Genomic DNA, 55,651 nt, shown 5'->3' with positions numbered 1-55,651 from the left:
CCGCTTGCGGCACGCGTGACCTGAGCGGTCGCGTAACGCAGCGAGGGGCCGATCTCGTCGACCTCGAGTTCGATCGACGTGCGCTTCTCGCCCTCGCGCGTCTCGTACGAACGCTGCTTCAGGCGGCCGGTCGCCATGACCCGCATGCCCTTGGTCAGCGAACCCGCGACGTGCTCGGCGAACTCGCGCCAGACCGACGCGCGAAGGAACAGCGCTTCGCCGTCCTTCCACTCGTTGGAGGCACGGTCGAAGTTGCGCGGCGTCGACGCGATCGTGAAGTTCGCGACGGGGAGCCCGCTCTGCGTGTAACGCAGCTCGGGATCGGCCGTGAGGTTACCCACGACGGTGATGATCGTCTCGCCGGCCATCGCGGTTACGCGTCCTTCTTGGCCTTGGCGGGTGCGGCAGCCTTGCGGGCGGCCTTCTCTTCAGCGCGCTTCTTCTCGGCCTCGACCTGAGCAAAGCCCTCTTCCGCACGCAGCACCTTGGTGCGCATGACGGCTTCGGACAGCTTCAGCTGACGGTCGAGCTCCTGAGTCGCGGCGCTGGTGGCCGTGAAGTTGACGACGGCGTAGATGCCTTCGTTCTTCTTCTGGATCTCATATGCGAGACGGCGGCGGCCCCAGATGTCGACGTTGTCGATCGAGCCACCATCGTTCGTGATGACCTTCAGGAACTTGTCGAGGCTCGGGGCGACCGTGCGCTCGTCGATCTCGGGATCGAGGATGACCATGAGTTCGTACTGGTGCGTCACTAACCCACCTCCTTCGGACTAGAACGGCTGCCGAGCATCTCTCGACAGCAGGAGGGTGTGTGCATGTCGTCACGGTTTCGCGGACGGGCCGCGGCCGGACAACCTTCGTAGTCTAGCGGATGTCTCGCGGCAGGCCCAACAGTGCCGAGCGACGGTCGGACAGTACTCCGGGATACTTCGCGCGTTGACGGCGCCCGCATCCCCAACGAGCGCCTCCGGGCACATCTCACCGGAGTACTGTCCGCCCCAATCCCACCGGGAGCGCCGACGAACTACCGTCGGCCGGTTTCGGCGGCCGCCCGGTCGAAGCCGGCCAGCACGGCATCCAGGCCCGCAAGGCCGGGTGCCTGCGCAATCTCGGCGGCGAGCGCACGCGCGCGATCGCGGTACGAGCCGTCCGAGATCACCCGCTGCACGGCGGACGCGACCTGCGCGGGGGAGGGCCGGTTCGTCTTGAGGTTGATACCCGCACCCGACCATCCGACGCGCGCCGAGACCTCGACCTTGTCTTCGGTCTGCCCAGCGACGACCAAGGGCACTCCGGCTCCCAGCGCTTGCTGCACACCCCCGTATCCTCCGTTCGTCACCATGACATCCACGGCCGGGAGCAACTCGTCATAAGGCAGGTACTCGGCGACACGCACGTTGGCCGGCAACTGTGCGGGCAGACTGTCCCGCGGCCTGCCGCCGGTCGAAACCACGACCAGCGCATCGGATGCCGCAAGCGCCGCAATACTGGGCAGCACCAGTTGCTCGAAGTCGGTGTTGGCGATGGTGCCCTGTGTGACGTGAACGACGAAAGGCGCATCGGCAAGCTCCTGCCACCAATCCGGCAGCGCGGCTTGTGCCGACGACGCAGGCAACGGACCGACGAAGCGGACGGAATCGGGCAGGTCCCGCCGCGGGTACTCGAAGCCGGGCACGGTGAACTGCACCACCGCGTCGGCGTCCCCCGACCACGCAAGGATGAACTCCCCGAGCGGACGGCCGACTTCGCGACGGCTCATCTCGTCCGCCTCACGCTGGACGCTTCCGAAGATCATCTTCTCGGCCACGTGTGTCAAAACGGCATTGCGCAGACGCCCCAATGGGCCGGCCAGGGGAGTGACCCCGAGGCCGAACGGCGCGACATCTCGGCTCTTGACCCCCAGGGGGAAGATACCGAGCGCCACGATCGGCGGTCGTTGCGCTCGGGGTAGGCGTTGCAGCAAAGCGACACCGACGAAGAGGGGCTCGGTGATGATCGCCTCGACCCGCACGCTGGACAGCACGTGCCGAACGGCGGCGAGCTGCGCAGCCCCGGGGCGTACGAACAGATTGCTGACGTCGAACCTGAGCGCCGCGGGACCAGTCAGTCCGACGCGCTCAGGAAAGGCGGCATTCGCGTCATCGAGATCGACGTCCGCTTCATCGGGGAGGGGGATGAAAGTCGCCCCTGCTTCCGCGATCCGTTCGGCATAGCGTGCGCTCGTCATGAAGAGGACGTCGTGCCCAGACGACAAGAGGTGGCGTGCGACCCCTAGAAGAGGCACGACATGACCGTGCGCGGGCGTGCACGTGATGAGGTAGGTGGACACGGTGATTTCCTTCACGTAGTTTGAATGTACCGTTGAAGTATTCGACACACCTTTAGGAAAGTCAATAGTCATGTCGCAGACCTCATCGTCGACCACGGATCCCACTCCTCGGATGTACCGATCGGAGCTGCGGGCGCGTCAGGCCCAGGAGACGCGTCAGCGGATCATCGAAGCGGCGGTCCTCCGCTTCGCGGAGAGCGGCTACCAGGCCACGACGCTCTCCTCCATCGCCCGCGAGGCCGGCGTATCGACCGAGACCGTCAAGACCGCCGCGTCGAAGGCGGAGCTCCTCCTCGCGGCCTTCGAAGTCACCTTTTCGGGCTCGGAATCGGCCGAGTCCCTGAAAGACACCGAGGTGGGCGCCGGAGTGCTCGAACTTCCGGACGAGGCTCTCCTGCCCACCGTCCTCACCCAGATCGCGGGCGCCAACGCCCGCGGCTTCGCCCTGTGGACGGTCGTTCTCGGCGCAGCACTCTCCGATGAGGTCGTGAACGCCGCTCTACAGGACATCCTGAAGCGACGACGCGCGGACTACGTGATGCTCATCCGCGAGCTGGTCCGGCGCGGCCGGACGAACGTCGTCGATGTGGAATCGGCGGCCGATGCGCTCTCATTCCTGCTCTCGCCGGAGAGCTATCAGCAACTCGTCGACCAAGCGGGCTGGACAACCGACGCCTACACCGACTGGCTGCGCGACGCGGTGGATGCGCAGCTGCGTGGGTAGCGTGGCCGTATGGACTGGATAGCGGACACATCGCCGGGGGATTGGCTGCGGGAGCGGGTCGATACGGCGTGGACGGATGCCTCGGCCATGCACACCGTCGTGCCCCGCGGCTTCCCGGCGTACGCGCGGATCTTTCACCCCGCCTCCCGCTCGCGGCCGGTCGGGCAGCCCTGGCCGCCTCTTCCCTATGACGATCACGCTCGGGCGTGGGCGGCATTCGGACGATCGCAGCCCCAGATCGACACCGAGAACGTCACGTGGGCACAGACGGCGACGACGTTCGAAACGCGGATGCATCCCGAGGCGCAGTGGAACCGGATCGTCGGCGCGCACGACCCCGAGCAGGGGTGGCAGCAAGTCCGCGGTCCCGAGGGTTGGCAGTACGACGCACCGGGCGAAGGACGGATGGATGTCGCGCAGCTGGCCGCACTCGCCCGGCTTCTCTCCCCGGCGACCACGACGCCTCACCACGGATATGCGGGAGTGTGGGAGGGCTACGGCGGTCTCGTCGGGTTCATGGGCGAGACACCCTCGCGCGCGGTCCTGACCTTTTCGGCGGATCCGACCGTGGATGACGACGCGTCGCTGCAGGACAGGCACCGCGCCATGCTCGGGCCGAGCACGCGCGACCCCTTCAACAACGTCTTCCGCAAACCCACGTGGCAGCCGGGCCTCCTCTCGGACGAGATCTCGCGCGGCCCGCGTCTCGAGCTGCCGCAACGGTCCTACCTCCTGTTCTCGGCGGGCGCGACCGCGTTCACGGATGCTTCGTGGCCCGATCTCGCGCCATGGGTCAGCCCCGACGAGGCGCGCGCGTGGGCGCAGACGCCGAACGTCATGTGGCCCGCCGACCGCGCGTGGGTGGTCGTCAGCGAGATCGACTTCGACTCGACGGTCGTTGCGGGGTCCGCCGAGTTGATCGCGGCGATCTGCGCTTCGCCCGGTCTCGAGGCACTTCCCCTCCGCGAGGGTGCCGACCTCACGTGGGACGGCGACGAGGTCAACCGGTGAGCGGTGCCGGGCCCGCGGCATCCTTTCCCTTCGATGCACGTCCGCTGATCGAGCCCGTCCGCACCGCCGACATCCGTTCCTTCACGAATCGTCTGCGGGCCGAGGGACGTTTGGGGTCAGCGTTTTCGGGGACCCAGGGTGTGCAGCTCGTTCTTCTGATCGTGGTCGGCGGGGTTTTCGCCCTGCTGTTCCTGAGCATCTTCGGCACCATCGCCGGCGCGATGGTGACCAGCGGTTCGGTCGGCTGGCTGTTCGTCCTCCCTGTTCTGCTCATCCTGGCCGCCATCGGCGCGATCGTGTGGCTCGCCATCCGTCTCTATGCCGGGGGGCGCGAGCGCTGGTACCGACTCGCTCGCTTCGCCGAGGCGAACGCGATGTCCTACGTGCCGAGCCTGGCCGATCCCGGACTGCCCGGGATGATCTTCAGCCAGGGCCACTCCCGCGCGGCACGCGATCTCGTGCGGGGCGACAGCCCGCGCTTCGTCGAATTCGCGAACTATCGCTACGTGACGGGGTCGGGGAAGAACCAGTCGACGCACAAGTGGGGTTACGTCGCCATCAAACTCGACGTGCCGCTGCCGCACATTCTGCTCGATGCCGTCGGCAACAACGGTTTGTTCGGATCGAACCTGCCGACGTCCTTCGATCGCGATCAGCGGCTGGGTCTGGAGGGCGACTTCGACAGGTACTTCTCGCTGTTCTGCCCGCGCGGGTACGAGCGCGACGCGCTCTACCTGTTCACACCGGACATCATGGCCCGGTTCATCGACAACGCCGCCGAGCTCGACGTCGAGATCGTCGACGACTGGCTGTTCCTCTACGCCAAGCGCGACCTGTCGACCCTCGACACCGCGACGTGGGCGTGGCTGTTCGCCACGGTCGGCGCGCTGCTGGAGAAGTTCGCACAGTGGTCACGGTGGCGGGACGATCGACTGGCAGCGGATGCCTCGGCCCGCGGGGTCGGTGCGGTTGCGGCCGGGGGCATCGCCGATCCGTTCACGGCGGCGCCTGATCTCCGGCCGCCGCCCGGCGTCGCGCCCGAGGGACGCCGGCTCAAGCGACGCGTCTCGGTGCTCGGCATCGTCGCGGTCGTCGTCTTCGTCGCGATCTGGGCTGTGACGATCTTCCTCTGACCTATCGCGGCGGGTCAGTCCGCGAGCCGCCAGTCGTCGAAGCTGAACCCGGGCGAGACGATGCAGGTGACGAGCACCTCCGTCTCGCCCGCCAGGCGCGACGTCTGCCAGACTCCGGCGGGCACGATTCCCTGGGCGACGTGGCCGGCGGCGTGGTCCGGGCCCAGCAGGATCGACTCGGTCTCGGCGGGGGCTTCACCCGCGCCGCCCAGCCGCAGTTCCAGCGTGCCCGGTCCGTGCCACAGCCAGATCTCATCGCTCGACACGACGTGCCACGCGCTCTCTTCGCCGGGCGTGAGCAGGTAGTGGATGCAGGTCGCCGCCGGCCTCTCGCCGCCCGGGGTCTCGACCGGCACCTGGGCCGCCCACGTGCGGCGGAACCAGCCCCCCTCGGGGTGCGGCGCCAGGTCGAACCGCCGGGCCGTATCGGGACGTTCGTCGAGGGATTCGGTTTCGCTCATCGCTCCCGCGCTCCTGCTCTCGTCGTGGAACGGCCGCCTCACGACGTACGGAGCGGCGTTCTTATCGCAGGTCGAAGTATTGCAGTTCCGCCTCGCTCAGCATTCGTGACCGGATCAAGAACCGCATTCCGGTGGGTCCTTCGACGCTGAAACCCGCCCCGCGGCCCGGCACGACGTCGATGGTCAGGTGCGTGTACTTCCAGTACTCGAACTGCGACTCCGACATGTAGATCTCGACGGGGTCATCAAGCCCGACGTCGATCGCGCCGAGCAGCACGTCTGAGGGCCCGGTGATGAACATGCCGACGGGGTAGCACATGGGTGCGCTACCGTCGCAGCATCCGCCGGACTGATGGAACATCAGCGGCCCATGCTGCAGGGTCAACTGCCGCACCATGGTGGCCGCGGCATCCGTCACCGCTACGCGTTCGTTCATCGTTGCCCGGTCCATGTCACTGTTCTCCTTCGGTTCCGGTTCGCAATTCAGTCTGCGCGCGAGCCGCTAGGCACCCCAGGCCCGTCATTCCGGGCCAAGCGGCCTGAGCGATCTACGCGCAGACTGAATTGCGAACACGAAATGACCCTGACTTAGAAGAAGCCCATCGGCCCCTCGGCGTACGACACCAGCAGGTTCTTCGTCTGCTGGTAGTGGTCGAGCATCTTCAGGTGGTTCTCCCGCCCGATACCGGACTGCTTGTACCCGCCGAACGCCGCGTGCGCGGGGTACTGGTGGTACGTGTTCGTCCAGACCCGACCGGCCTCGATCGCCCGACCCGCGCGGTACGCGATGTCACCCGAACGGCTCCACACACCGGCACCCAAGCCGTAGAGGGTGTCGTTGGCGATGTCGATCGCGCCGTCGAAGTCGTCGAACGAGGTCACCGAGACAACCGGTCCGAAGATCTCCTCCTGGAAGATCCGCATGTCGTTCGTGCCCTCGAACACGGTCGGCTGCACATAGAACCCGTCCGAGAGATCGCCGCCGAGATCCACGCGTTCGCCACCGGTGAGCAGCTTCGCGCCACCGGCCTTGCCGATGTCGATGTAGCTGAGGATCTTCTCGAGCTGGTCACTGGATGCCTGGGCCCCGAGCATCGTCGCGGGATCGAGCGGGTTGCCCTGCACGATCTTGCCGACGCGGTCCAGCCCGTCGCCGAGGAACTGATCGTAGATCGAGTGCTGGATCAGTGCGCGTGAGGGGCAGGTGCAGACCTCGCCGCCGTTCAGGGCGAAGAACGTGAAGCCCTCGAGCGCCTTGTCGTAGTAGTCGTCGCGTGAGCGGGCGACGTCTTCGAAGAAGACGTTCGCGCTCTTGCCGCCGAGCTCGAGGGTCACGGGGATCAGGTTCTGCGAGGCGTACTGCATGATCAGGCGGCCCGTCGTGGTCTCTCCCGTGAACGCCACCTTGCGGATGCGCTTGTGCTGCGCGAGCGGTGCGCCGGCCTCGATGCCGAACCCGTTGACGATGTTGACGACACCGGCGGGGAGCAGGTCTCCGATGATGTCGAACAGGAACATGATCGACGCCGGGGTCTGCTCGGCGGGCTTCAGCACAACGCAGTTGCCGGCCGCGAGCGCCGGGGCGAGCTTCCACGTCGCCATGAGGATCGGGAAGTTCCACGGGATGATCTGCGCGACCACGCCGAGCGGTTCGTTGAAGTGGTACGCGACGGTGTCTTCGTCGATCTGGCTGAGGGAGCCCTCCTGTGCCCGGAGCACGCCGGCGAAGTAGCGAAAGTGATCGACGACCAACGGGATGTCTGCGGCCAGGGTTTCGCGGACGGGCTTGCCGTTATCCCACGTCTCGGCCACGGCGATCATCTCGAGGTTCTGCTCGATGCGGTCCGCGATCTTGTTGAGGATGTTGGCGCGCTCGGCCGGCGTCGTCTTCTTCCAGGACTCGAACGCCTTCCACGCGACATCCACGGCACGATCGATGTCTTCGACCGTGCCCCGACCGACCTCGCAGAACGGCCTGCCGTTCACCGGGCTCAGGTTCTCGAAGTACTGCCCCTTCACCGGTTCGACGAACTCGCCCCCGATGTAGTGGCCGTAGCGGCTGCGATATTCGGCGAGCGCCCCGCGCTGCCCGGGGGCTGCGTAGACGCTCGAGACGCCCTCTTCGACGATGGTCATGTCTGTCTCCTTCGACGTGTCATGAGTGAGCGGCAGGCGGTGCCGCGATCTGCGTCGACGGTAGGCCGCGCAACGTTGCATCGCGTTGCGCGGGAACGGATGGCTCGGCCTCCTCGGGCGTTGAGCGAGCCGTAGGCGAGACGAAACGCCGACCGGGCTCAGTCTTCGAGCCGGGCGATCCGCGCGACCAGACCCGCGCGCCGGGGCGAACGTGCCGGCAGCAGACTCAGGCACAACCGCAGCACCTCGACATCTTCGACGGCGTCCTCGGTGTCGGCGTACGCGAGCAGGACATCGACGGATGCCTCGGCCATCAGTGCTTCGCGCAGCGACTGGCGCACACCCTCCCGGATCTCCTCCACGCCCGGCGCGACCGAGTCGGGCAGCACCGCACCGCGATAGGCGGCGAGCGCGACCCGATGGGCGCCACGGTCGAGCAGCGACAGCACGTGTTGGGCATCCGTCTCGAGTTCGGGCCCCAGGCGATACGGTCGCGAGGCCGGAACGAGATGGGGAGCCGTGCGCTCGAGAACCTTCCGGAGTCGAACCAGCTCGGGCCGGAGCGTTTCGGCCGCGGCGTTCTCTCCGTAGACCAGACCGGCCAGCCGGTCGGCCGAGAGGCCCTGGCGATGCGTCGCGAGGATCAGGAGGATCTCGGCGTGACGAGCGCTCAGTTCGCTCACCCGGTCCGATCCGTCACCGGCAACCTCGAGCAGCGCCCGGTCTCGCCCGAGCACGCGCAACATCGACCGCACGACCTCGGGCCGCGGCGCGCGATGTCGAGGCCGCCGCGTCTCGGCAATATGCGGGGGAGCGGCCGCCCGCGCACGCAACCGCGCAACGAGCAGTTCTCCTTCGACCGCCCGCGCCGTCGCGTCCACGAGCAGTTGCGCCTGCGGAGTGACCGCGCTCGACCCGCCCGTGACGTCGATGACGCCCAGGATGCGTCTGGTTTCTGGATCGTGGACCGGTGCCGCTGTGCAGCTCCACGGCTGGACGAGGCGGTTGTAGTGCTCGGCGCCGCGAATCTGGACCGAGCGATCCAGCGCCAAGGCGGTCCCCGGCGCGGCGGTACCCACCGCGGACTCCGACCAGTTCGCGCCGGCGACGAATCCCATGTCGCCCGTCAACGCGCGCACCTGACGGTCGCCCTCGACCCACAGCAGACGCCCGGCGGCATCGCCCACAGCGACCGCCACTCCCGAGTCCGCGGCATCGCCGGGCAGCAGGAGCGCACGGATCATGTCGAGCACCTCGGCGAGTGGATGTGCGCGCCGATACTCTTCGAGCTCGGCCGGGCACAGTGCCACAGGCGGAAGCGCCTCGGCGCCGACGAGTCCGGCCAGTGACCGGCGCCAGGAGTCGCGCACCAGTGGGCGGACGTCGAGCAGACGCTGGTCGGCCGAGTTTCCGCGCACCAACTCGTCGTGTGCGCGCTCGATCAGCAGGCGCGACGTCTCGGGCGAGACCTCGCGCCGCGAAGACCACGGCGATGACATGCGGACCCCATCTGCATTGACGGTCCGCACAGGCTACCTCCGGAAGGAACCCGCGCCTAGGCGTCGGAGGGCTAGGACAGGTTGCCCGCCGCCCATTGCCCGAGCTGGCCGAGGATCGGCAGCAGTCGTTCGCCGCTGTCGCTCAACGCGTACGCAACGGCGGTCGGCGGCCCGGGGGTGACCGTGCGCACGACGAGACCCACCTCAGCCAGTCCGGCGAGACGCTCCGACAGGACGGCGTCGCTGATGCCCGGCACCGCCCGGCGGAGGGCTCCGAATGTCGACGCGCCACTTCCGATGGCCGAAACGATCATCCCGTTCCACCGCTTACCGAGTACCGAGAATGCGAGCGTTACGGCCGCGTCGCAGACATGAAGCTCATGCTCGGCGGACGTCATAACTCCATCGTACAAGTGCTACAGTCTCCGGAGCCGCTATGTTTTATTTAGTAGCTCCGAATTCCAGATTGGACACCGCATGACCACGCTGTTCCGGCTCGACGCGAGCATTCTGCCCACCACCTCTTCGAGCCGCGCGCTCGCCGATCTCGTCGAAACGGAGTGGCTTTCAACACATCCGTCATCCGACGTCGTCCGTCGTGACCTCTCGGTCGAACCGATTCCCGCGACAGCGTGGGCGGATGCCGTCACCTCCAACTTCGCACCCGAAGCAGACCGCACCGACCGGCAGCGCGCGGCACGTGCCCTCGCGACGGAAATCGCCGACGAACTCGTTGACGCCGACGCGCTGCTCTTCGCCGTTCCCCTCTATAACTACGGGGTGTCGCAGCACTTCAAGGGATGGTTCGACCTGGCCTACACCGATCCGCGCATCGACCCGCAGGGAACCGCGCTGCGCGGCAAGCCCGCGACCCTCGTGACGGTGCTGGGCGGGAACTACGCACCCGGTACGCCGAAAGAGGGTTGGGATCACTCGACCGCGTGGCTGCGACGCGTTCTCGAGGATGTGTGGGGCCTGGATCTGCGCGTCGTGGAGCGTCCGTTCACTCTCGTGGGCGTCAACCCCGCCCTCGATGCATTCACCGAGGTGGCCGCCGACCTGAAGCAGAACGCCGAGACCCACGCCGTGCGATCGGGCCGCGAAATTGCGGGGCTCGCCGCGTCCAGAAGCTGAGGCGCCGCCGTCCGGGCTTGTGGGGCAGGTTGGGTGCTGTGGGGCACGGCAGAACCTGCCCCACAGCATGGAACCTACCCCACTTCGCGTCCGGCTCACCGAGTGAGATCGACCGGGTGGACCCATACGGGCCGCTAAGCGGACGAGCCTGGCGCAACGCTCAGGAGGACCGAGCGGCCCACCACGCGCGGAGCCGCGCCTCGGCCTCGGCCTCGCCGAGGACCCCGTCATCCAGTCGCAGGTCGAGCAGGAAGCGGTACGCCTCTCCCACCTCGCGCCCCGGAGGGATGCCGAGCACCTCTTGAATGCGGTTGCCGTCGAGCTCGGGGCGGATCGACTGCAATTCCTCTTCGGCCTCGAGCACGGCGATCCGCCGCTCCAGGTCGTCGTAGGCCGTGCGCAGCCGCGTCGCCTTGCGCTTGTTGCGGGTCGTGACGTCTGCGCGGGTGAGGATGTGCAGGCGCTCGAGCTGGTCACCGGCATCGCGCACGTAGCGCCGCACCGCTGAGTCGGTCCATGCGCCCTCCGAGTACCCGAAGAAGCGCAGGTGCTGGTCGACCAGATGCGTGACGGCGGCGATCGTGTCCGAATCGAACCGCAGGGCTTGCAGGCGCTTGCGTGCCAGCCGCGCCCCGACCGCGTCGTGATGGTGGAAAGTGACCCCACCGCCCGACTCGAGCTTGCGCGTCGCGGGCTTGCCGATGTCGTGCAGCAGAGCGGCGAGGCGGAGGGCGACATCCGGATCGGCACCCGGGTGGCGCTCACCCTCGAGGTCGATCGCCTGCTTCAGCACGGTCAGCGAGTGCTCGTACACGTCCTTGTGGTGATGATGTTCGTCCACCTCGAGGCGCAGCGCTGGCAGTTCGGGAAGGAACACGCCCGCGAGTCCCGTTTCCACGAGCAGACGGATGCCTCGCACCGGATCCTTCGTCTGCAGCATCCGGACGAGTTCGGCCTGGATGCGCTCCGGACTGACGATCGAGAGGGTGTCTCGCATCGCGGTGATCGCCTCGATCGCGTCGTCGGCGACGATGAAGCCCAATTGAGCCGCGAACCGGGCCGCCCGAAGCATCCGGAGCGGATCGTCGCCGAAGCTGACGGCCGGGGCGACGGGAGTGCGCAGCACCTGATCGAGAAGATCTTCGACGCCCGACGTCGGATCGACCAGCTGCGGGCCGGGAACCCGCAGCGCCATCGCGTTGACCGTGAAGTCACGGCGGAGCAGGTCGTCCTCGAGCCTGTCCCCGAACTCGACGACCGGTTTGCGTGTTTCTCCGTCGTACTCGTCGGCGCGGTAGGTGGTGATCTCGACCTGTTCGCCGCGGACGCGGGCGCCGATGGTGCCGAACGCGCGGCCGATGTCCCACTGCGCGGTGCTGATCGGCTTGACGATGCGCAGGATGTCATCCGGCCGCGCATTCGTCGTGAAATCGAGGTCGTGCGTGGGTCGGTCGAGCAGCGCGTCTCGCACGGGCCCGCCCACGATCGCGAGTTCGAATCCGGCGCGCTCGAATGCTGCGGACAACTCCGCCACAACGGGCGACGCCGCAAGACTCGCGAGTCGGCCGAGGCCCTCGGCCATACTCACCATGTGAACCAGCCTACCGACGCGGGTCCGACACCTACGCGGACGGCGATGCCGCACCTTCGGCGAAGGTCAAGAATCCGTCGTCGAGCAGACCGCGAACGCGGGGGAGAAGATCGGTGCGCAGGGCCTCCGGGTCTACCTCGAGCAACTCCGCGATCGCAGCGATCAAGCGACCCACCGGCAGGTCACCGTCGCTCGCACCGACGAGTGCGGCCAGAGCTGGGTCGACCGCGAGGGTACGTCCGAAGCCTCCGCCCTGACGCAACTCGATGACACTCGGATCCTCCGCGCCGGGCAGATAGTGTCGCGCTTCGGTGACATCCCCGGCAACCAACAGCACAGCTTCCTCCAGCTCACGGTCGCTCAGCTGAGCCTGTCGGTCGTGCGCACGCAGACTCTCGGAAAGATGCATTCCCAAAGCGGCATTCGGCCCGATCGCGCCCTCCACCCGTTCGAATCGCAGGAGTGCGGGGCTGCCCTCGACCCTTCGGCGCAGCAGGATGTAGCCGAAGCCGACCTCGCGCACGCCACGCGCCTCGAAGTCGTCCAACCACGCCGCCAGCATCGTTTCGAATTCGTCTGTGCCGGGAACGGTGCCGCCATCGCGGATCCAGAGTTCGGCGTACGCGATCGGATCCATCCGGTCCCGTTCGATCACCCAGGCATCCAGGGGAACCGGGGATGCCGCGACCCAGTCACGCACGCGGTGCAGGCCGTCCTGTCCGTCGACGTACTCCCAGTTGCCGAGCAGTTGTGCAGTTCCTCCGGGCACGAGGTGCACACCGGCCGCCGTGACGATGTCCCGCACCAGGGCGTCACCCGTCAGGCCACCGTCGCGATACTCGTACGCGGGCACATCCGCGCCGCGCGGTGTGATCACGAACGGCGGGTTCGACACGATCCGATCGAAGACCTCACCCTGCACCGGGGCGAACAAGCTGCCTCGCAGCGTGCGGATTCCGTCCACCGCGTTGAGCTGCGCGTTCAGGCGGGTGAAACGTAGTGCGGCCTCTGAGATGTCCGTCGCCGTCACATCGGGACTGTCTCGGCGCGCTCGCAGGGATTGAATGCCGCAACCGGAACCTAAGTCGAGTACACGAGCGGCGGGTGTCGAGAGCTGCAGTCCGGCGAGCGTCAGGGAAGCCCCTCCCACGCCGAGGACGTGGTCCTCCGGGAGAGCGCCCGGTCGCACTGACTCGTCGATGTCGCTCGCGATCCACCATTCGCCCGCACCGTGCTCATCGACGTATGCCTGCGGCCGTATCATCACGGACGGCGTAACGGTTCCCGCGCTCAATCGGACGAGACCGAGCTTCTCTGCACCGGTGATCGTGACGTTCGACAGGGCCGCACGCGCATCGGCTTCACGAACCGCGCTTCCGAGAAAGAAGAGGCGGGCAAGAACGGCGACGGCCGAGTCCGTTGTGGCGACCTCTCGACGTGCAGGAAGCGCCCGGCCGCGCCCGATCGCCTCGTCCGCCGCGACACCCCAGAGCGCACGCAACCGCGCGCCGGTGTAGCCGGCTGCGGCCAGGTCATCGGCGAGCGCGCGCGCCAGGGCCGGATCGGGTTCGGGGATCATCCCTCCATTCAACCGTGCCCGCCAAGGAACCGTGCCCGCCAAGGAACCAAGCCCGCCAAGGAACCAAGCCGCCGATGGTCGTGAACCGTGCTGACCCACGGCGATGCACCGGGGACGCGAAGGAGGGCGCCGTAGAATCGGCCCGAATGTGCGAACTCTCGCACTCGATGACAACCCCGGACACACCGTGAAGCACCTCTTCTTCGGCTCCGGCGTGCGGCGCGGTCCCGCGCCCGGAGGGCTCGGCGTGCGGCGAGACACGATCCACCACCGTCTCGGCACCCCCGCCAGGCGCGGTGGTGTCGAGCGCCTGCGGACCGTTGCCCTTGTCGCGGTCACCGCGGCCCTCGTTCTCGCCGGTGCGTCGGGCGCTGTCGCATCACCCGGTCCGACCCCGACGCCCACGCCCGCCGAGCCGACCCTCGTTCTCGCACCGCTCGCCCACGGAGTCGTAGCGGCCGGCGGCGCACTGACCGCCACGATCGAGGTCTCCAATCCGACCGACACGGCTCTCGAGCCGACCTCACTCGCGGTCGAGCTCAGCGACAGCCCTCTCACCTCGAGCGCCGAGCTCGACGAATGGATCGACGACGGCGAACTCGTGGCCGAGACATCCGTGATCGATCGCCCCGCCGTGCCCTCGGTGATCGCGGGTGACAGTGAGATCGTCGTGTCAACGGTTGCGGTCGAGGCATTGGCAGGACGCGGGCCCGGTGTGTACGCACTGTCGGCGACCTACGGCGGGGACCTCGTCTCACGAAGCGCCATCGTGCTCCAAGGCGAAACGCCCATCACCGCCGCGATCGGCGTCATCGTCGCCGTGGCGGCCGGCCCGCAGACGGATGGGCTGCTCACGGGGGAAGAACTCACCACGCTCACAGGCACCGACGGTCGCTTGACCGACATCCTGTCGGCCGTCGCCGGAACGTCCGCGATCCTCGCGATCGACCCCGCACTGCTCGCATCCATCCGGGTTCTCGGGGATTCCGCGCCACCCAGCGCACTCGCGTGGCTGGACCGGCTCGGGGCCCTGCCGAACGAGCGCTTCGCCCTGCAGTTCGGGGACGCGGATGTCTCGGTCCAGGCCGATGCGGGACTCACCACCCTCCTCGAGCCCACGAGCCTCGACTACGCCATGTCCGCGGACGACTTCGCAGATGTGACGGCCACCCCCGCCCCGGACCCCACGGCCACCCCGGATGCCGATGCCGAGGACGGCGCAGGCACCGACACGGTCACGTTGCCGGACCTCGACGAGTTGCTCGCCGTACCCGGCGCTCGGGCCACGCTGTATTGGCCCGCTCACGGTCGCGCCGACGCCGACGCCGTGAGTGGGCTGGCGCAGCAGCCCTCGGCGTCGGGCTCTCCGGCGACCACCCTGCTCAGCTCTGCCGCGACCCAACGAGCCGAGGCCCGCGCCGCCGCTTCGACCGCCGAGGGCGCACCACTGCTCGTGTACGAAGCGGGTACATCGAGCGCGGTGCGGGCGACGGCCGGAGCAAAGGAGGGCAGCACTCAGGCCGCGTCGGCCCTCATCTCCGCACAGATCGCGATCGAGGCGTCGAGCCCGAGCGGTCCTCTGGTGGTCACGACGGAACGGATGGCTGAACTCGGCACCACATCGCTACGCGCAGCGATCGATACGGTCTTCAGCTACCCCGGCGTCGTTCCGGCCACGCTGAGCGCCCTCCTGAGCGCGGAGCCCGCCGGTGCCCAGGTCACCGCACAGGCCGACGAGGTCGCCGCGGCGCGTTTGGACACCCTCCTGGCAGGTGAATCGATGATCGCCGACTTCTCGTCGATCATCGACGACCCGTCCCTGCTGACCGCGCCCGCGCGATCCGCGCTTCTGCAGCTCATCGGTGCCGGCTGGCGCGACGATCCGGAAGCCTGGCAGGCCGCCCTCGCCGCGCATGCCGAGGTGACGACGACAACACTCACGTCCGTCGCGATACAAGAGCCGAGCACCGTGCAACTGGTGAGTCCCGAGGCCGTGCTGCCGTTCTTCATCCGCAACGATCTCCCGTTCGTCGCCAATGTCGTCCTCGTCTCGACGCCCGACAACCTGCGCCTCGATGTCGAACGGACGCTCACGGTTCGAGCCGAGCCGGGCGTCAACACGCGGGTCGAGGTTCCCGTCCGCGCGCGAGTGGGAAGCGGCGAGGTGACGATCGAACTGCGCCTCCTGAGCCCCACCTTCGAGCAGGTCGGGCCGGTGCAGCGGGCTCAGGTGACCGTTCGCGCCGAGTGGGAGCGCATCGGCATCATCGGACTGGGTGCCATCATCGTCCTGTTGCTGGGTGCGGGCTTCATCCGCACTATCCGCCGACGTCGCCGCACGCGCGCCGCCGAGAAGGCGGCGGACGCCACCGATGAGTAGTCTCGGCCGCGCCAGCGCGATCCTCGGAGCGGGCACCCTCGTCTCACGTCTGACCGGCGTCGTCCGCTCGATCGTCCTCGTGGCAGCCGTCGGCTCGGTCGGGAGCGGTGCCGCGGATGCCTTCACGATCGCCAACCAGCTCCCGAACAACATCTACGCGATCATCTCCACGGGCATCCTGACCGGGGTGCTCGTGCCGCAGATCGTACGCGCGGCGAAGCATGCGGATGGTGGGGGAGCTTTCGTCTCCAAGCTCCTGACCCTCGGCACCGTCGTCCTCGTCGTGGTGACGGGGCTCGCAACGCTCGCCGCGCCGCTCCTGGTTCAGCTTTATGCCCAGTTCGCGGGCGAGAAGTTGGCGCTCACGATCGCTCTCGCCTACTGGTGCATTCCACAGCTCTTCTTCTACGGCCTCTACGCGCTGGTAGGGGAGACACTGAACGCTCGCCGCGTCTTCGGCCCGTACACCTGGGCCCCGATCGTCAACAACATCGTCTCGATCGCGGGTTTCGTCGCGTTCATCCTGCTGTTCGGACCGGAGCGTAACGACGTCCTGACGTGGACACCCGACATGATCACGCTTCTGGGGGGCACCGCGACTCTCGGAATCGCGGTTCAGGCGGGCGTCCTGCTGCTGTTCTGGCGTCGTTCGGGTCTGCGCTTCCGTCCGGACTTCGCCTGGCGCGGCATGGGTTTGCGCACCATGGGCACCCTGGCGTGGTGGACGTTCTGGATGGTCGTGGTGGGACAGGTCGCGGGGCTCGTGCAGACCCGCGTCGTCAGCGCGGCCTCCGATGTCGCTGCGTCCGCGGCGACCATGGCATTCGCCTGGTTCATCTTCATCCTTCCGTACTCCGTGATCGCCGTATCGATCGGAACCCCCTACTTCACGCAACTCAGCGAGCATGCGGCGGCGGGACGGGACGACGAAGTTCGCGCCGACCTCGGCGCAAGCATCCGAACGATCAGCTTCTTCCTCGTGGGCGCCCTCGCCGCCGTCGTCGCAGCCGCAGTTCCCGTTTCGCGCATTTTCAGCAACAGCGCTTCGGATGCCGCGGCCACCGCTCTGGTGCTCGGTGCATACCTCGTGGGCCTGGTCCCACTGTCGATCCTCTACGTCGTGCAGCGGACCTTCTACGCCTACGGTGACACGTTCCGCCCGTTCGTCTTCACGCTCGTCCAAGCCGTGCTCGTCGTCGTCACTGCGCTCCTCGCCGGCGCCATTCTCCCGCTGGAATATCTCGCCGCGGGAATCGCGCTGGGCCAGTCCCTCGCAGGAATCGTCCAGCTCGCAATCGCTTTGCTTCTGCTCCGCGGCCGACTCGGCCTGCTGGGGCTTCGTGCACCCGCGCGCGCGCTCGGCCGGTTCTTCCTCGCCGGGGTGCCCGCGGCCACCGGCGGCTGGGTTCTCTTCCTGCTTCTCGGGGGTTTCGAAGGGTGGACGACCTCGTCCATCTATCTCGGGGTTGCGGGGGCCGCACTCGTCGGCGGAGTGACGCTGGCGGTGTACGTCGCGATCCTGGCGGTCATGCGTGCGCCCGAGCTCGCGGTTGTCGCTCCGCTCCTCCGCCGGTTGCGGCGACGCTGAGCCGACGAGAACTGCGTTCACGCCGCGTTCCAGCACGTGGAATTCACCGAGGCCTGGAATGCCGCCGGACTACCATGGGTTGAAGCCCAGAGACAAGCAAAGAGGAGACATACAGTGCGTCACGTGATCATCATCGGATCGGGTCCTGCGGGCTTCACCGCGGCTACCTACGCGGCACGCGCCAACCTCTCACCTCTCGTTGTGGCGAGTTCGGTCGAGGTCGGCGGAGAGCTGATGAATACGACCGAGGTCGAGAACTTCCCGGGATTCCCCGAGGCGATCCAGGGCCCCGAACTCATGGCCAAGATGCAGGAACAGGCGGAGAAGTTCGGCGCCGAGATCCTGTACGACGATGTTGTGGAGCTCTCGATCGACGGACCCGTCAAGAAGGTCAAGCTCGGCAGCGGCGCAGAGCACGAGGCCGCCGCCATCATCTACGCCACCGGTTCTGCATACCGCAAGCTCGGACTGCCGGGTGAAGAGCGCCTGTCCGGGCACGGCGTCTCATGGTGCGCCACGTGCGACGGCTTCTTCTTCCGTGACCGTGTCATCGCCGTTGTCGGTGGAGGGGACTCCGCCATGGAAGAGGCCACGTTCTTGACCCGCTTCGCGTCGAAGGTCTACGTCATCCACCGCAAGGACACCCTGCGGGCGTCGAAGATCATGCAGGAGCGCGCCTTCGCGAACCCCAAGATCGAGTTCATCTGGAATGCCGAGGTTGCAGACATCCTCGGTGACGAGGCCGTTTCTGGCGTCATTCTGCGCGACACGACGGATGGCACCACCCGCGAGCTGCCCCTCGAAGGACTGTTCGTCGCGATCGGAAACGACCCGCGCACACACCTCGTTCACGACAAGCTCGAGCTCACCACCGAGGGCACGATCTGGGTCGACGGACGCTCGTCGCGCACCTCGGTCCCCGGTGTTTTCGCGGCTGGTGACGTCATCGACCCGACGTACCGCCAGGCCGCCACGGCCGCCGGCTCGGGTACTGTCGCCGCGCTCGACGCGGAGCACTATCTGGCCGCGCTGGACGACGCGGGAGCACCCGAAGCGGATGTCGCGCAGATCGATGGACTGCCCGAGGCAGACCCCGTCAGCGTCGGCTGAGACCGACCGCGGAACATTCGAGGACGTCTCGACGTTCCCTTACCTGAGACTTCCGAAAAAAGGAGAAGAGTATGACCGCCAAAGCCACGACCTCCAGCACCTGGGAGCAGGACGTTCTCAACGCCGAGGGTCCCGTACTGGTTGATTTCTGGGCCGAGTGGTGTGGTCCGTGTCGCATGGTCGCCCCGGTTCTGGACGAGATCCAGTCCGAGCACCCCGACAAGATCACCATCCTCAAGCTGAACGTCGACGAGAACCCCGATCTCGCCATGAAGTACCAGATCACGTCGATTCCGGCGATGAAGGTCTTCCAGGGTGGCGAGGTCAAGACGACGATCATCGGCGCCAAGCCGAAGTTCGCACTCGAGAAGGATCTCGCCGCGTTCATCGGCTGATATCGACATCAGGAGCGATGAGAAAGGCCCCGGCTCACAGAGTCGGGGCCTTTCTCTCTTCACGCGGCGATGGTGAGTGAATCAGTCCGAGCCGAACGCATCGACACCCATCTCACCCAAGATGCGGTTGAGATCCTGAATGGTCGAGAAATCAATCTTGACCTGGCCTTTTCGCGCGGTGAGAGAGATCTGTACGCGCGTGTTGAGGCGATCGCCCAGGCGTCCCGCCACCTCGTCCAGATGACCGCGACGGGCACCGGCCTGGGGCTTCGTGGCCCGCTGGGGAGCATCGGGACGCCCCTTGACGATGGCTTCGGCGGCCCGAACAGAGAGGTCTTCGTTCACGATCTTGTCGGCGAGGCGCTGAATGGCTGCGTCATCGGGAAGACCCAGGAGAGCGCGGGCGTGGCCCGGGCTCAGTACGCCGGCCGCTACCCTCTGCTGCACCGGAACCGGTAGGCGAAGGAGCCGGATCGTGTTGCTGATCTGTGGACGCGATCGGCCGATACGGGTCGCGAGTTCTTCTTGCGTGATCCCGAAGTCCTCGAGGAGCTGCTGGTATGCGGAAGCCTCTTCGAGTGCGTTCAGCTGAGAACGGTGCAGGTTCTCGAGCAGTGCGTCTCGCAGGAGGTTCTCGTCGGCGGTGTCCCGGACGATCGCAGGGATGCTGGCCAGTCCGGCCTCACGAGCTGCTCGCGTTCGCCGCTCGCCCATGATGAGCTCGTACGTGCCATCCTCGGCCCGCGGCCGGACGACGACCGGCTGGAGGACACCGAACTCCCGCACACTGTGGACAAGCTCCGCGAGGTCGTCGGCGTCGAAGTGCGTGCGCGGCTGGCGCGGGTTCGGGACGATCTCGACGGGGTCGATGTGGGCCAGGCGGGCGCCCGGCACGGCCACGAGTTCAGCGAAACGCTGCTCCTCGAGGGTTGTTTCCTCGGCGGGGAGCGCCTCAACAGCCTCGAGGCGCCGAGCTCCGGGGAAGAAGACGTCGACCGGACGACTCTCAGCGTCGCTGGTCGGGATCAGGGCACCGATACCACGACCGAGTCCCGTTCTCTTCGTGGACATCAGAGCGTGCCTTCCTCTTTGGTGTTCTCAGCGCCGGATGCCGCGGGAACATGCTTGCTGATTTCGATGGCGGCCTCGCGATAAGCGACAGCGCCCGCCGACTGGCCGTCGTACGCGATCACGGTCTGTCCGAAGCTCGGCGCCTCAGAAACGCGCACTGATCGGGGGATCACCGTCCGCAATACCTCGCCGGGGAAGTGCGCGCGCACCTCGTCAGCGACCTGCTGCGCAAGTCGGGTGCGTCCGTCGTACATCGTGAGCAGAATCGTGGACACCTGCAGGCCCGGGTTGAGGTGACGCTGGATCATGCGAACGCTTCCGAGGAGCTGCGTGAGCCCCTCGAGCGCGTAGTACTCGCACTGAATCGGAATGAAGACCTCGTCCGCTGCCGTGAATGCGTTGATCGTGAGCAGCCCCAGCGACGGAGGGCAGTCGATCAGTACGTAGTGGATCGGGAGAGCACTCGTTGCGATGTAATCCTGGAGCGCGCCGCGAAGACGGTGCTCACGGGCAACCTGAGAGACGAGTTCGATCTCGGCACCCGCGAGATGTAGCGTGCTCGGCGCGCATAAGAGATTGGGTGACTCGGGACTGACCTGCACGATATCTGCGAGCGGGAACTCATCGATGAGGACGTCGTAGACACTCGGGGTATCCGGGTCATGGGGGATGCCGAGAGCGGTGGACGCATTTCCTTGCGGATCAAGGTCGATCACCAGGACTCGTGCACCCAGGGAGGCGAGGGCGGCCGCGACATTGACCGTGCTGGTCGTCTTGCCCACCCCGCCCTTCTGATTGGAAACGGTCAGGACGCGTGTCCTGTTCGGTAGTTCGATCGCGGCTCCCTCCAAAGCTCGGCGCCGTGCGCTGAGGTCTGCGATCTCCCTTGCCAGCGGGGTGTCATCTATCAGTTGTGCGGATGATTGGACATCCGGACGTCGGGCATGTTCCACGTGAAACGCTCCACTCACGGCAGGGGGACGACCTCTACTCTAGGTGCGCGGTTGGCGCCGAAATCACATCTACGCATCATGAGACTTCCCTCATGAACGTCACCCCTGGTCGCACGGCGTTTCACGTGAAACCCGGCGTGTCGATCTTTTCCGGTGGGCGCACCTCGCCCCGTTCGTTGAACTCGACGCGAGACGGATCGCGCGCGAACGAAGAACCCGAGCCCCGTCCGGTGAGCCAACGGAGTAAGACAAAACGACGCCGCGCCGATCATCGGGCATCGCGACTCTAGTGGGCCCCACGCATCGCTCGGCTGTAGCCGCATCACGCTGACGAGCGCCCACCACGAACCAGCGTGCCGTTTCACCTGAAACGCCCACACCGACGACTGCGCCGCCCGTCGCCACTGTCGAGCGGGCGGGCGCAGCGTGACGAAACGCGAACTACGAAGAGTCCCCGCGCCATCCATAGGGGAGCGAAGCGAGACGAAACGACGCCGCGCCGATCATCGAGGATCGCGACTCGACTCGACTCGGGCCCCACCCCTCGCCCAACGCGGTACAGGGATCACGCTGGTATGCAGCCGCCGAGACAGCGTGCCGTTTCACGTGAAACACTCACCCCCACGACGTCACGGCCGGCGACGCTCCGTGAGGGAGCGCAGCAGTTCCAACTGCTATCGACGGATATGGGTGGCATCGTGCTCGAGACGACCGCGTTGTGGTGTTTCACGTGAAACACCGCGCCGACCTACCCGGCGGCTGAACCCACGGTCCCTCGGAACAACGTGGTCGGCTGATCCAATAAACCCTCGCCCCAGAACTCCACCCGCGGCTCACTGATACGGAAGCGTCGGATCTGCTTGTCTGCAGCGGAGATCTCAGACTCGACGGACGCTCCCTTCATCAGAACCAGCTGCCCACCCGGGGTGACCAGGGGAGCGGTAAGCGGGATAAGTGTCCGGAGCGCCGACACTGCACGAGCGGTCACAGCGTCGAAGCCGCCCTTCGCCGGATAGTCTTCCGCGCGTGCACGCACCACGTCGACGTTCTCCAGTCCCAGCACGTCCACTTGCTCGTCGAGCCACGCGACACGACGCTCCATCGGCTCGATCAGGCTCCACGAGATATCCGGACGAGCAATCGCCAAGACGATACCCGGAAGCCCCGCGCCCGAGCCGACATCTGCAACGCGAATATCTGCGTCGAATGCTCCGGCGATCACCGCGCTGTTCAGGATGTGCCGTGACCACAGACGCGGCGGTTCGAGTGGGCCGATGAGTCCGCGCTGCTCACCGTGTTCCGCCAGCTGGACCGCGAACAAACGAGCGAGGTCGATGCGATCACCGAAGATCTGCGTGGCGGCCTTCGGCTCCGCTTCTACGTCGGTCAATGTTTCACGTGAAACGGATCACGAACGACGGATGACGGTGTGCCGGTCGGCGCCATCGCCATACGACTCGGAGACGAAGCCACGATCAGCGACGATGTCGTGGATGAGCTTCCGCTCGTAACTCGACATCGGGGGGAGGGAAGCCTGTCCAGCACCCTCTTCGAGCCGCTCGATGGCGCGACTCACCAGCTGCTCGAGTTCTCCCTGACGTGTATCGCGCGACCCACCGACATCCAGGATGAGACGGGAGAAGCGACCGGTCTTGTTCTGCACGGCCAAGCGTGTCAGTTCCTGAAGGGAGCGGACGGTCTCGGGGTCGGATAGGACCGACAGGGTGGTACCGCCCTCCGGTGCCTCGACGGAGACATATGCGCGACCAGCGCGCACATCGAGCTCGATGTCGCCATCGATATCCGCGATGTCGAGCAGCTCTTCGATGTAATCGGCTGCCACGTCGCCCTCCTGCTCGAGGTGGGCGAGCGAAGCGGTCTCTTCGGGAGCAGAGTCCTGAGGGATCTGTGCGTCGGATGTAGTGGTCATGTCGTGAGCTCCTCGCGCCGTCAGCGGCGCTTCTTGGGGTTCTGCTTGGCGTTCTTCGTCGAAGAACCGGCCTGTCCTGTTGCCGGTGGCGGCGTCAGCGACGAGGGCTCGTCCGACGGATTCGCCTTGTCGGACGCCGAACCGGCGGGTACCCCACCCAGCGTCGCGCCGGCCGGAGCCGAGGGTCCGCTCGAAACGGGCGATCCCGGGGGAGTGGATGCCGTACCCGGCGTTCCCGGACGCGTCTGCTTCTTTGCACGCTGCTTCCCCACGGGCTGCTGGCGCTTGGGAGCCACGGCCTTCTTCTTCTCCGCCTCGGCGAGCAGGCGGGCCTGCTCCTCAACGTACTTCTCCATCGAGACGATCTTGCCCTCGGAGTTGATCGCCTTGCCCTTGCGAGCCAGGCGCTCTTCGCGCGCCTTGGCCGCATCCGATCCGGGTGTCGGCATTTCACGGATGACGATGAACTGCTGGACCATCGTCCACACATTGCTGACGAACCAGTAGATGACGACGCCGAGCGGGAAGAAGACACCCGAGAAGATGAAGGCCAGCGGAAGGATGTAGAGCATGATCTTCTGCATCTGATAGGCCTGGCCGGTCTTGGCCTCGGGCGACAGGTTCTTCGAGATGATCTGCAGCTGCGTGAAGAACTGCGACGCGATCATGAGGATCACGAGAACGACGAGGATCCCGACGGTTGCTTCCCAACCATCCGGTCGTGTCTCCCACGCACCGGCGAGGGTGTCGTGCAGGGAAGCGACGCCGAACAGCTTGGCATCGAAGAACTGCTGGGTCAGCTCTGCCGACAGGACACCCACGCCACCGACGCCTTCGTCGACGTGCTGACCGATGGATGACAGCACCGAGTACAGCGAGAAGAAGATCGGCATCTGAACCAGGAGCGGAAGACAGCTCGAGACCGGTGTGGTGCCGTGCTTCTTATATAGGGCCATGGTCTCGCGACTCATGGCCTCACGGGAGAGCTGATCGCGCTTGCCCTTGTATTTCTCCTGAACTTTTCGCAGTTCAGGAGCGATTTCCATCATCTTTCTCTGGCTCTTGATCTGCCTGACGAAGAGAGGGATCAAAGCTGCACGGACGACGATCACCAGCCCCACGATCGACAGCACCCACGTGATGCCATCCGCAGCGCCGAACCCCAGTGAGGTCCACACCCAATGCCATGCGACGAGGATCAGCTCGACCACCCATTTGAGCGGCCAGAGGACGATTCCGATGAGATCCGGCACGGATCAGTCCTTTCTTCGGAGCGACGGAACGACGAACCCGTGGAGGGTCAGCTCGTCCCGGAAGTCAGTGCGCGGGCGGACATCATCGATGCCACCCTGCGCCCATGGGTGGCATCGGGCCAATCGAGTGGCGGCCATGACGGACCCACGGACGACGCCGTACTGCTGGATGGCACCGACCGCATAGGCCGAGCACGTGGGGTAGTACTTGCAGACATCCCCGTAGATCGGAGAGATCGTGGCGCGATATGCGATCAGTGCAGCAATCGCGGCGTTGCGAGGGACCAGACAGGTGGCGCGCCATCCACGAGCAACATCGAAATGCCCGTCGCCGGTCATCGCCGTAGGCAGCGGGGCACTCATACCCGACCTCGTCGCAGGCACCGCAGTACTTCAGATCGCAATGTCGCGAAATCAGCACCGGCCGACGGACTCAAAGCGCGGATGACGACGTCACGACCGGGGTCGAGCTCAGCGAGAGCTTCGTGACACACGGCCTTCAACCGACGCCGCACCGTGTTTCGAACGACCGCGTTGCCGACAGCCTTCGAAACGATGAACCCGAAACGTACGTCGTCATCCGATCGCGCCATGACATGCGTCACCGTGTGCGCCCCGGCGCAGCGAGTGCCCCGACGGACGACGGATCGATAGTCGACACCGTGGGTGAGACGATTCGCTCGGGAGAGCACCGGGATGGGTCAGGCCGAGACGGTGGTGCGACCCTTGGTGCGACGCGCCGAGAGAATGGCGCGTCCCGCGCGGGTACGCATGCGAACGCGGAAGCCATGCTTCTTGGCGCGACGGCGGTTGTTGGGCTGGAAAGTACGCTTGGTCATAAGAGTCACTCCGGGAGACGAGTCGCCGGGACGTGGCGACCGGAGACGATGCTAGGCGGAAGAAGGATGCCGTGAGGGCATAAGTCAACCTGGTAAGAATACGTCCTTCCGGAGCAGGTCACAAACCGAGTGTGATCGCGAGGCATTATCCCCAGCCGTGGAACTCGGGCGTGGCACCGACACGCCGCAAGGTCCTACAGTGGATTTTGCTCCGCCGCACGGCCTGGCTAGCGTGGGCGCGACAGTTATCCACAGGTTCGGAGATGGCGCTCTCGCCCCCGGACAAGGTTGCTGACAGATAGCCGCGAATCCCGGGGGACCCATGTCACAGCACGATGTTCCAGACATCTCGATCTGGGCGGCCGTGCTCGACTCCCTTACCGAGGACGACCGGATCACCCCACAGCTCTATGGGTTCTTGAGCCTGGCGGTCCCTCAGGGAGTCATGGCAGGAACGCTGTACCTCGACGTGCCCAATGATCTGACGGCTGCACAATTCAACAAGAGGATGCGTCCCTCCATCCTCGAGGCGCTCTCACGCATCGATCATCCGTCGGGCGCTGTGACATTCCGGGTCGTCGTCAACCCCGATCTCGCCGAGGCCCACGTCGTTCCGCGTTCGAACCCGGCCGCGCAGACCACGCCCGACGCCCCCACGCCCGCCCCTGTTCATCCAGGGTTGCGCTCCTACGTCGACGCCCCGCCCGAGACCCCCGCTTCAGCCTCGCGCAATGACACCCGCCTGAACCCCAAGTACACGTTCGACAATTTCGTGATCGGCCAGTCCAATCGCTTCGCCCACGCGGCTGCCGTCGCCGTCGCCGAAGCGCCGGCGAAGGCATACAACCCTCTCTTCATCTATGGGGAATCGGGCCTCGGCAAGACGCACCTCCTGCACGCGATCGGCGACTACGCCCTCAATCTCTATACGGGTATTCGTGTTCGCTACGTCTCGAGCGAAGAGTTCACGAACGACTTCATCAACTCGATCGCCAACAACCGCGGTTCCGCATTCCAGGCGCGGTACCGGGACGTCGACATCCTGCTCATCGATGACATCCAGTTCTTGCAGGGCCGCGCCGAGACCCAGGAAGCCTTCTTCCACACCTTCAATACGCTCCATGACCACGACAAGCAGGTCGTCATCACGAGTGACCTGCCGCCGAAGCACCTCACCGGGTTCGAAGACCGCATGCGCAGCCGCTTCGAGTGGGGCCTCATCACCGATGTGCAGGCACCCGACCTCGAAACGCGCGAAGCCATCCTTCGCAAGAAGGCTCAGAGCGAGCGGCTGCAGGTACCCGACGACGTCCTCGAGTACATCGCCACGAAGGTGTCGAGCAACATCCGCGAACTCGAGGGTGCGCTCATCCGGGTTTCGGCGTTCGCCAACCTGAACCGCTCCTCCCTCGATGTGCAACTGGCTCAGACCGTTCTGCGCGACATCGTCGATCAGGACGATGCGAACGTCGTCTCGCCGACCGACATCATCACGGCGACCGCGCAGTACTTCAAGCTTTCCGTCGACGACCTATACGGCTCGAGCCGCTCGCAGGCCGTCGCCACCGCCCGTCAGATCGCGATGTACCTGTGCCGCGAGCGGACGAGCCTCTCCTTGCCCAAGATCGGCCAGCTGTTCGGCAACCGCGACCACACCACAGTGATGTACGCGTACAAGAAGATCAGTGACCTGATGAAGGAACGTCGCTCGCTGTACAACCAGGTCACCGAGATCACGACGATCATCGGCCGCGCGGGCCGCTGAGGCACCCGGCATGACCGACGGATGCCTCGTCGGTCACCCTTCGTGCTGCCATATATGCCGAAGCGCGCGCTTGACACACGACGATCCGAGCCACCATGATGCGGTTTTCACATTGTGGATAACCTGTGGATAAGCCTCTCGGAATACGTCCAGACTGTGCACTCCTCGCACTCGCCTGTGGAGAGTCCGCGAAACTCGACCGAGCGCGGGTCCCGCGTAAACCCGGGCATCCGCAGCTCGTCCACAACTCACACACGTGTAGTTCCATACTCCCGACAGGCATCGCCGGAGTTATCCACATGATCCACAGGCGTTAACACCATTAACTACTTCTTTTTCTGAGAGATCGATTCCCCTCACCTTTACGGCGCAGGCTGTGGAACGGGCGACGACTCACGACATCCATGACCCGGCACTAGCATGGGTAAGCCCAGACCTGGGACGACAAAACCTGCACAGGACAAACCTCCACAGGACAAAGGAGTGACCGTGAAGTTCCACGTGAATCGCGATGTCTTCAGCGACGCGGTCTCTTTCGTCGTGAAGCTGCTCCCGCAGCGCAACCCTCAGCCGATCCTGGCTGGAGTCCTCATCGAGGCCGGTCCTGACGGCCTCTCCCTCTCCGCGTTCGACTACGAGGCCTCCGCGCGCACGGTCATCGAGGCGACCGTCGACAGTCCTGGCACGATCCTCGTTCACGGTCGCCTGCTGTCCGAGATCGCAAACCGCCTCCCGAGTGCACCCATCCAGATCGTCGTGGACGAAGACGGCGGAATCGTCCTGAGTTGTGGTTCCGCACGCTTCACCCTTCCCGGCATGCCGGTCCAGGAGTACCCCGCGATTCCCGAAGTCACCGCCGAGCCGGGACTCGTGCCGGCCGAGGATTTCGCGACGGCCATCGCTCAGGTCGCATTCGCCGCCTCGCGTGATGATGTGACTCCCGTGCTGACGGGTGTGCAGCTCGAGGTCTCGGGAACGACACTGAGCCTCGTCGCGACCGACCGTTACCGCGTCGCACTGCGCGAAATTCCTTGGGATGGTGCTTCTGCCCTGGATGGCGAGGCATCCGCACTCGTTCCGGCACGCACCCTGCAGGAAGTGGGTAAGACATTTGCGCACGGTGGGGACATCCGCATCGCCTTCTCGGGTTCGGGGGATCGCGAGATCATCGCGTTCTCGTCGGGTGACCGTACCGTCACCTCTCTCCTGATCAAGGGAAACTTCCCTCCCGTCCGTCGGCTCTTCCCCGACCAGAATGCGCACCACGCGGTGGTCAACACGGGCGAACTCATGGAAGCCGTCCGGCGCATGCAGATCGTGCTCGACCGTTCCGCTCCTCTCCGCTTCACGTTCTCGTCGGAGGGCGTGACGATGGATGCTTCGGGCGGAGACCAGGCGCGGGCCTCCGAATCGGTCGACGCGCACCTCGACGGTGAAGATGTCGTTCTCGGCCTGAATCCGCAGTACCTTCTCGAGGCGCTGACCGCGGTGCGCAGCGAGTTCGTCCGCATCACGTTCACGTCGTCCGATAACGCCAACAAGTTGAGCCCGGTGCTGATCACGAGTCAGACGTCGGTCGACAAGGCGGGCGCCGACACCTTCAAGTACCTCCTGCAACCGAATCTGCTGCTGCGCTGACGTGATCGTCGAGCACGTCAGCCTGGTCGACTTCCGCAACTACGCGAGCGCGGATGTGGCACTGGTCGCGGGACCCAATCTGTTCGTCGGCCGCAACGGACAGGGTAAGACCAACCTGGCTGAGGCGATCGCCTACGTCGCGACACTCGGTTCGCACCGGGTCTCGGGCGACCAGGCGCTCGTCCGCGCGGGCGCGGACTCGGCGATTCTGCGGATTCGTGTCGCCCACGCCGAGCGCAGCGTCCAGCTCGAGGCGCAGCTGAATCGGACCGGACGCAATCGCGCACGGGTGAATGGTGTCGATGTTCGCCCGGCCGAACTTCCGCGCTACGCGCAAGTCGTCGTCTTCGCTCCCGAAGACTTGGGCATCGTGCGCGGAGATCCCTCCGCCCGACGCCGATTCGCGGACCAGCTGCTCGTGCAGCGTTCGCCGCGCATGGCCGGGGTTCTGGCGGATTATGACCGGGTGCTGCGTCAGCGTGGGGCTCTCCTCAAGTCCGCGCGGGCGCGCGGCATCCGCGGGAATGCTCTCTCGACCCTGGATGTGTGGGATGACAAGCTCGTCGCGCTCGGCTCGGAGATCATCGACGCGCGTCAGGTTCTTGCGAATGAACTCGCGGCACCGATCGAGGCGGCCTACGCCGCGATCGCCGGCGAAGACCACCACCCGGAGCTCGAGTGGGTTCTGTCGGTCCGGGGCGCGGACCCCGAAGACGGCGACGAAGCCGGAAGCGCGACGCCGGTCGGGGCAACGGCGGAGCTCTTCCGCGAGGCGCTGGCCCAGAAACGCACCGCTGAGTTGGAGCGGGGCCTCACCCTGGTCGGGCCGCATCGCGATGACCTCCGTCTGAGCATCCGGGGTCTGCCCGTCAAGGGTTATGCCTCGCACGGTGAGTCGTGGTCGGTCGCACTCGCCCTGCGGCTTGCGTCGGCACAGCTGCTGCGGGCCGAGTCGCGCAGTGGAGATCCCGTCCTGATCCTCGATGACGTCTTCGCTGAGCTCGATGCCCAGAGGCGCGCCCGACTGTCGGACCTCACGGCTCAGTTCGAACAGGTCATCGTGACCGCGGCCGTGTGGGAGGACGTTCCCGAGGCCCTTCGACGACGGACGGTCCGGATCGAGAACGGGCGCATCGTTCCCGATCCCCCCGGACCGTTCGACGAGGCATCCGGTGTCTGAGGAGGACTCGCCCGCGGTGGCGGAGGACGCGGTCGACGCTCCTTCGCTGACGGTCGCGACGTACTTGCGATTGCGGGGGATCGCGGCGCCGAGATCGCGGAAACGCCGCAGGATCCGCGATGCCGAGGGCGAGAACGTCCCGTTCGCGCCGGGACGCGACCCGCACGGACTCGGGGATGTCATGGCCGATCTCACCCGGGAAGCCGGGTGGAATACACACCTGGCGAGTGAGGACGTGCTGCGTCGCTGGGCGGATGTCGCGGGTTCCCAGACCGCGGAGCACGCCCGCCCCGTCTCGCTCGAGGGCGGAATCATGACGGTCCAGTGTGATTCGACGGCGTGGGCCCGGCAGCTCTCGAGTCTGCGCGCCGACATCCTGACGCGCATCATCCGCGAGCACCCCGATGCGGGCATCACGGCGGTGCGCTTTGTGGGGCCGGACGTTCCCTCGTGGAAATGGGGCCCCAGGACTATTCCAGGGCGCGGTCCACGCGATACCTACGGCTGAATGAGCATTTGGGGTGCCGTAAGCGATTTCATCCCCGGAGAGGGCCGTGTGATGCGAAATATCGGTCCTCGCTCAGATAGACTGGAAGGGACGACTTTCCCTATCTGGAGCGCCTCTTCTCTATGACTTCTGACTCATTCGATAGCGCTCAATCCGGCAGCAAGACCGCCCCCGAACCTCACGCGTACGGCGCGGACGAGATTCAGGTTCTCGAAGGGCTCGAGGCGGTACGCAAGCGCCCCGGTATGTACATCGGTTCGACCGGTCCGCGAGGACTGCATCACCTGGTGTACGAGATCGTCGACAACTCCGTCGATGAGGCTCTGGCCGGGTACTGCGACACGATCGATGTCACGATCCTGCCCGACGGCGCGGTCCGCGTGATCGACAACGGTCGAGGTATCCCCGTCGATATCCACCGCACCGAAGGAAAATCGACCGTCGAGGTCGTTCTGACGGTTTTGCACGCGGGTGGAAAGTTCGGCGGCGGCGGATACGCGGTGTCCGGCGGTCTGCACGGCGTCGGATCGTCTGTCGTGAACGCGCTTTCGTCGCGCCTCGAGGTCGAGGTTCGGCGCCAGGGCTACGTCTGGCGGCAGTCCTACGGCGGGGGTGGTGTGCCCAAGGCTCCGCTCGAGCGCGCGGAAGAGAGCTCCGAAACGGGAACGACGATCACGTTCTGGCCGGACGAGACCATCTTCGAGACGGTCGACTTCGATTACGACACTCTCCGCACCCGCTTCCAGCAGATGGCATTCCTGAACAAGGGCCTGCGCATCGACCTGCACGACGAGCGTCCCGAAAAGGCCTACGACGAAGAGGTCGAGGGACAGCTGGTTCTGCAGCAGCCGACCGACAGCTTCCTCTACGAGCGTGGTCTCGTCGACTACGTCGAGTACCTCAACAAGGTGCGCAAGGCCGAAGCGGTCAACGACGTCATCATCGACTTCGAGTCCGAAGCTCCGGACAAGAAGATCGCCATGGAGATGGCGATGCAGTGGACGACGAGTTACACCGAGAACGTCTTCACGTATGCGAACACCATCAACACGCACGAGGGCGGCACGCACGAAGAAGGTTTCCGCGCCGCTCTGACAACCCTCGTCAACAAATACGCGCGAGCGAACAATCTCCTCAAGGAGAAGGACGAGAATCTGTCGGGCGATGACGTCCGCGAGGGCCTCACGGCCGTCATCTCGGTCAAGCTCTCCGAGCCGCAGTTCGAGGGACAGACGAAGACCAAGCTCGGCAACACCGAAGCCAAGGCGTTCGTGCAGAAGGTGGTCGGCGATCAACTCGGTGACTGGTTCGACCGCAACCCGACGCAGGCGAAGAACATCATCCGCAAGGCGATCGACGCGGCCACCGCGCGACTCGCCGCGCGCAAGGCCCGCGAGACGGCGCGACGCAAGAGCGTGTTCGAGTCCGCGTCGATGCCCGACAAGCTAAAAGACTGCACGAGCAAGGACCCCTCGATCAGCGAGATCTTCCTGGTGGAGGGTGACTCGGCCGGCGGTTCCGCGGTGCAGGGTCGCGATCCCCACACTCAGGCGATCCTCGCGCTCCGGGGAAAGATCCTGAACGTCGAGCGCGCGCGCATCGACCGTGCTCTCGGCAACAACGAGATCCAGGCGATGATCCAGGCCTTCGGCACGGGTATCGGCGAAGATTTCGACATCGCCAAGTCGCGCTACCACAAGGTCGTGCTGATGGCCGATGCCGACGTCGACGGCCAGCACATCACGACCCTGCTCCTGACGCTGCTGTTCCGATACATGCGCGGGCTCATCGAAGCCGGCTACGTGTACCTCGCTCAGCCCCCGCTGTACCGCCTCAAGTGGTCGAACTCGGCGCACGAGTACGTATACAGCGACCGTGAGCGCGACGCCCTGCTGACCGCCGGCCTGGCCGCGGGCAAGCGGATCCCGAAGGACAACGCGATCCAGCGCTATAAGGGTCTCGGTGAGATGAACGACAAGGAGCTGTGGGAGACCACGATGGATCCCCAGTCCCGCACGCTCCTGCAGGTGACGATCGAGGATGCCGCGGCCGCCGACGAGATCTTCTCGACGCTGATGGGTGAGGACGTCGAATCCCGACGCACGTTCATCCAGCGCAACGCCAAGGATGTCCGTTTCCTCGACATCTAGATCCGACACCGGATCCCGACGAATCTGACGCACACGAAGAAAAGACGCCATGACTGACGAAGACCGCCCCGACGCCACGCCGGCGCACGATCACGGACGCATCGACCAGGTCGACCTGCAGTCCGAGATGCAGCGCAGCTATCTCGACTACGCGATGGCCGTCATCGTCGGGCGTGCGCTGCCGGATGTTCGCGATGGTCTGAAGCCCGTGCACCGCCGTGTGATCTACGGGATGTACGACGGTGGCTTCCGTCCCGACAAGGGCTTCTCGAAGTGCGCCCGCGTCGTCGGCGAGGTGATGGGTCAATACCACCCACACGGTGACTCCCCGATCTACGACGCCCTCGTGCGTCTCGTTCAGCCGTGGTCGCTCCGCTACCCCCTGGCCGATGGGCAGGGCAACTTCGGGTCTCCCGGCAACATGGGTGCGGCTGCGCCCCGTTATACCGAGACCAAGATGGCGACGCTCGCGCTCGAGATGGTGCGCGACATCGAAGAAGAGACCGTCGACTTCACCGACAACTACGACGGCCGCACGCAGGAACCCACGGTTCTGCCCGCGAGGTTCCCGAACCTGCTGGTCAACGGTTCCGTCGGCATCGCGGTCGGCATGGCGACCAACATCCCTCCGCACAACCTGCGCGAGGTCGCAGACGGCGTGCTGTGGTCGCTCGAGAACCCGGATGCTTCGCGCGAAGAGCTGCTCGAGGCCCTGATGCAGCGGGTCCACGGTCCCGACTTCCCGACGGGCGCTCAGATCCTCGGCGTGCGGGGCATCCACGAGGCGTACCGCACGGGTCGCGGCTCGATCACGATGCGCGCCGTCGTCTCCGTGGAAGAGATCCAGGGGCGTACGTGCCTGGTCATCACCGAACTGCCGTACCAGGTCAACCCCGACAACCTCGCGATCAAGATCCGCGACCTCGCCCGCGACGGCAAGATCTCGGGGATCGCCGACATTCGCGACGAGACATCGGGCCGCACCGGCCAGCGCCTCGTGATCGTGCTCAAGCGTGATGCCGTCGCCAAGGTCGTGCTGAACAACCTGTACAAGCACACACAGCTGCAGGAGAACTTCGGCGCGAACATGCTCGCGATCGTCGATGGTGTGCCCCGCACCCTGTCGCTCGACGCGTTCGTATCGCTGTGGATCACGCACCAGATCGAAGTGATCGTGCGCCGCACCACCTACCGTCTGCGCAAGGCCGAAGAGCGCATGCACATCCTGCGCGCGTATCTGAAGGCGCTCGACGCGCTCGACGAGGTCATCGCGCTCATCCGTCGTTCGCCGTCGGCCGACGACGCGCGTGAGGGTCTGCAGAAGCTCCTCGACATCGACGACCTGCAGGCTCGTGCGATCCTCGAGCTGCAACTGCGGCGCCTCGCCGCCCTCGAGCGCCAAGCGATCATCGACGAGGCCGAGAAGATCACGGCCCAGATCGTCGACTTCCAGGACATCCTGGCGAGCCCCGTCCGTCAGCGCACGATCGTCCGCGACGAGCTGACCGAGATCGTGGCGAAGCACGGCGATGACCGCCGCACCGAGATCCTGATGGGCTTCGACGGCGACATGTCGATGGAAGACCTCATCCCGGAAGAAGAGATGGTCGTCACCGTCACGCGCGATGGATACATCAAGCGCACGCGCAGCGACAACTATCGGGCGCAGCACCGCGGCGGCAAGGGCGTCAAGGGTGCGCAGTTGCGCGCAGACGATGTCGTCGAGCACTTCTTCGTCACCACGACCCACCACTGGCTGCTGTTCTTCACGAACAGAGGCCGCGTGTATCGCGCCAAGGCGTACGAGCTGCCAGAGGCCGGACGCGACGCCAAGGGTCAGCACGTCGCCAACCTGTTGGCGCTGCAGCCGGGCGAAGAGATCGCGCAGGTGCTCGACATCCGCGATTACAGCGTCGCGACCTACCTGGTGCTGGCCACGCGCGGCGGCTTGGTGAAGAAGACGCGTCTGACCGAGTACGACACGAACCGCCAGGGTGGCATCATCGCGATCAGCCTGCGCGAGGGTGATGAGCTCGAGAGTGCTCTCCTGGTCGAGGCGGACGACGACATCCTGCTCATCTCGCGCCACGGCATGTCGTTGCGCTTCACGGCGGATGACGATGCGCTGCGTCCCATGGGTCGCTCGACGGCCGGGGTCAAGGGAATGTCGTTCCGCGGAGAAGACAGTCTGTTGTCGGCGAGCGTCGCCCCCCAGAACGGCGGAGCCGTCGGGAACTACGTCTTCGTCGTGACCGACGGAGGCTACGCCAAGCGCACCGCAGTCGCCGAATACCGCGGTCAATCCCGAGGCGGGCTCGGTATCAAGGTGGCCAAATTGAGCGACGATCGGGGCGTGCTCGCGGGTGGTTTGATCGTCGGCGAGGACGACGAGGTCTTGGTGGTTCTTGCCAGTGGCAAGGTGGTACGCTCCTCCGTGGCCGAGGTGCCTGCCAAGGGTCGCAACACGATGGGTGTCGTGTTCGCCCGTCCCGGCGACGACGACCGGATCATCGCGATCGCCCGTAACGGGGAGAGGAGCGTCGACGTGGAGCAGCCGGTCGAACCCATCCCCACCGACATCGCCGAGTCGACACCCGTTACGCCCACGGAAGAGAGTTCTGACGCATGAGCACCGTTGCCGACAAGCTGGCCAAGAAGTCGAGCCGACAGGGCAGCTCGAAGCAGGTGCGCCTGCGTCTCGTCTATATCGACTTCTGGTCGGCCGTGAAGCTGTCGTTCCTTGCGGCCGTGGCGATCGCCATCGTGACAGTGGTGTCGTTCTTCCTGATCTTCATGGTCGTACAGACGACGGGCCTGATCGGACAGTTCGACGAGTTCTTCCAGAGCTTCTCCGAGAACGGCGTCCGGATCTCCGATCTCGTGGGCCTGCCACAGGTCATGGCGTTCGCCGCCGTGGTTGCGATTCTCAACCTGATCGTCGTCACGGTGCTCGGTGCTGTCGTCGCGGGCATCTACAATCTCGCGGTGAAGATCACCGGCGGCCTGCTCGTCGGATTCACCTCGAACTAGTCGCGGCGGGTCAGACCACCCCGCTGGTTCCGAGCAGGGACCCGATCAGCCACGTAACGGCCAGCGCGAGCGTCCCACCGACCACCAGTCGGAGGACTGCGCGGCCGCGGCTCGCGCCGCCCAGGATGGCCGAGACCCATCCCGTGATGGCAAGTGCAATCAGCACTGCCACGAAGGTGACCGGCACTCGCCAGTCGGGCGGCGGAAGCAGGATCGCGAGTAGAGGAAGCAGTGCGCCGACCGTAAAGGCGACGGCCGACGATAGTGCGGCCTGCCACGGACTCACGAGGTCGTCCTGGTCGATGTGTAGCTCTACTTCGAGATGAGCGGCCAGGGCGTTGTGCCGGGTGAGTTCTTCGGCGACCTGTCGCGCGGTCGCCTCAGAGAGTCCGCGCTCTCGATACAACCCGGCCAACTCTTCCAGCTCTTCGGCGGGCATATCGTGCAACTCTGCCGTCTCTTTCGCTATCAGCGCTCGCTCGCCGTCGCGCTGGCTGCTCACCGAGACGTATTCGCCGAGTGCCATCGAAATCGCCCCACCCACGAGCCCAGCGATTCCGGCGACCAACAGCGCCGCCGAGTCGGTTGTGGCACCGGCAACACCGACGACGAGCGCAGCGACCGAGACGATGCCGTCATTGGCGCCGAGTACACCCGCTCGGAGCCAGTTGAGTCGCTGACCGATACCGCCGGCGTGTGCTTCGCCGACGTGTCCAGCAACCTCATCTGTCATGTGCTCAGTCAATCGCGTGGGCGGTCCCACGACAACACCTGCGCGATTCGCGCGAAGCGCGCAGGTCGGGTAAAGTCTTGGAGGTTGCGGGGCTATAGCTCAGGCGGTTAGAGCGCTTCACTGATAATGAAGAGGTCCCAGGTTCAAGTCCTGGTAGCCCCACCAATCCGTCCCGCGGGGCCTTAGCTCAGTTGGTAGAGCGCCTGCTTTGCAAGCAGGATGTCAGGAGTTCGATTCTCCTAGGCTCCACAGTTTTTCTGGTCGCCAGCGACTGAGGATGGTGTCATGGCCATGGACATCCGAGTCGCGGCGTACGGCGTCGTCCTCGACTCCGCCGGTCGTGTGCTGCTGGCGCACTGGAACGAGGGCCGCCGTGCCGCGTGGACTCTGCCTGGCGGAGGGCTCGAGGACGGTGAGGACCCAGCGGATGCCGCACGCCGTGAGATTCGGGAAGAGACGGGCTACCGCGTGGCGGTCGGTGACCTCTTAGGTATTCACTCCCGTGTCATCCCGGCGTCCCGCAGGATCCCGTTGGGACCGCCGGATCCGCTCCACGCTCTCCGTATCGTCTACCGGGCCCGCGTCACGGGTGGTCGCCTGCGCAACGAGGTGGGCGGATCGACCGATCGGGCGGACTGGTTCACGCTCGCGTCCATCCGCTCACTGCAACGTGTGAAGCTCGTCGACATCGCGCTCGGCATGGCCGGCCTGATCTGACTCGTCAGCCGATCGGCTGCGAGATGTCCGCCACCGTTGCCGCGAGCGCAGCGAGAAGGGCGTCCGAATCGGCGAACAGACTGTAACCGTGAGCGCCGGCTCCGAGGGCCACACGCCCCGAGATGGTCTCGTCGGCGTAGACGGGCCACGCGGTCGAGCTCCCGAGGGGAACGATCGTGCCGCGTTCGTATCCGGTCGCAGCGAGGGCTCGTTCCGGATCGGGCAGCTGCAGCTTGTTCACCCCAACGACGGCGCGGAGCTTCGCCCACGCGATCTGCCGATCCCCGGGGATCAAGGCGAAGAGGTAGGTGTCATCGCTGCGCTTCACGACGAGGGTCTTGACGATTTTCTGCGGCTCAATGCCGAGCAAGCCGGCAGCCTCATGAAGGCTGCCGGCTTCCGGACGCTCGCGGATCTCGATGTCGAGACCCAGATCGGATGCCGCCGACCGCACACGCGCGGTGGCGGCATCCGGATCACTCATCGGGGGAGCGAAGCGGGTCGTCGGCAACCCAGAGCTCGTCGTCGGCGCGCAGCGTCTGCCACGCGGCGTAGAGCACACCGGCAGCGGCGATCACGCCGAGGACGATCGCGATGACACCGCCCGTGCTTACGCCGGGCTTCTTGGGCTCGAGCACGGCCAGCTTCTTCGACATGGCCTTGGTGGCCTTCTTGCTGTACGAGTCCGCCTTCTTGCCGAAGCTCTTGGCGTCGGGAAGTGCGAACCCACGGCCGCTCGCGAGGCGCGACCGGGTGTCGTTGGCGGCATCCCAGACCGAAAGCGCGGAACCGACGACGCCGCCGACGGCCGGCACGACCCGGTGCTGGAGAACGTCACGGCTCACCGCGGCGCTCTTGTGCACGACAGGTGCGACGCGCTGATCGTACGTCGCCTGGACGGCGGGGCCGACCTGCTCACGCGAGTAGTTACCGAGCTGACGGCTCGCTTCACGGGCGATGCCCGCGGCTTCTCCTACGAGCACCTGCTGCGTCTGCCACACTTTGTTGGCGGAATCCTGCAGCTTGCGGAGCTCTTTCTTGCGCTTACGACTCAGGCCCACGGCTGCCTCCTTGTTCGTCGGGGGCGACGATGCGCCCCTCCCCATCTTGCCACGGTGAGCCGGTCAGGCCAGAGTTCGCGGCAAACTCCTATGCCAGAATGGATCAATGCCGCATCACACCGCTGTCGCCACACTGCACACCAACCACGGCGACATTGTCGTCAACCTTTACGGTGACCACGCTCCCCGCACGGTTCGCAACTTCATCGGGCTCTCCGACGGAACCGGCGAGTGGACCGATCCCGCCACCGGCAAGCCCGGCGAAGGCGCCCTCTACACCGATGTGGTCTTCCACCGCATCATCCCCGGGTTCATGATCCAGGGCGGCGACCCGCTCGGACAGGGCACCGGAGGACCGGGCTATAACTTCGACGACGAGATCAGCCCCGAGCTCAACTTCAACGCGCCCTACGTGCTTGCTATGGCCAACGCCGGCTTGCGCCGCAACGCGATCACGGGCAAGGCCGAGGGCACGAACGGCTCGCAGTTCTTCATCACGACGGATCCCACGCCGTGGCTGCAGGGCAAGCACACGATCTTCGGTGAGGTCGCGGACGACGCCTCGCGCGCCGTGGTCGACACCATCGGCGCCGTGCCCACAGCGGGCGGCGATCGGCCGATCGAGCCCGTCGTTCTGCAGTCGGTCGACATCGTCACGGTCTGACGCGTCGCGTGAGCGCTGACGGGGCACGTAATCCCGAGGACTTCTGTTACCGGCATCCCGACCGCCGGAGCTACGTGCTCTGTCAGCGCTGTTTGCGCACCATCTGCCCCGAGTGCCAGACACAGGGAGCGGTCGGGGTCATCTGCCCCGAATGTATGAAGGCACAGCGGGCCGATACCCCCACACCTGTGCGCCGCGCGCGAGCGTCCGTTCGCGCGATGAGCGGTCGTCCCTTGGTGACGTACTGGATCGTCGGGGTGACCGTCGCACTATTCGTGCTCGACTACATCCCCGGGCTCGATCTCACGAGCGCGTTCTTCTTCAACAGTGTGTATCTCGTTCCCGACGGCTGGTACGGCTTCCAGCCGTGGCGGCTGCTGACCGACATGCTGGCTCACTCCGGGCTCTGGCACGTCGGGCTGAACATGTTGGCCGTGTGGATGATCGGACGAAGCCTCGAGCCCCTGCTCGGCCATGTCCGTTTTCTCGTTCTCTACGTGCTCGCGGGCCTGGCCGGTTCGGTGGCCGTGGCCCTGCTCGCTCCCGGCACTTCGGTCGTCGGTGCTTCGGGGGCCGTCTTCGGATTGCTCGGCGCGCTGCTCGTGATCGGTCGCCACATCGGCGCGAACATCACGGGCATCCTGATCATCGTCGGCATCAACCTGGTGATCGGTTTCTTGCCGGGCTTCTCGATCTCGTGGCAGGCGCACGTCGGCGGTCTCGCCGCCGGAGCGCTCGCGGGTCTGATCTTCGCGCGAACCCGCCGTGCCGATCAGCGCGGACTGCAGTACGGTCTGCTCGCCGGGCTGGCAGCGGTGCTTCTCGCGCTCTGCGCGGTGCCCGCAGTGATCGGTTGAGAGCCGTTGTCCACAGGGTTCTGCACAGCTGTGGAGAATTACACGCGTGTAAGTAGTGCGCTCAGCGCCAGCGCGTCGTCATCAAAAAGCCGATGAGGGCGATGCCGAAGCCAATGGCCAGGTTCCATGCGCCGATACCGGGAACGGGCAGTGTGCCGTTGCTCAGATAGAAGACGAGAACCCAGGCGAGGCCCAGGAGCATGAAGCCGACCATGACCGGCAGGAACCAAACGGGATTGGGGGCGTCGACGTCGCGACGGGGCGCGCCGGGGTCGACGTCGTCAGATCGGGACATGAGGCCATTGTAGCGGGGAGGCCGCACACAGCACGGTGGCCTAGGATCGGCGCGTGGATATGCGCGAACCGGGGGGACAGCGAGGAGCTGCCGATCCGGCGCGCTCGGAGGCGGCGACGAACTCCGAAGCGGCGGACACACGGCGGGGTCGCGCGCGGCGCGGTCGAAAGATCTCCGTCATCGGAGTCGCCGGCGAATTGCTCCTGACGGCCGGCGTCGTCGTGTTGCTGTTCGTCGGGTGGCAGATGTGGATCGGCGATCAGATCGCGGCGGCCCAGAACAGGGCCGATGCGCTGGCACTCGCCGAAGAGTGGCAGGACTCGCCGCCACCCATCGCGAATCCAGCCCCGTCTGCGCCAGCGGCTTCCGAAGAGCCCGCGGCGCCCGGCACGCCGGTTGAACCCGTGATCGCCCCCGAACCTGGCGATGGCGAGGAGTTCGGCATCATGTACGTCCCCCGCTTCGGCGCAGACTTTGCCGCGCGCATCGGCGGCGGCGTCTCTCGGGCGCGCACCCTCGACACGATCGGAATCGGGCACTACCCGGGCACTCAGATGCCCGGCGAGGTCGGCAACTTCGCCGTTGCCGCGCACCGCACCGGTTTCGGTGGGGCGCCGTTCTACGCGATCGACGAGTTGCGGGTCGGCGATCCGATCATCATCGAAACCCAGGACGGCTGGTACACGTACCGTTTCCGCACGCTCGAGTACGTGCGGCCCTCGGCGGTGGACGTGCTGGCCCCGGTCCCGCAGGACACGCTCACGGGCGCGGGGGGGCGCTACCTGACCATGACGAGCTGTTCACCCAAGCACACGATCGCGGAGCGCATCATCGCGTACTCGGTTTTCGAATCCTTCCAGCCCCGGGCGGACGGGCCACCCGAGGGTGTCCCCGGGGCGGTGGCTTCCTGATGTACGGCGCACTCTGGCGCGTACTGCCCGGTCCGTGGTGGATCCGGACGCTGATCCTGCTCGTGGTTGCGGCGGCGATCGTGTACGCCCTGTTCTTCTACGTCTTCCCCGTTGTCGCGGTCTGGATCACACCCGAAGAGGTCACGGTCCAGTGACCTTCCGGGTGCTCGTCGTCGACAACGATGACAGCTTCGTCTTCACGCTCGTCGACTACCTCACCCAGCTGGGCGCGCGGGTCGAGATCGTCCGGAGTCGGGACGTCCCGGTCGGATCCGTTCGAAAGATCCTGGGTGAGCACGATGCCGTTCTGCTCTCGCCCGGACCGGGTTCGCCGGGCGAGGCCGGCGCCTCCATCGCGATCGTGCGCGCGGCCGAAGCGATGCGGATGCCCCTGCTCGGTGTGTGCCTCGGGCACCAGGCGATCGCCGAGGCCTTCGGGGGCGTCGTGACCACGGCTGCCGAGCTGATGCACGGCAAGACCTCGAGCGTCGTGCACGACGGCACCGGGCTGTTCGAGGGCATCACGGCACCGTTCACGGCGACGCGATATCACTCGCTCGCGGTGCTGGAGGATCCGCTTCCCGTCGAACTGCAGGTGACCGCGCGAACCGACGGCGGCGTGATCATGGCGCTGGAGCATCGCACGGCGCCGCTGCGGGGCGTTCAGTTCCACCCCGAGAGCGTGCTCACCGAGGGTGGCCACCGGCTGCTCGCGAACTGGCTCGCCGAGTCGGGCATGCCCGAGGCTCTCGCCGCGGCGGATGGCAAGCATCCGCTCGTCGGCTCCTCGTAAACGGCCTTTCGCGATCAGGTCGTCGCCGACGACGGGGCGCTCCGGCTACGGCGCGGTGCCCGTGCAGACGGTCAGTGCGATCGTCGAGCCGACCGCGGCTTCGCCCGGCGGAATCGACTGCTGCGTCACGATCTCGGGATCCGTCGCGACACAGCTCGGGTCTTCGATGCGACTCACCGTGAGTTGGATGCTCGGCCCGGTGATGCTGTCGGTCGCCGCCTGCAGGGTGAATCCGACGTAGTTGATGATCGGCACACGTCCGGTCGCCGTCACCAGGTTGACCGTCGACCCGACGATGACGCTCTCGTCCGCGACTGGCGATGACGAGATGACCGTGCCCTCGGCTTTACCGGGCACGCTTCGCGACGTGATCTGCCCGACCCTGAGTCCCGCTGCTTCGATCGCGGCGCGGGCGTCTGCCTCGGACAAGCCCTCGAGAGGCGGGACCGGCGTGGTTTCCGCGCCCGTGGAGACGTACACCGTGACGTCCTGACCCTCGGTGACGCCGACTCCCGCCGCCGGGACGGTGCGAACGACCGAACCCTCGGCGACGGTGTCGCTCGCCTCATCTCGGCGCACCGCATTCAGGTCTGCTTCGGCAAGGGCGCTGTTGGCAGCCTCGTAGGTTTGACCGATCACGGACGGTACGACGCGTGCCGTCGTGGGAACGTCCGACTGCGGCTGGATCGTGACGATCCAGAAGAAGAGCGAGATGATCACCACGGCGAGCACGGCAACCCCGGTCCAGATCCAGGCCGCGGGTGGCCCGCTCTGCGTGCGGGCCATCGTTTCGTCGGTGCTCAACTGACGCAGCGAACGTGCGGTCTCGGCCGCCTGGCGCGGGTTCGCACCATACAGCTCGGTGGTCAGTGCGCCGAGCTGACGCTTGCTGGGGGCGGCGCCGCCGACGGCCGCCGACAGGGCGCTGCGGAACTGCTCGGCGGATTGATACCGCTGGAACGGATCCTTCGCGAGTGCGCGCAGCACGACGGCGTCGAGCGCGCGTGAGACGTCGGGGTTGAGCTCGGACGGAGCATCCGGTGTCTCGCTCACGTGCTGGTAGGCCACCGCGACCGGGGACTCGCCCCGGAACGGGGCGCGACCGGTGAGGAGCTCGAACAGCACGACGCCCGTCGAGTACAGGTCGGCTCGGCCGTCGACGGCTTCACCCTTGGCCTGCTCGGGAGAGAAGTACGCTGCCGTTCCGAGGATCGCGGTCGTGTCGGCGACGGTGGACGAAGAATCCGAAACCGCGCGCGCGATGCCGAAGTCCATCACCTTGACCTGTCCGACCCCGGAGGGGTCGCCTGCGCTGAGCCCTGTCGAAGCGTCCGTGATCATCACGTTGCCGGGCTTGATGTCGCGGTGCACGACGCCCGCGCGGTGCGAATACTCCAGCGCCTCGAGGATCCCGTCGACGTAGCGGACGGCGTCGGCTTCGGGCACCGGCCCGGCGTCGATGACGTCCTTCAGAAGGGCACCCTCGACGAGTTCCATCACGATGTAGGGGACGGGATGCGTCGTCCCATCCGGGTCGCGCTCGGTCTCTTCTCCGGCATCGAACACGCGCACGATCGTAGGGTTCGCCATCCGGGACGCCGCCTGGGCCTCGAGGCGGAATCGCGTGCGGAACGCCGCGTCGTCTGCCAGCTCGCGCTTCAGCACCTTGATCGCGATCGCGCGCCCGAGTGTCAGATCGTACCCACGGTAGACCGAAGCCATTCCCCCACGACCGACGAGCTCGTCGATGCGATATCGACCGGACAGCACGCGTGGCTCATTCGTCACGGGGTACTCCTCGTCGATGGGGAAGGGGGACTTCCTAGCCTAGGTGGCGGCTATGGATCGGATGGCTCGACGCGACGTAGCGGATCAGGGCGCGGGGGGAGTCGGCGTGGCGGCGGCCGCGGTGATCGTCGCCGCGGCTTCCGGTGAATCGGGGGAGTTCCGGTCGCCGCCCGGTCCGCCCGTGCACGTCACCGTGTACTTGACGATGAGCGATTGCCCGGCGTTCTCGCTGACCTCGATCGGCGCGGTCCGCTGGTTGGCGGCGATCACGATCGACGACTGTCCGTTCGAGAACAGGCCGTTCGAGGCCGTCAGGTTGTACGAGAGCACAGAGCCGGTGCCGGCGGCGCAGCTGTACCCCGACCACTGGACGTCGACGGTGTCACCCGCGGTGACCGTCGTGACGGGGGTTCCGCCGTCCTGGATCGTCGGAGCGCCGGGGGTGGTCATCGGCGTGACCGAGGCGTACCGGGTCAGCTCGATGGTTGTGCCCTGGGCGACGTTGGGGCCGGAGGGGTTCACGTCGTAGACGAGCCCCACTTCATCCTCGGTCGTCGCCGCGTTGCCGTCGGCGCACGAGGAGTTCATGCCGGCATCCGTCAGTATCTGACGCGCCGCCTCGCACTCCTGGCCGACGAGATCGAGTGCATCCACATCCACTGTCGTGGGTGTCGGGGCGGGTTCGGTCGACGAGGTGGACGGAGTCGGCGCTGTCGACGTGGGGGAGCCCGTCGGATCCGCGCCGCCGCCCTGGTTCGCCAACAGCGCCCATACGGCACCGCCGAGCACGAGCAGCAGCAGGACGATCAGGGCGACCAGCGGCCAGGTCCACGGGCTGCGCTTACGCGGCGGTGCTTCGTCGATCGTTGTCGCCGTGGCTCCCGTGGCATCGCCCGGCGTGAGAAGACGCGTGGCGGCGTCGAGCGGGGCCGCCGAGGTCAGCAGCTGCGTCGCGTCGTCCGTGGCGGCGACACCGGTCGCGATGGCGGGAATCGCGGCAGCGGCGGCCGCGATGTCTCCGCGACGCAGCGCGGTTGCCGCACGCGCGACGACCGCGGTGGAGCTCGGGCGATCGTCGGGCTTCTTCGCGATCATGGCGAAAACGAGGTTCTGCACCGGAACCGCGACGGTCGGCGGCAGCGGCGGGGGCTGCTCGTTGATCTGCGCCATTGCGATCGCGACCTGCGACTCGCCCGTGAAGGGACGCTTGCCGGCCAGGCACTCGTACGCGACGATGCCGAGCGAGTAGACGTCGGTCGCGGCCGAGGCGGGGTGGCCCGAGGCCTGCTCGGGCGAGAGGTACTGCACGGTTCCCATGACCTGGCCGGTGGCCGTCAGGGGCACCTGGTCGGCGATGCGCGCGATGCCGAAGTCGGTGATCTTCACGCGTCCGTCGGGCGTGATCAGCAGGTTGCCCGGCTTGATGTCGCGGTGCACCAGGCCGGCCGCGTGTGCGGCCTGGAGAGCAGCGGATGTCTGCGCGACGATGTCGAGCGTCTTGTCGGTCGACAGAGTGCCGTCGCGCTCGAGGATCGTCGACAGGGCTTCGCCCGGGACAAGTTCCATGACCAGGAAGGCGCTGCCGTTCTCTTCGCCGTAGTCGAACACGCTGGCGATGCCCTCGTGGTTGACCAGGGCGGCGTGGCGAGCCTCGGCGCGGAAGCGCTCGAGGAAGCCGGGGTCGCCCATGTACTCGTCTTTGAGGATCTTGATCGCGACTGTCCGGCCGATGACGTGGTCGGTGGCCTCCCAGACCTCGCCCATGCCACCGATCGCGATGCGCGAGATCAGTTCGTAGCGGCCGCCGAAGGACACTCCCTGTGTGGGTCTCATCGCTCCAGCACCGCCTCCATGACCGCCTTGCCGATCGGGGCCGCGAGCAGATTCGATCCGCCTTGCTGGCCTCGTCCTGCGCCGTTCTCCAGCACAACCGCGACCGCTACCTGCGGGTCATCCGCGGGCGCGAAGCCCGTGAACCAGAGGGTGTACGGAGCGGTCGCACCGTTCTCCGCCGTACCGGTTTTTCCGGCCACCTCTACGCCGTCTATTCTTGCACCCGACGCCACGCCGTTCTGGACATTCGCCACCATCATCTGGGTCATGGTCGCTGCATCCTCTTCGCTCAGGGCACGTTCGAACTCTTCGTTGTCGAAGGTCTGTTGCACCGACAGATCGGGGCCGATCACGCGGTCGACCATGCGGGGGTTCATCACGACGCCCTGGTTCGCGATTCCGGCCGAGACCATCGCGATCTGCAGCGGGGTCGCGCGGACATCGCCCTGGCCGAAGCCCGACAGTGCGGTCTGCGCGTCGTCGAGTGCCCGCGGGTACGTCGATGCGGTCGACTCGAGCGGCATCATGAACGACGCGTTGAAGCCGTACTTCTCGGCCTCTTCGCGGATCGCACTGTCGCCCAGTTCGACCGCGAGTTGGGCCATCGGGATGTTGCACGAGAGGCGGAGTGCGTCAGCCAACGTGACCGATTCGCCCGGCCCGCACGTACCGCCACCGGAGTTGTTGATGAAGTCGGACGATCCCGGCAGTTGCCACTGAGCGGGGTTCGCGAAGGTCGATTCGGGTGTGTAGCGACCCGAAGACAGCGCCGCCGATGCGACGACGAGCTTGAAGGTCGAACCCGGGGGGTTCAGAGTTCCCGCGATGGCACGGTTCGACAGGGGACGCAGGGGGTCCGCTTCGAGCGCCGCGTACGCGTCGTTGACCTCGGACGAGCTGTGAGCGGCGAGCAGGTTGGTGTCGAAACTCGGGGTCGTGACCATCGCGAGGACGCGACCGGTGGTCGGCTCGATCGCGATCACCGCGCCCTCATAGCCCTGCAGGGCGTCCCAGGCGGCCTGTTGCGCGCGCGGAAGAAAGCTCGTGGCGACGTTCGAGCCCTGCGGCTTCTGACCCGTGATGATCTGATCGAGGCGCTGCAGGAACTGCGATCCGGACGTGCCGCTGAGATCCTGATTCATCGCGCTCTCGAGCCCGGTTCGGGAGTTCAGCAGGGGGTTGATGTATCCCGTGACGGGGGCCCACATCGCCGCATCTGTGTAGATCCGCTGGAACGAGTAGATGTCATCCGAAGGCACGGAGTAGGCGATGGCCGCACCATCCGCGATGATCGCCCCGCGCTGCACCTGGTAGGCGTCGTACAGTGCACGCGTGTTCGCGGGGTTCTCGGCCAGAGTGTCGACCTGGACGACCTGGATCCAGCTGGTTGCGCCGAACAGCGCGAGGAACATGGCGAGCATGACGACGGATAGGCGGCGGAGTTCTTTGTTCATCCGATGACCACCCGGGGACGTGAGCGCACGGCGTCCGAGACGCGCAAGAAGAGAGCCACGATGAGCCAGTTCGCGACGAGCGACGAACCACCGGCAGCGAGGAACGGCGTCGTCAGCCCCGTCAGCGGGATCAAGCGGGTCACTCCGCCGACCATGATGAAGACCTGCAGGGCGATCGTGAATGCCAAGCCGGTCGCGAGGAGCTTGCCGAAGTCATCCTGGCCGGCGAGTCCGATCCGGATGCCTCGGCTGACGAAGAGCATGTACAGGCACAGGATCGCGAAGACACCGATGAGCCCGAGCTCTTCGCCGAGGCTCGGGACGATGTAGTCGCTCTGCGACAGCGGCGTCAGATAAGGACGGCCCTGGCCGAGACCCGTACCGATCAGGCCGCCCTGCGCGAGGCCGAAGATGCCCTCGACGAGCTGGTAGCTCCCCCCCGTGCGTTCGATGACCTCGGGATCGAAGGCGTGCCACCAGGCCGAGATGCGCGACCCGACGTACGTCATGACCTGTGAGGCGATGAACACGCCGGCAAAAGCCAGCCCCAGCCCGATCACGACCCAGCTGGTGCGGCCCGTCGCGGTGTAGAGCATCGCGATGAACATGCCGAAGATCAGCACCCCCGTGCCGAGATCTCGTTGCAGCACGATGATCGCGAGCGAGACGACCCAGATGATCAGCAGGGGCCCGATCTCGCGCGCGCGCGGCCAGGTCATGCCGAGAAAACGGTGGCCGGTCGATGTGAGGCTCTCGCGCGTACGGACGAGGTAGCCGGCGAAGAAGATCGCCAGGGCGATCTTGGCCAGCTCGGCGGGCTGAAAACTGAAGAAGCCACCGATCGAGACCCACACCGCCGCGCCCGTGCCTTCCCGGGCCAAGCCGGGGATTGCCGGAAGGAGCAGCAGGACGAGCCCGACGAAACCCGAGACGTAGGTGTAGCGGAACAGCACCCGATAGTTGCGCAACAGGATGACGACGGCTACGGCGCCGGCCACGGCGATGCCGGTCCAGGCGATCTGGCGGGTGGATGCGCCATCCCAGCCCTCGGCGTCGATGGCGATATCGATGCGGTAGATCATCGCGAGACCGAGGCCCGTGAGGGTCGTCGCAATCGGTACGACGATCGGATCGGCGTTGGGCGCCCGGAATCGCAGCACGATGTGCAGCGTCAGCACCAAGACGGCGAGGCCTCCGAAGTAGTACAGGATCGTCCACTCGATCCCACCGAGCGCGCCGAGCTGCACGAGGGCGACGGCGGACCCGCTCACCGCGAAGGCCAGCAGCAGCAGTCCGAGCTCGCGATTGCGCTGCGTCTGCGGCAATCGCAGCGTGCGGAGGGCCTTCATGACGGTCGTGTCGGCCTTGAGTTCAGCGGTGTCGCCCTGCTTGGTCGAGGTCACGGATTCGCCCCCGATGGCTCGGTCGTGGCGCGCAGGCGTTCGACGATCTCACGCGCCTCGGTCAGCGACCCCGCCGAAACGGTCGATTCGACCGCCTGTCGCGTGAATTCGTCCAGGTCGTCGAGGTCGATGCCGGTCTCTTCGTAGACCTCCGACAGCGAGATCGGACCGATGTCCTGCTGAATACCGCGATAGACGACGACCATCTCTTGATCGGCACCGACGAAGAACCGGGTCTGCGTCCATGAATAGGCCAGGAACGCGCCGGCGACGAGAAGCGCGGCCACGACCACAGCTCCGACGATCCATCCCACACGGCGCCGACGAGCACGGCGACGGTCTTCTTCTATGAGTTCTTCGAGGAACTCGGCTGCCGGCTCGAAGTGCGTCGGCTCGTTCGCGGCCTGACGGTTGGGGTGCAGCCAGCTGCTGCGACCCGGGCGCGCGGCGGGGACATCGAAGTCGAGCGGGGTCGACGCCGAGCCGACGATGGTCGGTGTTCCCACCACGACGGGATGCGAGCCGCCGACGTCGACGATGACGATCGTAACGTTGTCGGGTGCGCCGGCGTCGAGGGCCTGCTTCAGCAGCACGTCGGCGGTGCGCTGGGGCGTGAGTCCCTGCGCGAGAGCCTTCTCCGTGTGGGGATCGTCGACAACCCCCGAGAGGCCGTCCGAACACAGCAGCCAACGGTCGCCCGGCTGCGTCGCCATGATGAACGTGTCGACGTCGGGGTGGGCGTCCATGTCGCCGAGCACACGCATCAGCACCGAGCGCCGGGGGTGGAAGCGCGCTTCCTCGACGGTGATGCGGCCCGAATCGACAAGGCGCTGCACGAAGGTGTGGTCGGTCGTGATCTGTGTGAGCTGATCGTCGCGGAAGAGGTAGATGCGCGAGTCACCGATGTGGGCGATGACCGCGTGGTCGTCGATCATCAAGAGGGCACTCACCGTGGTGCCGAGCCCGGAGAGCTCGGGCCGCTGCTCGACCGTATCGATCAGCGCGGATGCCGTTTCGGTGATCGTGTCGCGCAGTACACGCTCGGCCTCGGCCGTGCTCGCGAAGGGCCGATCGAGGTCTTCGAGGTGACGGATCGCGATCGACGACGCGACATCACCGCCCGCGTGACCACCCATGCCGTCGGCGACGACATAGAGGTTGGACCCGGAATAACCCGAGTCCTGGTTGTTGGAGCGGACCTTGCCCGTATGGGACAGAGCCGCCGCGGAACCCTCGAAGACCATCAACTACTTCCGCAACTCGAATGTGGTTGCGCCGACCTTGATCGGCGCGCCGATCGTCACCGGAGTGGGTGCCTGCACGCGGGCGCCGTCGTGCCAGGTGCCGTTCGTCGAATCGAGGTCCTGAATCATCCACTGCTCGCCCCACAGCACCAGGCGCGCGTGATGACTGGAGGTGTAATCGTCGCGGATGACCAGGCCCGACTCGCTCGAGCGGCCGATCGTGAGCGGTTCGTTCGTCAGGGGGAGTTCGAGCCCGGCTTTCGGCCCCGAGGTGATGACGATGCGTTGGACCGATTCGGTCGTCGCCGCGCCGCCCTTCTTCCCGGGACGGGAGGGCGCGGGGGCTGCCGCCGGGGCGGGTGCCGATGGCGCGGGTGGTGCGGGTGGTGGTACCTGCGCCGTGGCGGAAGCGGCCGCTCCTGCGGAGCCTGCGGCTTCACCGGCGGGCTCAGGCATCCGTCGCACGCGCACGCCGAAGAGATCGGCGCGCATCGAGTAGACGACGACGAAGACGAAGGTCCACAGCAAGAGCAGGAAGCCGATCCGCAGCAGAAGGAGGGTGAGCTCGCTCATCGCGCCCCGTTTCCGCCCAGCGCGTCGAACGCACGGGTCACATCGGCGGGCGGTGGTGGCGGAGGCTTGGGGGGTCGCGCCTGCGCGACGACCCGGAACACGATGTCGGTGCGTCCGATCCGAATCGTCGAGTCCGGCTCGAGCGCGGCCTGCGTGACGCGCTGGCCATTGAGCGAAGACCCGTTGGTCGATCCGAGATCGCGGACCATGGCGCGCTCGCCGTCCCACAAGATCTCGACGTGCTTCCGGCTTGTGCCGGCATCCGGGATCGTGATGTCGGCGTCGCTGCCCCGGCCGATCACGGTTCGACTCGAGGTGAGGGGGTGACGCTTGCCGTCGATATCGACGACGGCGCGCCACGAAACGCGGCCTTCTTCGGTCGTAGAGCTGACGCGCAGCGTTCCCGCCGCGAGATTCGGGTCGACGCCGAGTCGGATGCTGACGGCACCCGCGAACGAGTAGCCCTGTGCCTTCGCGTGCTTCTGAACGAGCGTGTCGAGCTCGGTCAGCAACGTGTCGCCGAGCGCCGCCATCTTGGCGTGGTCGTCGGGCGAGAGCTCGACGATGAAGGTGTTGGGCGCGAGGATGCGGTCGCGGCTGACGACCGCGGCCTTCTTGTCGAGCTCGCCGCGCAGGGCGGAGGCAATCTCAACGGGTTGGATGCCGCTGCGAAAGGTGCGCGCGAAAGCGCCGTTTACGGCGCGCTCGAGACCCTTCTCGAAGCTGTCAAGTAGACCCACGGGGCTCCTCAGGCGGGGCGGATGGTAGGCCCATCGTAGTCAGGGAGCCTGGATAGGCCCCGACGATCCACGAGTTGTGCGAGATGCCGTTGTTCCTCGCGGCAGGAGATCGGCGCGAGATGAGGACTCCGCTGCGTTCGAAGTCCTCCTTGGCCCCCGACATCCTCGTCTCGCGCCGCCGCGCACCCGTGATATTCTCGGCAGGTTGAGTTTTGGGGCGTTCGTCCCAGATTCGCGCGAGTGGCGGAATAGGCAGACGCGCTGGCTTCAGGTGCCAGTGCCCGAAAGGGCGTGGGGGTTCAACTCCCCCCTCGCGCACCAGAGATATCTCGACGTTCGAGACATCCGGTGTCGCAACTGGCCCAGGATCCTTCGGGATTACTGGGCCAGAGTCATGTCACGCGAGCGGATGCTGCTCGCGCACGATCCGCTCGGCCTCGTCCGCGTCGCGCGCCAGGAACGCTTCGCGCAGGCGCACGAACGACTCGGCTCGCAGAATCGGATCATCGGGGTGCGGTGTCCACCCGACGAGGAGGCGCGCGACGGGCAGGTGGATCTCGCGGAGCGTCTGGATGAGCATCCGGTTTCGCGAGACGTGCGTGATTCGGCGGAACAGCGCGACCATGAGCGTCGACAGCTCACGCGGATCGGCGTCGGATGCGGCGACCGCGACCTGATCAAGGATTGCGCTGATCTCGGCGAGCTCCTCGTCGGTAGCGCGCATCACTGCGAGACGAGCGGCGACTCCGCTCAGCTGACCGATGTACTCGATCGCCTCCGCGCGGCTGGAATCGTCGGGGGTCGTGACGCGGGTGTAGCGATGCGCCGCGACCTCCAGCAGACCTTGACTGGCGAGGCGTTGGATGGCCTCGCGCACCGGCGTGCGGGAAATCCCGTAGAGGTCGGCGATCTCGACATCGCGAATGCGCTCGCCGGGGGCCAGGCGACCGTCGAGAATAGCGCGCGCGAGCAAGGCGTAGACGTCGTCGGCCAGCGCGGAACCGCTGGCCTCCAGACGCTCAGCGGGTGCGTCAAGGGGCATTTCGGGTGCCTTTTTCGGGTAAGGCACGGCGGAAACCCGCCGCTCGAATATTGCGAGACATCTTACGCACGGGTTGCTAGGAACCGGCAGTGAGGGCCTCCCCCTTTGCGGAAGCAGGGCCCGCGAGAGAGTTCCCGTGATCACGTTCGGGCAACGTTTGTGTCTCCTTCTTTCGAAGGCATTGCGCGATGTTGCCCTGGTCGGGGTAGCGTGGTAACACAACCCCGCGGATCTTCGGACTCGCGGACTATACCCGCGTGGCTCCGGCTAGCGCGGCTGAAGAGAATGGCAAGGCATGTCTAGCACGGGAACCGTCAAGTGGTTCAACGCCGAAAAGGGTTTCGGCTTCATCGCCCCCGATGAGGGTGGCGCCGACGTCTTCGCGCACTACACCGCTATCCAGGCGGGCGGCTACCGCTCGCTCGAGGAGAACCAGCGCGTGGAGTTCGAGACGGCTCAGGGCCCGAAGGGTCTGCAGGCCGAGAACATCCGCCCCGTCTAAGGGCGAATCACACAAGGACGCACTCCGGAGCTCACGCTCTGGGGTGCGTTCTGCTTTTCCGGTGCGCCACGTCATCGCGACACCGCGCCTCGTCGTCAGTTGTGGCGCAGCATGTCGACTCCGGCCGCGGCGAACTGGCGCAGGGTCGCGTCCGGCAGGAACGCTCGCGTGAGCCCCGCCGCGATCCGGGTCAGGTCGCCCTCGTCCCGGTAGAGCAGATAGATGGGCTCGTACCGCGGATTGAACTTCGTCTTGAAGCGGTGCAGCGACCGGAATCCGTAGACGGGCTCGAGTGCGCTCGACAGCGAGCCCAGCAACTGCGCGATCGCGCCCTCATCCGGCGTCACCTCGTGCGCGAGAGGGGCGCCCGACAGTGAAAGCGTCAGCGCGCCCTCGGCCGCGAAGTCCCGCGCAGACGATCCGATCAAGAACTCCATGACCGGGCCGAAGCCGCCCTCGCGTCGACGCATGAGGTCCAGGGTCCAGCCGTGGATGACGCCGCCGGGACCGTAGACCGGAAGCCACGACAGGAAGCCGTCGACGTCGCCATTCGGTGCGATCGCGAGAGCCAGGCGCACGTCGAGATCCTCGGCCTCTTGCAGGGTGCCGAGCGTGAACCGCATCTCGGGCAGGCCCTTGTCTCCCACCCACGACTCCGAGATCGCGCGCAACTGCTGGCGCACGCCCCAGGGCTCCTCGGCCAGAGTGGTGAGGCGGAAGGTCATGCCGTCGCGCTCGCCGCGGTTGAGGGCCTGACGCACATACGACCACGCCTTGCCGGTGAACTCGAGCCCCGGCAGATCGACGATCGTGTCATCCGCGATGACCAGGGCGCGCCATCCGTCCGGCATGGCATCGCGGGTGACCTGGCTGCAGCTAAAGAAGCACGGGATGAGTCCCTGCCCCTCCGTCGTGCGGACGAACGCGCTCACCGATTCGGGGACGGATGCCGCGGGCCCGAGCGGATCGGCGAGCGCGATCGCGACCCCGAGCCGCGGCTGGAAGGCGACCATGCCGTCGCCGGTGCGGAGGTACCGCAGCCCGTCCCACGTCGCCATCCACGAGAGGTTGCCGCCGCCCTCGGCGCGGATCAGCGCGCGGACGTCGTCGGTCGACACTGTGGACCCCTCGCCGATCCGTCGGCGGCGGGTCGCCCGGAATGCCCGACGGACGATGATCAGGTAGACGAAGAACAGCGCCCACAGCAGCGAGGTGGCGAGTGCGACATCCGGATCGCCGTAGACGTCATTGACCTCGGCGGGGAAGAGCGCGAACAGGGCGATGATCGCGGCGGCGACCAACAGATTCACTCCCGCCCACAGGACGGTCAGTATCCACGCCCACCGGCGGCCGAGACGGAGCCCTCGCGACACCAGGAGCACCACGACCGTGTCGATCGCCACGTCGAGCCAGGGCCCGTCGAGCGGCGCGGTCGGCCCGAACGGCCCGTTCGTGGGAAGGAGCAGTGACAGGATCTGTATGACCGCGAGCGAGAGGATCACGGCGAACGCCAGCAGCCGCTGCTCGCGAACCGTGGTGCGCTGGATGCGGAACGAACGATCGATCACGAGGACCAGAGTGATCGCGAAGGCGTGCTCGACATCGGCGAGGGAACCGAGCAACAACAGGCTGATCGCCGCGTAGGCGAAGACGATGACCCAGCCGCGCTGACGCCACGGCGCCGCGAGCAGACCGATCGAGGCCGCGATGCAGGCCATCGTTCCGCCGGACGCGCCGACATCGAGCTGCCCCGCGAGGGTTATCGCCCACGGCCAGGGGAGGAGGCGGCCGAACATCAGGAACGCCGCCGTGGCGAAGATCGCGAAGAGCTGACCGAAACCGAAGTACAGCAGCGCGATTCGTGTTCCCCGCTTCATCTCCAAGAATCCGAGGCCGGCCAGGCTCAAGAGTGTGGGAATGTAGACGACGGGATGCGCGACGAAGAACGTGCCCGTGAAGGGTGTCCACCACCGACCCGCTTCGAGCGCGGGCAGACCGTACGCGACCGCCTCGAACCAGGGCTGTTCGGTGACCGGGCGCCAGAGACCCTGCCCGACGATGCCGACCACGACGATCAACACCAGCAGCGTCAGCGTCGCGGGCATGGCGCGGACGAGGCGCCCGAACAAGCGTGCCGGATGCGGGGGTGTCGGGTCGCTCACGCTGTCAGGCTAGCGAGGGATGCCCGCCGCCGGGCCCTACGCGCCGGGAAGCAGCAGCGCGCGAAGGGCGTCCATGTCGTCCGCCACGGCGGAGGCGCCCTCCGACTCGTGCGGCCAACTGAAGCCCCAGCGCACGAAGATGACCGGCACATCGTGAACCGCGCCGCCGTCGACGTCGTGATGCCGGTCGCCGATGAGGACCGGTCGAGACGTATCGACTCCCGCGGCCTCGAGCCGGCGCAGGGCCTCCGCGATGATGTCGGACTTGGCGCTCAGCGTCCGCTCGTCAGGGGTTGCGCCCACGATGGTGGTGAAGTCATCCGTCAGCCCGAAGAACTGCATCAGCTCTTTCACCTGGTTCTCGGGCTTGCTGCTCGCGGTCGCCTGGGGAACTCCGTCGCGATGCAGATCGTGGATCAGGTCGACGATGCCCGGGAAGGTGCGCGCACCCGTCGTGTAGCCGTCGCGGGCCCCGAGTTCGCGGTACCACGAGACCGCCGTCGTCGCCTCTTCCGGCGACATTCCGGCCTGGGCCTGGAACGACTCGAACATCGGCGGGCCGATCCAGTGCACCAGTTCGGCGCGGGTCGGCGCGGGTCGGCCGAAGTGCTCGAGCGTGATGGTCAGTCGGCGCAGGATACCGTCCGAGGCATCCACGATCGTTCCATCGACATCCCAGAGGATGCAGGACCAGGGGCAGATGTCGGGCATGGGATCCAGCCTACGGGGAGCCGCGGAGCACCCTGACGCGCTCAGAAGAGGCGGGGGACCCCCGATTCGATGCCCTTCATGTCGTCGTAGTCCAGGGTGACGCAGCGGATGCCTCGGTCTGTCGCCAGCACGCGAGCCTGCGGCTTGATCTCCTGCGCCGCGAAGACCCCCGTCACCGGTGCCAGGTGGGGGTCGCGACCCAGCAGCGCGAGGTAGCGGGTGAGCTGCTCCACGCCGTCGATGTCGCCCCGTCGCTTGACCTCGACCGCGATGGTCCCGCCGGCGGGGTCGCGCAGAAGCAGGTCGACCGGCCCGATCGCGGTGGGGAACTCGCGTCGCACCAGCGTGACGCCGTCACCGATGAGTTCGACCTGCTCGGCGAGCAGACGCTGCAGGTCGGCCTCCACACCATCCTTCTGCAGTCCGGGATCGGCGCCGAGCTCGTGCGAGGTGTCGTGGATGATCTCGTAGATGTTGACCAGCAGGGCATCGCCCGACTTCGCGTGCGTGACACGCCACTGCTCGATGACACCGGCTTCACGGGCATCGTCGCCCGGTTGCTGCGAGACCAGGGAGCACGGCGGGCTCATCCAGTTGAGCGGCTTGTAGCTGCCGCCATCCGAGTGCACCAGCAGGCTCCCGTCGCTCTTGTGGACGAGAAGACGGGTGGCGAGGGGAAGGTGCGCGCTGAGACGGCCGGAGTAATCGACGGAGCAGCGGGCGATGACGAGACGCACCCGTCCACGCTACCCGGCGGTGCCACCGTGCCTCACCACGAC

The 55,651-nt window shown here is 66.4% G+C and carries 54 protein-coding genes, 3 tRNA genes and 1 pseudogene (1 of these 58 cut by a window edge); 25 read left to right on the top strand and 33 right to left on the bottom strand.

Annotated elements, in window-relative coordinates; all coding sequences use genetic code 11:
• The 3 genes from ACIQ0W_RS12815 to ACIQ0W_RS12805 all read right to left on the bottom strand — a co-directional run.
• Positions 1-368 carry the 5' portion of a single-stranded DNA-binding protein gene (locus tag ACIQ0W_RS12815; protein ID WP_036294260.1) on the bottom strand. 145 nt of this gene lie to the left of the window's left edge, so the window shows 368 of its 513 coding nt (coding positions 1-368); its start codon is at positions 366-368; its stop codon lies off the left edge, out of view.
• 5 nt (positions 369-373) lie between these two features.
• The gene (rpsF, locus tag ACIQ0W_RS12810; RefSeq protein WP_036294257.1) at positions 374-754 is read right to left on the bottom strand and encodes a 30S ribosomal protein S6; all 381 of its coding nucleotides are present in this window, start codon (positions 752-754) and stop codon (positions 374-376) included.
• 272 nt (positions 755-1,026) lie between these two features.
• Entirely contained in the window at positions 1,027-2,346 is a 1,320-nt protein-coding gene (locus ACIQ0W_RS12805; protein ID WP_396643128.1) for a glycosyltransferase, read from the bottom strand.
• A gap of 55 nt (positions 2,347-2,401) precedes the next feature.
• On the opposite strand from ACIQ0W_RS12805, the gene ACIQ0W_RS12800 reads away from it, so the two are divergent.
• The 3 genes from ACIQ0W_RS12800 to ACIQ0W_RS12790 are packed head-to-tail and all read left to right on the top strand — an operon-like array spanning position 2,402 to position 5,199.
• Positions 2,402-3,055 (top strand): TetR/AcrR family transcriptional regulator, encoded by a 654-nt coding sequence (locus ACIQ0W_RS12800; RefSeq protein WP_396643127.1) that lies wholly within the window; start codon positions 2,402-2,404, stop codon positions 3,053-3,055.
• A gap of 9 nt (positions 3,056-3,064) precedes the next feature.
• The gene (locus ACIQ0W_RS12795) at positions 3,065-4,066 is read left to right on the top strand and encodes a hypothetical protein (RefSeq protein WP_396643126.1); all 1,002 of its coding nucleotides are present in this window, start codon (positions 3,065-3,067) and stop codon (positions 4,064-4,066) included.
• Positions 4,063-5,199 (top strand): hypothetical protein, encoded by a 1,137-nt coding sequence (locus tag ACIQ0W_RS12790; protein WP_396643125.1) that lies wholly within the window; start codon positions 4,063-4,065, stop codon positions 5,197-5,199. Before ACIQ0W_RS12795 ends, ACIQ0W_RS12790 begins: the two co-directional genes overlap by 4 nt.
• Before the next feature lie 14 nt (positions 5,200-5,213).
• On the opposite strand, the gene ACIQ0W_RS12785 is transcribed toward ACIQ0W_RS12790, so the two are convergent.
• The 5 genes from ACIQ0W_RS12785 to ACIQ0W_RS12765 all read right to left on the bottom strand — a co-directional run bounded on the left by ACIQ0W_RS12785 (position 5,214) and on the right by ACIQ0W_RS12765 (position 9,693).
• Positions 5,214-5,660, bottom strand: a complete 447-nt coding sequence (locus ACIQ0W_RS12785) for a cupin domain-containing protein (protein ID WP_396643124.1) — start codon at positions 5,658-5,660, stop codon at positions 5,214-5,216.
• A 61-nt stretch (positions 5,661-5,721) separates the two neighbouring features.
• Positions 5,722-6,111 (bottom strand): DUF779 domain-containing protein, encoded by a 390-nt coding sequence (locus ACIQ0W_RS12780; RefSeq protein WP_396643123.1) that lies wholly within the window; start codon positions 6,109-6,111, stop codon positions 5,722-5,724.
• Positions 6,112-6,248: 137 nt separating this feature from the next.
• The gene (locus ACIQ0W_RS12775) at positions 6,249-7,796 is read right to left on the bottom strand and encodes an aldehyde dehydrogenase family protein (RefSeq protein WP_396643122.1); all 1,548 of its coding nucleotides are present in this window, start codon (positions 7,794-7,796) and stop codon (positions 6,249-6,251) included.
• A 158-nt stretch (positions 7,797-7,954) separates the two neighbouring features.
• A complete protein-coding gene (locus tag ACIQ0W_RS12770; protein WP_396643121.1) occupies positions 7,955-9,295 on the bottom strand; it encodes a GAF domain-containing protein in 1,341 nt (446 codons plus the stop codon).
• A 71-nt stretch (positions 9,296-9,366) separates the two neighbouring features.
• Positions 9,367-9,693, bottom strand: coding sequence for a winged helix-turn-helix transcriptional regulator (locus tag ACIQ0W_RS12765; protein ID WP_396643120.1), 327 nt, complete (start codon positions 9,691-9,693; stop codon positions 9,367-9,369).
• Positions 9,694-9,772: 79 nt separating this feature from the next.
• On the opposite strand from ACIQ0W_RS12765, the gene ACIQ0W_RS12760 reads away from it, so the two are divergent.
• On the top strand, positions 9,773-10,429 hold the full coding sequence (locus ACIQ0W_RS12760; RefSeq protein ID WP_396643119.1) for an FMN-dependent NADH-azoreductase: 657 nt from the start codon (positions 9,773-9,775) through the stop codon (positions 10,427-10,429).
• Between the two features lie 160 nt (positions 10,430-10,589).
• Here ACIQ0W_RS12760 and ACIQ0W_RS12755 read toward each other — a convergent pair whose 3' ends face one another.
• The gene (locus ACIQ0W_RS12755) at positions 10,590-12,020 is read right to left on the bottom strand and encodes a CCA tRNA nucleotidyltransferase (protein ID WP_396643118.1); all 1,431 of its coding nucleotides are present in this window, start codon (positions 12,018-12,020) and stop codon (positions 10,590-10,592) included.
• A gap of 31 nt (positions 12,021-12,051) precedes the next feature.
• A complete protein-coding gene (locus ACIQ0W_RS12750) occupies positions 12,052-13,599 on the bottom strand; it encodes a methyltransferase (RefSeq protein WP_396643117.1) in 1,548 nt (515 codons plus the stop codon).
• 148 nt (positions 13,600-13,747) lie between these two features.
• Between ACIQ0W_RS12750 and ACIQ0W_RS12745 the strand changes: the two genes are divergently transcribed.
• The 4 genes from ACIQ0W_RS12745 (at position 13,748) to trxA (ending at position 19,072) form a co-directional block, all read left to right on the top strand.
• Positions 13,748-15,979 (top strand): DUF6049 family protein, encoded by a 2,232-nt coding sequence (locus tag ACIQ0W_RS12745; protein ID WP_396643116.1) that lies wholly within the window; start codon positions 13,748-13,750, stop codon positions 15,977-15,979.
• Positions 15,972-17,567: a murein biosynthesis integral membrane protein MurJ gene (gene murJ, locus ACIQ0W_RS12740; RefSeq protein ID WP_396643115.1), complete on the top strand. Its 1,596-nt coding sequence runs from the start codon at positions 15,972-15,974 to the stop codon at positions 17,565-17,567. The genes ACIQ0W_RS12745 and murJ overlap by 8 nt, the downstream gene beginning before the upstream one ends.
• A gap of 114 nt (positions 17,568-17,681) precedes the next feature.
• Complete coding sequence (gene trxB, locus ACIQ0W_RS12735) at positions 17,682-18,677, top strand: thioredoxin-disulfide reductase (RefSeq protein ID WP_396643113.1); 996 nt, start codon at positions 17,682-17,684, stop codon at positions 18,675-18,677.
• 71 nt (positions 18,678-18,748) lie between these two features.
• The gene (gene trxA, locus ACIQ0W_RS12730) at positions 18,749-19,072 is read left to right on the top strand and encodes a thioredoxin (protein ID WP_036296732.1); all 324 of its coding nucleotides are present in this window, start codon (positions 18,749-18,751) and stop codon (positions 19,070-19,072) included.
• Between the two features lie 81 nt (positions 19,073-19,153).
• On the opposite strand, the gene ACIQ0W_RS12725 is transcribed toward trxA, so the two are convergent.
• The 8 genes and pseudogenes from ACIQ0W_RS12725 to rpmH form a co-directional block, all read right to left on the bottom strand.
• Positions 19,154-20,143: a ParB/RepB/Spo0J family partition protein gene (locus tag ACIQ0W_RS12725; RefSeq protein ID WP_396643112.1), complete on the bottom strand. Its 990-nt coding sequence runs from the start codon at positions 20,141-20,143 to the stop codon at positions 19,154-19,156.
• Complete coding sequence (locus ACIQ0W_RS12720; protein WP_396643111.1) at positions 20,143-21,096, bottom strand: ParA family protein; 954 nt, start codon at positions 21,094-21,096, stop codon at positions 20,143-20,145. Before ACIQ0W_RS12720 ends, ACIQ0W_RS12725 begins: the two co-directional genes overlap by 1 nt.
• A 748-nt stretch (positions 21,097-21,844) precedes the next feature.
• Positions 21,845-22,486 (bottom strand): 16S rRNA (guanine(527)-N(7))-methyltransferase RsmG, encoded by a 642-nt coding sequence (gene rsmG / locus ACIQ0W_RS12715; protein ID WP_396643110.1) that lies wholly within the window; start codon positions 22,484-22,486, stop codon positions 21,845-21,847.
• Positions 22,487-22,504: 18 nt separating this feature from the next.
• Positions 22,505-23,026 (bottom strand): protein jag, encoded by a 522-nt coding sequence (locus tag ACIQ0W_RS12710; RefSeq protein ID WP_396643109.1) that lies wholly within the window; start codon positions 23,024-23,026, stop codon positions 22,505-22,507.
• 245 nt (positions 23,027-23,271) lie between these two features.
• A pseudogene (yidC, locus tag ACIQ0W_RS12705) lies at positions 23,272-24,279 on the bottom strand (membrane protein insertase YidC); the annotation flags it as partial.
• 3 nt (positions 24,280-24,282) lie between these two features.
• Positions 24,283-24,642 (bottom strand): membrane protein insertion efficiency factor YidD, encoded by a 360-nt coding sequence (gene yidD, locus ACIQ0W_RS12700; RefSeq protein WP_396643108.1) that lies wholly within the window; start codon positions 24,640-24,642, stop codon positions 24,283-24,285.
• Entirely contained in the window at positions 24,639-24,971 is a 333-nt protein-coding gene (rnpA, locus tag ACIQ0W_RS12695; RefSeq protein ID WP_396643107.1) for a ribonuclease P protein component, read from the bottom strand. The genes yidD and rnpA overlap by 4 nt, the downstream gene beginning before the upstream one ends.
• Before the next feature lie 9 nt (positions 24,972-24,980).
• Positions 24,981-25,118 (bottom strand): 50S ribosomal protein L34, encoded by a 138-nt coding sequence (gene rpmH, locus ACIQ0W_RS12690; protein WP_396643106.1) that lies wholly within the window; start codon positions 25,116-25,118, stop codon positions 24,981-24,983.
• A gap of 322 nt (positions 25,119-25,440) precedes the next feature.
• Between rpmH and dnaA the strand changes: the two genes are divergently transcribed.
• From dnaA to ACIQ0W_RS12655, 7 genes are all read left to right on the top strand, one after another.
• A complete protein-coding gene (gene dnaA / locus ACIQ0W_RS12685) occupies positions 25,441-26,883 on the top strand; it encodes a chromosomal replication initiator protein DnaA (protein WP_396643105.1) in 1,443 nt (480 codons plus the stop codon).
• Positions 26,884-27,372: 489 nt separating this feature from the next.
• A complete protein-coding gene (gene dnaN / locus ACIQ0W_RS12680; protein WP_396643104.1) occupies positions 27,373-28,521 on the top strand; it encodes a DNA polymerase III subunit beta in 1,149 nt (382 codons plus the stop codon).
• A gap of 1 nt (position 28,522) precedes the next feature.
• A complete protein-coding gene (gene recF / locus ACIQ0W_RS12675) occupies positions 28,523-29,701 on the top strand; it encodes a DNA replication/repair protein RecF (RefSeq protein ID WP_396643103.1) in 1,179 nt (392 codons plus the stop codon).
• On the top strand, positions 29,694-30,209 hold the full coding sequence (locus ACIQ0W_RS12670; RefSeq protein WP_396643102.1) for a DUF721 domain-containing protein: 516 nt from the start codon (positions 29,694-29,696) through the stop codon (positions 30,207-30,209). The genes recF and ACIQ0W_RS12670 overlap by 8 nt, the downstream gene beginning before the upstream one ends.
• 122 nt (positions 30,210-30,331) lie before the next feature.
• Positions 30,332-32,359 (top strand): DNA topoisomerase (ATP-hydrolyzing) subunit B, encoded by a 2,028-nt coding sequence (gene gyrB / locus ACIQ0W_RS12665; protein ID WP_396643101.1) that lies wholly within the window; start codon positions 30,332-30,334, stop codon positions 32,357-32,359.
• A 49-nt stretch (positions 32,360-32,408) separates the two neighbouring features.
• Positions 32,409-34,988, top strand: coding sequence for a DNA gyrase subunit A (gene gyrA / locus ACIQ0W_RS12660; RefSeq protein WP_396643100.1), 2,580 nt, complete (start codon positions 32,409-32,411; stop codon positions 34,986-34,988).
• Entirely contained in the window at positions 34,985-35,389 is a 405-nt protein-coding gene (locus tag ACIQ0W_RS12655) for a DUF3566 domain-containing protein (protein WP_036296699.1), read from the top strand. The genes gyrA and ACIQ0W_RS12655 overlap by 4 nt, the downstream gene beginning before the upstream one ends.
• 10 nt (positions 35,390-35,399) lie before the next feature.
• On the opposite strand, the gene ACIQ0W_RS12650 is transcribed toward ACIQ0W_RS12655, so the two are convergent.
• A complete protein-coding gene (locus ACIQ0W_RS12650) occupies positions 35,400-36,122 on the bottom strand; it encodes a VIT family protein (protein WP_396643099.1) in 723 nt (240 codons plus the stop codon).
• A gap of 88 nt (positions 36,123-36,210) precedes the next feature.
• Here ACIQ0W_RS12650 and ACIQ0W_RS12645 point away from each other — a divergent pair.
• From ACIQ0W_RS12645 to ACIQ0W_RS12635, 3 genes are all read left to right on the top strand, one after another.
• Positions 36,211-36,287, top strand: a tRNA-Ile gene (locus tag ACIQ0W_RS12645).
• Between the two features lie 11 nt (positions 36,288-36,298).
• Positions 36,299-36,371: transfer RNA gene (locus tag ACIQ0W_RS12640), tRNA-Ala, on the top strand.
• A 42-nt stretch (positions 36,372-36,413) separates the two neighbouring features.
• A complete protein-coding gene (locus tag ACIQ0W_RS12635) occupies positions 36,414-36,839 on the top strand; it encodes an NUDIX hydrolase (protein WP_396643135.1) in 426 nt (141 codons plus the stop codon).
• A gap of 4 nt (positions 36,840-36,843) precedes the next feature.
• On the opposite strand, the gene ACIQ0W_RS12630 is transcribed toward ACIQ0W_RS12635, so the two are convergent.
• Together ACIQ0W_RS12630 and ACIQ0W_RS12625 are read right to left on the bottom strand one after the other, a co-directional pair.
• Positions 36,844-37,323, bottom strand: a complete 480-nt coding sequence (locus ACIQ0W_RS12630) for an aminoacyl-tRNA deacylase (protein ID WP_396643098.1) — start codon at positions 37,321-37,323, stop codon at positions 36,844-36,846.
• The gene (locus tag ACIQ0W_RS12625) at positions 37,316-37,900 is read right to left on the bottom strand and encodes a DNA helicase (protein ID WP_396643097.1); all 585 of its coding nucleotides are present in this window, start codon (positions 37,898-37,900) and stop codon (positions 37,316-37,318) included. Before ACIQ0W_RS12625 ends, ACIQ0W_RS12630 begins: the two co-directional genes overlap by 8 nt.
• A gap of 106 nt (positions 37,901-38,006) precedes the next feature.
• Here ACIQ0W_RS12625 and ACIQ0W_RS12620 point away from each other — a divergent pair, with 106 nt between their 5' ends.
• A complete protein-coding gene (locus ACIQ0W_RS12620; RefSeq protein WP_396643096.1) occupies positions 38,007-38,564 on the top strand; it encodes a peptidylprolyl isomerase in 558 nt (185 codons plus the stop codon).
• Between the two features lie 218 nt (positions 38,565-38,782).
• Positions 38,783-39,421: a rhomboid family intramembrane serine protease gene (locus ACIQ0W_RS12615; protein WP_396643095.1), complete on the top strand. Its 639-nt coding sequence runs from the start codon at positions 38,783-38,785 to the stop codon at positions 39,419-39,421.
• Between the two features lie 61 nt (positions 39,422-39,482).
• Here ACIQ0W_RS12615 and ACIQ0W_RS12610 read toward each other — a convergent pair whose 3' ends face one another.
• Positions 39,483-39,716 (bottom strand): cell division protein CrgA, encoded by a 234-nt coding sequence (locus tag ACIQ0W_RS12610; protein WP_036296787.1) that lies wholly within the window; start codon positions 39,714-39,716, stop codon positions 39,483-39,485.
• Between the two features lie 59 nt (positions 39,717-39,775).
• On the opposite strand from ACIQ0W_RS12610, the gene ACIQ0W_RS12605 reads away from it, so the two are divergent.
• From ACIQ0W_RS12605 to ACIQ0W_RS12595, 3 genes are read left to right on the top strand one after another with little or no spacing between them, the layout of a single operon-like run.
• The gene (locus ACIQ0W_RS12605; protein WP_396643134.1) at positions 39,776-40,627 is read left to right on the top strand and encodes a class E sortase; all 852 of its coding nucleotides are present in this window, start codon (positions 39,776-39,778) and stop codon (positions 40,625-40,627) included.
• Positions 40,627-40,782 (top strand): hypothetical protein, encoded by a 156-nt coding sequence (locus tag ACIQ0W_RS12600; RefSeq protein WP_396643094.1) that lies wholly within the window; start codon positions 40,627-40,629, stop codon positions 40,780-40,782. The genes ACIQ0W_RS12605 and ACIQ0W_RS12600 overlap by 1 nt, the downstream gene beginning before the upstream one ends.
• The gene (locus tag ACIQ0W_RS12595) at positions 40,779-41,420 is read left to right on the top strand and encodes an anthranilate synthase component II (RefSeq protein ID WP_396643093.1); all 642 of its coding nucleotides are present in this window, start codon (positions 40,779-40,781) and stop codon (positions 41,418-41,420) included. Before ACIQ0W_RS12600 ends, ACIQ0W_RS12595 begins: the two co-directional genes overlap by 4 nt.
• Before the next feature lie 45 nt (positions 41,421-41,465).
• Here the strand turns inward: ACIQ0W_RS12595 and pknB are convergent, their stop codons facing one another.
• The 7 genes from pknB to ACIQ0W_RS12560 all read right to left on the bottom strand — a co-directional run bounded on the left by pknB (position 41,466) and on the right by ACIQ0W_RS12560 (position 50,455).
• On the bottom strand, positions 41,466-43,208 hold the full coding sequence (gene pknB / locus ACIQ0W_RS12590; RefSeq protein WP_396643092.1) for a Stk1 family PASTA domain-containing Ser/Thr kinase: 1,743 nt from the start codon (positions 43,206-43,208) through the stop codon (positions 41,466-41,468).
• Positions 43,209-43,292: 84 nt separating this feature from the next.
• Entirely contained in the window at positions 43,293-45,041 is a 1,749-nt protein-coding gene (locus tag ACIQ0W_RS12585) for a serine/threonine protein kinase (RefSeq protein WP_396643091.1), read from the bottom strand.
• Positions 45,038-46,495 carry a peptidoglycan D,D-transpeptidase FtsI family protein gene (locus ACIQ0W_RS12580; RefSeq protein WP_396643089.1) on the bottom strand — a complete coding sequence of 486 codons (1,458 nt, stop codon included), beginning with the start codon at positions 46,493-46,495 and terminating at the stop codon, positions 45,038-45,040. Before ACIQ0W_RS12580 ends, ACIQ0W_RS12585 begins: the two co-directional genes overlap by 4 nt.
• Positions 46,492-47,844, bottom strand: a complete 1,353-nt coding sequence (locus tag ACIQ0W_RS12575) for an FtsW/RodA/SpoVE family cell cycle protein (protein WP_396643133.1) — start codon at positions 47,842-47,844, stop codon at positions 46,492-46,494. Before ACIQ0W_RS12575 ends, ACIQ0W_RS12580 begins: the two co-directional genes overlap by 4 nt.
• Before the next feature lie 50 nt (positions 47,845-47,894).
• Positions 47,895-49,142 carry a PP2C family protein-serine/threonine phosphatase gene (locus tag ACIQ0W_RS12570; RefSeq protein ID WP_396643088.1) on the bottom strand — a complete coding sequence of 416 codons (1,248 nt, stop codon included), beginning with the start codon at positions 49,140-49,142 and terminating at the stop codon, positions 47,895-47,897.
• 3 nt (positions 49,143-49,145) lie between these two features.
• Positions 49,146-49,715: an FHA domain-containing protein gene (locus tag ACIQ0W_RS12565; protein WP_396643087.1), complete on the bottom strand. Its 570-nt coding sequence runs from the start codon at positions 49,713-49,715 to the stop codon at positions 49,146-49,148.
• Entirely contained in the window at positions 49,712-50,455 is a 744-nt protein-coding gene (locus ACIQ0W_RS12560; RefSeq protein WP_396643086.1) for an FhaA domain-containing protein, read from the bottom strand. The genes ACIQ0W_RS12565 and ACIQ0W_RS12560 overlap by 4 nt, the downstream gene beginning before the upstream one ends.
• 234 nt (positions 50,456-50,689) lie before the next feature.
• On the opposite strand from ACIQ0W_RS12560, the gene ACIQ0W_RS12555 reads away from it, so the two are divergent.
• A tRNA-Leu gene (locus ACIQ0W_RS12555) sits at positions 50,690-50,776 on the top strand.
• Positions 50,777-50,852: 76 nt separating this feature from the next.
• On the opposite strand, the gene ACIQ0W_RS12550 is transcribed toward ACIQ0W_RS12555, so the two are convergent.
• On the bottom strand, positions 50,853-51,497 hold the full coding sequence (locus ACIQ0W_RS12550; protein WP_396643085.1) for a GntR family transcriptional regulator: 645 nt from the start codon (positions 51,495-51,497) through the stop codon (positions 50,853-50,855).
• Positions 51,498-51,792: 295 nt separating this feature from the next.
• Here ACIQ0W_RS12550 and ACIQ0W_RS12545 point away from each other — a divergent pair, with 295 nt between their 5' ends.
• Positions 51,793-51,999, top strand: a complete 207-nt coding sequence (locus ACIQ0W_RS12545) for a cold-shock protein (RefSeq protein ID WP_036296657.1) — start codon at positions 51,793-51,795, stop codon at positions 51,997-51,999.
• A 95-nt stretch (positions 52,000-52,094) separates the two neighbouring features.
• Here ACIQ0W_RS12545 and ACIQ0W_RS12540 read toward each other — a convergent pair whose 3' ends face one another.
• Genes ACIQ0W_RS12540 through nucS form a run of 3 tightly spaced genes read right to left on the bottom strand, consistent with a single transcriptional unit; the run spans position 52,095 to position 55,609 of the window.
• Complete coding sequence (locus ACIQ0W_RS12540) at positions 52,095-54,161, bottom strand: bifunctional lysylphosphatidylglycerol flippase/synthetase MprF (protein WP_396643084.1); 2,067 nt, start codon at positions 54,159-54,161, stop codon at positions 52,095-52,097.
• A 36-nt stretch (positions 54,162-54,197) separates the two neighbouring features.
• Complete coding sequence (locus tag ACIQ0W_RS12535) at positions 54,198-54,872, bottom strand: HAD hydrolase-like protein (protein ID WP_304690352.1); 675 nt, start codon at positions 54,870-54,872, stop codon at positions 54,198-54,200.
• A 41-nt stretch (positions 54,873-54,913) separates the two neighbouring features.
• Positions 54,914-55,609 carry an endonuclease NucS gene (gene nucS / locus ACIQ0W_RS12530; protein ID WP_036296648.1) on the bottom strand — a complete coding sequence of 232 codons (696 nt, stop codon included), beginning with the start codon at positions 55,607-55,609 and terminating at the stop codon, positions 54,914-54,916.
• Positions 55,610-55,651 lie beyond the last annotated feature (42 nt).

This window comes from Microbacterium sp., from assembly GCF_044340635.1.
Classification (GTDB): domain Bacteria; phylum Actinomycetota; class Actinomycetes; order Actinomycetales; family Microbacteriaceae; genus Microbacterium.
The sequence above is the reverse complement of the archived record's forward strand: the minus strand, read 5'-3'. Positions and strand labels throughout refer to the sequence as shown.

What these genes read in the sequence shown, in the direction of transcription:
- ACIQ0W_RS12605 (WP_396643134.1), top strand. Translation starts at nt 39,776, where the DNA reads ATGCGCGAACCGGGGGGACAGCGAGGAGCTGCCGATCCGGCGCGCTCG.
- ACIQ0W_RS12570 (WP_396643088.1), bottom strand. Translation starts at nt 49,142, where the DNA reads ATGGTCTTCGAGGGTTCCGCGGCGGCTCTGTCCCATACGGGCAAGGTC.
- ACIQ0W_RS12750 (WP_396643117.1), bottom strand. Translation starts at nt 13,599, where the DNA reads ATGATCCCCGAACCCGATCCGGCCCTGGCGCGCGCGCTCGCCGATGAC.
- ACIQ0W_RS12620 (WP_396643096.1), top strand. Translation starts at nt 38,007, where the DNA reads ATGCCGCATCACACCGCTGTCGCCACACTGCACACCAACCACGGCGAC.
- ACIQ0W_RS12775 (WP_396643122.1), bottom strand. Translation starts at nt 7,796, where the DNA reads ATGACCATCGTCGAAGAGGGCGTCTCGAGCGTCTACGCAGCCCCCGGG.
- ACIQ0W_RS12615 (WP_396643095.1), top strand. Translation starts at nt 38,783, where the DNA reads ATGAGCGGTCGTCCCTTGGTGACGTACTGGATCGTCGGGGTGACCGTC.
- ACIQ0W_RS12725 (WP_396643112.1), bottom strand. Translation starts at nt 20,143, where the DNA reads ATGTCCACGAAGAGAACGGGACTCGGTCGTGGTATCGGTGCCCTGATC.
- ACIQ0W_RS12755 (WP_396643118.1), bottom strand. Translation starts at nt 12,020, where the DNA reads ATGGTGAGTATGGCCGAGGGCCTCGGCCGACTCGCGAGTCTTGCGGCG.
- rpmH (WP_396643106.1), bottom strand. Translation starts at nt 25,118, where the DNA reads ATGACCAAGCGTACTTTCCAGCCCAACAACCGCCGTCGCGCCAAGAAG.
- ACIQ0W_RS12600 (WP_396643094.1), top strand. Translation starts at nt 40,627, where the DNA reads ATGTACGGCGCACTCTGGCGCGTACTGCCCGGTCCGTGGTGGATCCGG.
- gyrA (WP_396643100.1), top strand. Translation starts at nt 32,409, where the DNA reads ATGACTGACGAAGACCGCCCCGACGCCACGCCGGCGCACGATCACGGA.
- trxA (WP_036296732.1), top strand. Translation starts at nt 18,749, where the DNA reads ATGACCGCCAAAGCCACGACCTCCAGCACCTGGGAGCAGGACGTTCTC.
- ACIQ0W_RS12635 (WP_396643135.1), top strand. Translation starts at nt 36,414, where the DNA reads ATGGACATCCGAGTCGCGGCGTACGGCGTCGTCCTCGACTCCGCCGGT.
- ACIQ0W_RS12655 (WP_036296699.1), top strand. Translation starts at nt 34,985, where the DNA reads ATGAGCACCGTTGCCGACAAGCTGGCCAAGAAGTCGAGCCGACAGGGC.
- ACIQ0W_RS12650 (WP_396643099.1), bottom strand. Translation starts at nt 36,122, where the DNA reads ATGACAGATGAGGTTGCTGGACACGTCGGCGAAGCACACGCCGGCGGT.
- murJ (WP_396643115.1), top strand. Translation starts at nt 15,972, where the DNA reads ATGAGTAGTCTCGGCCGCGCCAGCGCGATCCTCGGAGCGGGCACCCTC.
- ACIQ0W_RS12535 (WP_304690352.1), bottom strand. Translation starts at nt 54,872, where the DNA reads ATGCCCGACATCTGCCCCTGGTCCTGCATCCTCTGGGATGTCGATGGA.
- ACIQ0W_RS12765 (WP_396643120.1), bottom strand. Translation starts at nt 9,693, where the DNA reads ATGACGTCCGCCGAGCATGAGCTTCATGTCTGCGACGCGGCCGTAACG.
- ACIQ0W_RS12770 (WP_396643121.1), bottom strand. Translation starts at nt 9,295, where the DNA reads ATGTCATCGCCGTGGTCTTCGCGGCGCGAGGTCTCGCCCGAGACGTCG.
- ACIQ0W_RS12630 (WP_396643098.1), bottom strand. Translation starts at nt 37,323, where the DNA reads ATGAGTGATCCGGATGCCGCCACCGCGCGTGTGCGGTCGGCGGCATCC.
- ACIQ0W_RS12780 (WP_396643123.1), bottom strand. Translation starts at nt 6,111, where the DNA reads ATGGACCGGGCAACGATGAACGAACGCGTAGCGGTGACGGATGCCGCG.
- ACIQ0W_RS12550 (WP_396643085.1), bottom strand. Translation starts at nt 51,497, where the DNA reads ATGCCCCTTGACGCACCCGCTGAGCGTCTGGAGGCCAGCGGTTCCGCG.
- ACIQ0W_RS12545 (WP_036296657.1), top strand. Translation starts at nt 51,793, where the DNA reads ATGTCTAGCACGGGAACCGTCAAGTGGTTCAACGCCGAAAAGGGTTTC.
- ACIQ0W_RS12575 (WP_396643133.1), bottom strand. Translation starts at nt 47,844, where the DNA reads ATGAAGGCCCTCCGCACGCTGCGATTGCCGCAGACGCAGCGCAATCGC.
- ACIQ0W_RS12610 (WP_036296787.1), bottom strand. Translation starts at nt 39,716, where the DNA reads ATGTCCCGATCTGACGACGTCGACCCCGGCGCGCCCCGTCGCGACGTC.
- ACIQ0W_RS12760 (WP_396643119.1), top strand. Translation starts at nt 9,773, where the DNA reads ATGACCACGCTGTTCCGGCTCGACGCGAGCATTCTGCCCACCACCTCT.
- dnaA (WP_396643105.1), top strand. Translation starts at nt 25,441, where the DNA reads ATGTCACAGCACGATGTTCCAGACATCTCGATCTGGGCGGCCGTGCTC.
- ACIQ0W_RS12785 (WP_396643124.1), bottom strand. Translation starts at nt 5,660, where the DNA reads ATGAGCGAAACCGAATCCCTCGACGAACGTCCCGATACGGCCCGGCGG.
- ACIQ0W_RS12795 (WP_396643126.1), top strand. Translation starts at nt 3,065, where the DNA reads ATGGACTGGATAGCGGACACATCGCCGGGGGATTGGCTGCGGGAGCGG.
- ACIQ0W_RS12585 (WP_396643091.1), bottom strand. Translation starts at nt 45,041, where the DNA reads ATGAGACCCACACAGGGAGTGTCCTTCGGCGGCCGCTACGAACTGATC.
- ACIQ0W_RS12710 (WP_396643109.1), bottom strand. Translation starts at nt 23,026, where the DNA reads ATGACCACTACATCCGACGCACAGATCCCTCAGGACTCTGCTCCCGAA.
- gyrB (WP_396643101.1), top strand. Translation starts at nt 30,332, where the DNA reads ATGACTTCTGACTCATTCGATAGCGCTCAATCCGGCAGCAAGACCGCC.
- ACIQ0W_RS12800 (WP_396643127.1), top strand. Translation starts at nt 2,402, where the DNA reads ATGTCGCAGACCTCATCGTCGACCACGGATCCCACTCCTCGGATGTAC.
- ACIQ0W_RS12580 (WP_396643089.1), bottom strand. Translation starts at nt 46,495, where the DNA reads ATGAACAAAGAACTCCGCCGCCTATCCGTCGTCATGCTCGCCATGTTC.
- ACIQ0W_RS12565 (WP_396643087.1), bottom strand. Translation starts at nt 49,715, where the DNA reads ATGAGCGAGCTCACCCTCCTTCTGCTGCGGATCGGCTTCCTGCTCTTG.
- yidD (WP_396643108.1), bottom strand. Translation starts at nt 24,642, where the DNA reads ATGAGTGCCCCGCTGCCTACGGCGATGACCGGCGACGGGCATTTCGAT.